Below are 57,671 nucleotides of genomic sequence, written 5' to 3' on the forward strand. Positions count from 1 at the left end.
CGTGTGGGCTACACCTGGCCCGGGCTCCCGCCCCGGGGCAGCGGCCGCCGCCCCGACTGGCGCATGGCCGGGCTGTACGCCCTGGTCGCGCTGGCACTCGTCGCCCTGGCCGTGTACCGGGTCGCGCGACTCCGGTAGACGCCGCCGACCTGCCCGAAGACCCCGCTCGGTACCATGGGCGGGTGACGCAGACGAGCCTCTCCTTCCTCAAGGGCCACGGCACCGAGAACGACTTCGTGATCGTCCCGGACCCGGACAACGCCGTCGAGCTGCCCGCGGCCGCCGTCGCGAAGCTGTGCGACCGGCGCGCCGGGATCGGCGCGGACGGGGTGCTGCACGTCGTCCGGTCCGCCGCGCACCCCGAGGCGGCGCACCTGGCCGACGAGGCCGAATGGTTCATGGACTACCGCAACAGCGACGGCTCCATCGCCGAGATGTGCGGCAACGGCGTCCGCGTCTTCGCCCGCTACCTCCAGTACGCCGGCCACGTCGAGCCCGGCGACCTCGCCGTCGCCACCCGCGGCGGCGTCAAGCGGGTGCACCTCGACAAGAGCGGCGACGTGACGGTCTCCATGGGCCGCGCCGTCCTCCCCGAGGAGCAGGTCACCGTGACGGTCGGCGACCGCGCCTGGCCCGCCCGCAACGTCAACATGGGGAACCCGCACGCCGTCGCGTTCGTTGAAAGCCTGGACCACGCCGGCAAGCTGCTCGACCCGCCCCCGTTCAGCCCGGCCGAGGTCTACCCGACGGGTGTCAACGTGGAGTTCGTCGTCGACCGCGGCCCCCGCCACGTCGCCATGCGCGTCCACGAGCGCGGCTCCGGCGAGACCCGCTCCTGCGGCACCGGCGCCTGCGCCGTCGCCGTGGCCGCCATCCGCCGCGACGGCGCCGCCCCGGCCGCCACCGGCGAGCCCGTCACGTACACCGTCGACCTCCCCGGCGGCACGCTCCTCATCACCGAACACCCCGACGGGCAGATCGACATGACCGGACCGGCCGTCATCGTGGCCGCGGGCGAGTTCGACGCGGCCTGGCTCACCGAAACGGCTTTCGGCTGAAGCTTCCCTCTAATGGGTGATCCGTTTCACGCTCAGCGAGAGGCGGACTGCGCCACGTGGTGGGGTCGGTAGCATCAGGCACCGGCCCTGAGGGCTCACCCCATGCCCACCACCGCCGGTCGAAGCCGCCGGAGGTGCCCATGAGTGCAGAGGCCACGAACCCCGAAGCACGACCCGAAGCGCGCCCTGAACTCCGCAGACGGGGCCGGACCCGCCTTGACCTGCGACGACTCGGGCGCGCTGCCCTTCTCGGGCCCACGTCCCGAGACCGGCTCCCCGATGCCATCGGCCACGTCGCCGAGGCACACCGCGCCCACCACCCGGACGCGGACCTGTCCATCCTGCGCCGCGCGTACGTGCTCGCGGAGTCCTCGCACCGCGGCCAGATGCGAAAAAGCGGTGAGCCGTACATCACACATCCGCTCGCCGTCACCCTGATCCTCGCCGAACTCGGCGCCGAAACCACCACCTTGACGGCCTCTCTGCTCCACGACACCGTCGAGGACACCGAGGTGACCCTCGATCAGGTCCGTGCGGAGTTCGGCGACGAGGTCTGTTTCATCGTCGACGGCGTCACCAAGGTGGAGAAGATCGACTACGGGGCCGCCGCCGAGCCCGAGACCTTCCGCAAGATGCTCGTCGCCACCGGCAACGACGTCCGCGTCATGTCCATCAAACTCGCCGACCGGCTGCACAACATGCGCACCCTCGGCGTGATGCGCCCCGAGAAACAGGTGCGCATCGCCAAGGTCACCCGCGACGTCCTCATCCCGCTCGCCGAACGGCTCGGCGTCCAGGCCCTCAAGACCGAGCTGGAAGACCTCGTCTTCGCGATCCTGCACCCCGAGGAGTACGAGCACACCCGCGCGCTCATCGCGGCCCACGCCGGGGAACGCGACCCGCTGCCCGCCATCGCCGACTCCGTCAAGGCCGTCCTGCGCGACGCGGGCATCGCAGCCGAGGTGCAGGTCCGGCCCCGGCACTTCGTCTCCGTGCACCGGATCGCCTTCAAGCGCGGCGAGCTGCGCGGCTCCGACTTCGGCCGCATCCTCGTGCTGGTCGGCGAGAACGCCGACTGCTACGCCGTGCTGGGCGAGCTGCACACCTGCTTCACCCCGGTCGTCTCGGAGTTCAAGGACTTCATCGCCGCCCCGAAGTTCAACCTCTACCAGTCGCTGCACACCGCCGTCGCCACGCCCGAGGGGTACGTGGCCGAAGTCATCGTCCGCACCCGCCAGATGCACCGGGTCGCCGAGGCCGGCGTGGTCGCCCTCGGCAATCCGTACGCCACCGCCGCGGCGGAGACCGGCACACCGGCAGAGCCCGGCTCCCCGGCGGACGCCGCCGACTGCGACGAGGAGCGGGTCGACCCGACCCGGCCCGGCTGGCTGTCGCGCCTCCTCGACTGGCAGCAGTCCGCGCCCGACCCCGACACCTTCTGGAGCGTGCTGCGCGCCGAGCTGGCACAGGACCGGGAGATCACCGTGTTCTGCGCCGACGGCGGTGCCCCCGGCACGATCAGCCTGCCCGCCGGGGCCAGCTGTATCGACGCCGCCTACGCGCAGTACGGCGAGGCGGCCCACGGCTGTATCGGCGCCCGGGTCAACGGGCGCCTCACCTCCCTGGCCTCCCGGCTGTCCGACGGGGACACCGTCCAGCTGCTCCTCGCCCAGGACGCCTCCTCGGGGCCTGCCGCCGACTGGCTGGGGCACGCCAGGACCCCGGCCGCCCGGATCGCCATCAGCAGCTGGCTCCAGGCGCACCCCGACTCCGCGAAACCCACCACCACGGCCGCCCGGGCACCGCTGTCCGTGGTCGGCGCCCGCGGCGGCGGCGGCAACGCGGTCGCCGACCTGCCGGACGCCACCGTACGGCTGGCCGGCTGCTGCACACCGGTGCCGCCGGACGCCGTCGCCGGGTTCGTCGTCCGGGGCGGGGCCGTCACCGTCCACCGCATCCACTGCGCGGCGGTGGCCCAGATGCGCGCCCTGGGGCGGACCTCCGTCGCCGTGCACTGGCGGGCCACGGCGGACTGCCGGGTCACCCTGCTCGCCGAATCGTTCGGCCGCCCGCATCTGCTGGCCGACCTGACCGAGGCCATCGCCCGCCAAGGGGTCGAGGTGGTCTCCGCGACCGTGGAACCGCCCGTCGAGCAGCGCGTCCGGCACACGTACACGCTGCAGCTGCCCGACGCGACGGGACTGCCGGCCCTGATGCGGGCGATGCGGGACGTGCCGGGCGTCTACGACGTGCGCCGGGCCTAGAGGTGGCCTAGGGGTGCCCGGCGGATCAGGGCCGGGCCCGGGCCGCGCGGAGGCGGAGCCCGGGCCGGGCGCAGGCCGAGACTGCGCCGGGCGCCGCCGGAAGGTCCCGTTCGAGTGGAACCGTCGCGCGCCGTACCCGGGCGCGCGGCGGGCGCTGGTAAGCGGTGGAGGATGCAGCTCTCCTCCCCGCGCCTGCGCGCCGCCCTGCTCGCCGCGGCCTCCCTCACCCTCGTCGCCGCCGTGCTGCCCCCGCCGAAGCCGCTGGGCATCGGCGACACGCTGTTCCCGCAGCTCGGCAACCCCGGGTACGACGTCCTCTCGTACGACCTGTCCTTCACGTACAAGGACAACAAGAGCCCGCTCGACGCGGTCACCGTCATCGACGCCCGCGCCCTGGAGCCGCTGGAGCGGATCAACCTGGACTTCACCCACGGAACGGTGGCGTCCGCCGAGGTCAACGGCGAGCCGGCGCACTTCGAGAGCGCCGGCGAGGACCTCGTGCTCACCCCGGCGAGCCCCGTCGCGGCCAACGTGCCGTTGCACATCGCGATCCGGCACACCAGCGATCCGCGCGGCATCGCCGACGGGGGCTGGGTGCCCACCGACGACGGCCTGGCCATGGCCAACCAGGCCGACGCGGCCCACCGGGTCTTCCCGTGCAACGACCACCCGGCGGACAAGGCGTATTTCACCTTCCGGATCACCGCCCCGGCCGGTCTCACCGCCGTCGCCAACGGGGTGCCGGGCGCGCTCCCGGCCCCCCGGGCCGCAGGCTCGACCACGTGGACGTACCGGACCCTGCACCCGATGGCCACCGAGCTCGCGCAGGTGTCCATCGGCGGCTCGGCGGTGGTGGCGGGCACCGGTCCGCACGGGCTGCCGCTGCGCAACGTGGTCCCGGCCGCGGACCGGAAGCGGCTGGAACCCTGGCTGAAGAAGACCGCCGGGCACATCCAGTGGATGGAGCAGCACGTCGGCCGCTACCCCTTCGAGAACTACGGGGTCCTGATCGCGCGGGCGAAGACCGGATTCGAGCTGGAGACGCAGACCCTCTCGCTCTTCGAGAACGGCCTGTTCTCGGGGGAGGGCTACCCCGAGTGGTACGTGGAGGCCGTGATGGTCCACGAGCTCTCCCACCAGTGGTTCGGCGACAGCGTCACCCCGCGGACCTGGTCCGACCTGTGGCTCAACGAGGGGCACGCCACCTGGTACGAGGCCCTGTACGCGGACGGCCTCGGCAAGTACTCCCTGGAGCGGCGCATGCGCGAGGCGTACCAGCGCTCCGACCAGTGGCGGGCGGCCGGCGGGCCCCCGGCCGCGCCCAAGCCCGCCGCCCCCGGCGAGAAGATCGGGCTGTTCCGGCCGGTGGTCTACGACGGGGCCGCGCTGATCCTGTACGCGCTGCGGCAGGAGATCGGCACGAAGGCCTTCGACCGGGTCGAGCGGCGCTGGGTGGCGGAGCACCAGGACGGAACCGCCGGCACCGACGACTTCGTACGCCTGGCCTCGGACGTGGCCGGACGGGACCTGGCAGCCTTCCTGAAGCCCTGGCTGTACGGGAAGACGACCCCGGCGATGCCCGGGCACCCGGAGTGGGGCGGGCCGAAAAGCGTGTGACCGACGGGGAACGGGCATGCCACCATCGACGGGGCCGCACGCCGGGGGAATCTCCCGGCGATGTGACGCGTTGGACGTGACAGTGTTAGGCCACTGGCACGCGTGGCCACGGCCCCATTCGATATCGACGTAAGGATCCAATGACCTCCTCTTCTTCCCCTTCCCAGGACGCGCGGGACGCACGGGACGTGCCGGACTCGCAGAGCTTCACCGAGAGCCTTCGGGCCGACGCCCTGATGGAAGAGGACGTCGCCTGGGGCCACGAGGTCGACGGAGACCGGGACGGCGCGCAGTTCGAGCGCTCCGAACGCGCGGCGCTTCGCCGTGTGGCCGGCCTCTCCACCGAGCTCGAAGACGTCACCGAGGTCGAGTACCGGCAGCTGCGCCTGGAGCGCGTCGTGCTGGTGGGCGTGTGGACCTCCGGCACGGTGCAGGACGCCGAGAACTCCCTCGCGGAGCTCGCCGCCCTCGCCGAGACGGCGGGCGCCCTCGTACTCGACGGTGTGATCCAGCGCCGTGACAAGCCGGACCCGGCCACCTTCATCGGCTCGGGCAAGGCCCGCGAGCTGCGCGACATCGTGCTCGAGAGCGGAGCCGACACCGTCGTCTGCGACGGTGAGCTCAGCCCCGGCCAGCTGATCGCCCTCGAGGACGTCGTCAAGGTCAAGGTGGTCGACCGGACCGCCCTGATCCTCGACATCTTCGCCCAGCACGCCAAGTCCCGAGAGGGCAAGGCGCAGGTCGCTCTCGCGCAGATGCAGTACATGCTGCCGCGCCTGCGCGGCTGGGGTGCGTCGCTGTCCCGGCAGATGGGTGGCGGCGGCGGTGGCGGCATGGCCACCCGAGGCCCCGGTGAGACCAAGATCGAGACCGACCGGCGCCGGATCCGCGAGAAGATGGCGAAGATGCGCCGGGAGATCGCGGAGATGAAGACCGGCCGCGACATCAAGCGGCAGGAACGGCGCCGCAACAAGGTGCCCTCGGTCGCCATCGCCGGCTACACCAACGCCGGAAAGTCCTCGCTGCTCAACCGCCTCACGGGCGCGGGCGTACTGGTGGAGAACGCGCTGTTCGCCACCCTCGACCCGACCGTGCGCCGGGCCGAGACCCCCAGCGGCCGGATCTACACCCTGGCCGACACCGTCGGCTTCGTCCGGCACCTGCCCCACCACCTGGTCGAGGCGTTCCGCTCCACGATGGAGGAGGTCGGCGACTCCGATCTCATCCTGCACATCGTGGACGGCTCGCACCCGGCGCCGGAGGAGCAGCTGGCGGCGGTGCGCGAGGTCATCCGCGAGGTCGGTGCGGTCAACGTGCCCGAGATCGTGGTGATCAACAAGGCCGACGCCGCGGATCCGCTCGTACTGCAGCGACTGCTGCGCATCGAGCGGCACTCCATCGCCGTCTCGGCGCGCACGGGGCAGGGCATCGCGGAGCTCCTCGGGCTCATCGACTCCGAACTGCCGCGTCCCGAGGTCGAGGTCGAGGCCCTGGTGCCGTACACCCGCGGCTCGCTGGTCGCCCGGGCGCACGCCGAGGGCGAGGTCCTCTCCGAGGAGCACACCCCGGAGGGCACCCTGCTCAAGGTCCGGGTCCACCAGGAACTGGCGGCGGATCTGGCGCCGTACGTGCCGGCGAAGCGGTAACCCGTACCTCTACCCGTACCCGTACACCGCGGACACGACCGAGGGCCCCCTGCATCGCAGCAGGGGGCCCTCGGTCGTGTCCGCGGTGTGACGCGGGTATCTCGCTGTGACGCGGGTGGGGGCTACTTGAACTTGGCGCTCACTGCGTCGAAGATCCCCTTGGCCTCAGGACCCAGCCGGGGTCCGGCCAGCCAGCCCGCCTTCGCGGGGCCGATCGAGGTGTTCGACACCAGCGCCGGCTTGCCGTCACTGCCCGTCGCCACCCAGCCACCGCCGGAGGACCCGCCGGTCATCGTGCAGCCGATGCGGTACATCACCGGGGCGTTCGCCACCAGCGACAGCCGGCCCGGCTTGTCGGCGCACTGGAAGGCCTTCTGGCCGTCGAACGGGGCCGCCGCCGGGTAGCCGGTCGCCGTGATGCTCGCGACCTTCGGCACCGCCGGGGCGTTGAACTCCACCGGGAGCGCCGAACCGACCGTCTCCTCCAGGGACTTCCCGGTGCTCTTCTCCGGGGTCACGTGCAGCACCGCGAAGTCGTACGGGGCACCCGCGCCACCGGTCGGACCGCCGTTCGCGATCCACTGGTCCGAGGTCTGCGCCCAGTCGCTCCACCACACGCCGTACGGAGCCACCTGGTCACGCGGGGCGCCCTTGAGCTGCGCCGCCGGCTTGCCCGCGTTGTTGTACGAGGGGACGAAGGCGATGTTGCGGTACCAGCCGCCGGACTTGCCCGCGTGCACGCAGTGGCCGGCCGTCCAGACCATGTTGGACCTGCCCGGGTGGGCCGGGTCCTTGACCACGGTCGCCGAGCAAACCATGGATCCCTCGGGGCCGTCGAAGAAGACCTTGCCCGACACCGGAACGGTCGTGTGGTACGGCGCGTTGGCGGCCTTCGCCGTCACCGGCGCGGGGGTCGGGTCGGTGACGCCCTGGTCCTTGCCGGCATCCGGGTCGACGGCCGGGGACTGCGGGGTCTTGTCGGCCTCACGCATCCGGTCCGGGTCCCACAGGTCGTCGATGATCGGGTTGACGTAGTCGCCCGCCTCGCGGAGCCAGTCCTCCTGGTTCCAGTTCTTCCACGCACCCCCCTTCCACTTGTCCAGGTCGAAGCCGTGCTGCTTGAGCTTGTCCTTGAGCTGGTCCGGGATCTTGATCCCGTCGGCTCCGGACGGGAGGCTCGCCGCCACGGTCGGCTTGGCGTCGCCGCCGGCCTCCCCGTCGCCGGGTCCGCAGGCCGCGGCGGTCATGACGAGTGCCGCCGCGCACAGGATCGCGGTGACCGGTCGGTTCGGTCGCATGTCGTGAATCCCCCTGGTGGTTCTGGGCGTGGGACGCGGTGCAGTTGAGGTACACGGGGCACGCGAGGTGCGTGCCGCCGAGTGCAGCACCCCACTATGCCGCTGTCGTTGGGGACGGCACAGCCCGGGGCCGCGGTTCCGCGCCCGGAGAACACCTCCGAAGTCCGCGCGGGACAAGGATCTTGGGCCCACCCGTGATCCGTCGCCGCCACCGTCGTTGGTACGTACGGGGGATGGGGTCGCAGCGTCCATGTTCGAGGCGCAATCCGGTGGAGCAGTCCGTGCGGGAGGTCCGACACTCGTGGCTTTGACCGAGCAGGGCGCGGCCGCCGCGCAGGTGCCTCAGGTACCGCCGGTGCCTTCACAGGTTCCGCCGCAGGGGAGCCGGGGAGCGGGGCCCGGCGGACCGGCCGCGGCGGAGGGCATCCTGCGCCGGCAGGCGATGCGGGAGTCCGCCGCCCGGACGTACGCGCGCTCGCTGCCCATCGTCCCCGTGCGCGCCCGGGGGCTGACGATCGAGGGCGCGGACGGGCGGCGCTACCTGGACTGCCTCTCCGGGGCCGGCACCCTCGCGCTGGGGCACAACCACCCGGTGGTGCTCGAAGCGGTCCGGGGCGTCCTCGACTCGGGAGCCCCGCTGCACGTCCTGGACCTCGCGACCCCGGTCAAGGACGCCTTCACCACCGAGCTGTTCGCCTGCCTCCCGCCGGCGCTGGCCGCCGACGCCCGTATCCAGTTCTGCGGGCCGGCCGGTACGGATGCCGTGGAGGCCGCGCTCAAGCTGGTCCGCACCGCCACCGGGCGCTCGGGGCTGCTCGCCTTCACCGGGGCCTACCACGGGATGACCGCCGATGCCCTGGGGGCCTCGGGCGGAGCCCCGGACGTACGGGTGACCCGGCTGCCGTTCCCGCAGGACTTCCGCTGCCCGTTCGGGGTCGGCGGCCCCGAGGGCGCCCGGCTCGGAGCCCGTTGGACCGAGAGTCTGCTGGACGATCCCAAGGGCGGGGTACCGACGCCCGCGGCGATGATCGTCGAGCCGGTGCAGGGCGAGGGCGGGGTCTTCCCGGCCCCGGACGCCTGGCTGCGGCGGATGCGCGAGATCACCGAGGCCCGGGGGATCCCGCTGATCGCCGACGAGGTGCAGACGGGCGTCGGTCGCACCGGCGCCTTCTGGGGTGTCGACCATGCCGGGGTGGTGCCGGACGTGATGGTCCTGTCCAAGGCGATCGGCGGCAGTCTCCCGCTGGCGGTGATCGTGTACCGGTCGGGCCTGGACGTCTGGGCGCCCGGAGCGCATGCCGGGACCTTCCGCGGCAACCAACTGGCCATGGCGGCCGGGACCGCGACCTTGGCGTACGTACGGAAGAACCGTCTCGCCGAGCGCGCCGCGGCCCTGGGCGAGCGGATGCTGACGGCCCTGCGCGGCCTGGCTTCCGCCCATTCCTGCATCGGGGACGTCCGGGGCCGCGGCCTGATGATCGGCGTCGAACTCGTCGACCCGGACACCGGGACGGCAGCCCAGGACCTTGCCGCGGCCGTCCGCCAGGAGTGCCTGAACCGCGGCTTGATCGTCGAACTCGGCGGCCGCCACGCCGGCGTCGTCCGCCTCCTTCCCCCGCTGACCCTCACCGACGAACAGGCCTCCGCCGTCCTCGACCGCCTGGCCGACGCCATCCCCGCCGCCGTAGCCCGTCGGCCCCACTGACCCACAAGGACCCGCGATGCCCGACTCGCAGCACCCCGCCACCGACACCCCGGCGCCCCACCTCGCAACCCCGGGCGGAACGCACGAGCCCGCGGCGCACCGCCCGGCAGCAGCGTCGCAGCCACCCCGACCCCCCGCCCCGGCCCGCCCGGACAGGACCGACGACCCGGTGCCTGAGCCGGAGGCGTCGGACTCAGCCCAAGCCACCCCGTGGCGGAACCGCGCCACCAGCAGCCCAAGAGCGACCGGCGCCACCGGCGCCCTCGGCGGATCCGCCCCGGAGCCGGAGGCACCGGCCTCGGCCCCGCCGCCCACCCGCTGGCTGCCGCCGGGGACGGATGCCATGGGCGGGCCGGACCCGGTCGGTAACTCCGCGCGGATCCAGGAGGCGCCGGGCTCGGCCCCGCCGCCCATTCGCTGGCTGTTGCCCGGGACGGATGCCACGGGCGGGCCGGACCCGGTCGGTGACTCCGCCCGGATCCTGGGATCGGCCCCGCGGCGGTGGCTGCCGGCCGGGACGGATGCCACGGGAGGGCCCGACCCGGTCGGCGAATCCGCGCGGATCCAGGAGGCGCCGGGCGCAGCCTTGCAGCCCACCCGGTGGCCGGCCCCCGGGACCGGCGGGCACGTGCCGCAGCCGGGGGACTTCGCCCCGACCCCGCAGTCCCCACTGGGCGCCCCGACCCCGCAGTCCCCACTGGGCGCCCCGGCCCCCGAGTTCGGCGCCACGGGCGGGCCCGACCCGGTCGCCGACTCCGGCGCCCGCGGCGAGTCCGCGCCGGAGCGGAAGGCGTCAGGCTCGCAGTTCCCGCCGGCCTCGTCGGTCCGGGCGCCTCGCTGGCCGGCCCCCGGGACTGGTGTCCCGGGCGAGACCGGAGCCCCCGGAGCCCCCGGAGCCCCCGGAGGCTCCGTGCCGGAGCCGGAGCAGCCGGCGGGCTCTGCCCCGGCCCGGCAACTCCCCCTGGGTCCGGCCTCCGAGGCCACTCTGTGGCGGGCCCCCGAGACCGGCAGCCTCGGTGCTTCCGATGGGACTGGTGGTCTGGCCGGGCCCAATGGGTCTGGCTTCCTGAGCGGGGCCGACGGTACGGCAGGGACGGGCATCGTCGGTGCCCCCGACGCCCCCGGTGCCTCCGGTGACCCTGGGAGGGTCGGCGGCGCCACCGGCCTGGCCGGGCCCGTGCCGGAGCCGGAGCAGTCGGCGGGCTCCGCCCCGGCCCGGCAACTCCCCCTGGGTTCGGCCTCCGAGGCCACTCTGTGGCGGGCCCCCGAGACCGGCAGCCTCGGTGTTTCCGACGGGAGTGGTGGTACGGCCGGAAGCAATGAAACTGGTTTCCTGAGCACATCCGAAGCGGCCGAAGGGACGGGCAGTCCCGGTGTCCCCGGCGGCACCCTGAGGAGCGGCGATGCCCGCGGCCCCGGCGGGTCCACTCCGGAGCCCGGGACGGAGGGCACCGCTCCGGCCCCGCAGCCACCGCTGGGCTCCGCCCCGCAGGCCACGTCGTGGCCGGCCCCCGGGTCCGGCGGCCCGGGGGGAACCGGCAGCCTCGGGGCCCCCAGGGGACTCGGCGAGGTCGGGCCCGACGCGGAGGCGGCCGGGTTCGTGCCGGCTCCGCACGCTCCGCTGGCTGCGCAGCCCCCGGCGGCGGTGGCTCCGGCAGGAGCCGGGCCCACCGTGCCGCGGCAGAAGGACGGCACGCTCCGGCCCCGGGTCGGCTCCGCCGGTCCGGTCGGCCCCGAACCCGCGATGCTGCCCGACCTGTTGGACCACCCCGACCCGGCCATCGCCGCCGAGGCCGCGGCGGTGGAGAACCTGCTGCGGTGCTGGGTCCGCGAAAGCGGTATCGGCCGTCCCGACGGGCCCGCCGGAACCCTGCTGCGCATCCCCCTCCCCACATCCGGTACCGCCCTGCTCGTCGCCGTCCGCTACTGGTCCCCGGCCGGCTGGCACCGTTTCGCCCCCGCCCGGCTCGAAGGCGCGCCCGCCCACGCCCCGGCCCTGGACGCCGTCACCCTCGCTTCGCTGCTCGCCCGCGAGGGCGACAGCGGCGGCCGCGGCGGCGCCGACCTCGTCGGCCGGGTCGCCGACTCGGTGCGCCGCACCGCCGAGTTCATCGCCGACCGGCGCGAACGGCCCACCCCGCCCGAACCCGTCGCCGGTGACCTCTTCCTCACCGCCGAACAGTCCCTCCTCCTCGGCCACCCCCTTCAGCCGGACCCGAAGAGCCGCGAAGGACTCTCCGAGGCCGAAGTACGCCGCTACTCACCCGAACTCCACGGCTCCTTCCCCCTCCACTGGTTCGCCGTCTCACCTTCCGCGCTCGCCACCGACTCCGCCTGGACCGAACGCGGCCGCCCGGTCTCAACCGCCCGGCTCCTCGGCCGGCTCGCCCCCGGACTCCCGCTGCCCGACGGCACGACCCCCCTTCCCCTGCACCCCTGGCAGGCCCGCGAGCTGCTCCAGCACCCCGCCGTCGCCGCCCTCCGCGACGCCGGACTCCTGCACGACCTGGGCCCGTACGGCGAGCCCTGGTACCCCACCTCCTCCGTCCGCACCGTCCACCGTCCCGGCACCCCCGCGATGCTCAAGCTCTCCCTGGGCCTGCGCATCACCAACTCCCGCCGCGAGAACCTCCGCAAGGAACTCCACCGCGGTGTCGAGGTGCACCGGCTGCTCCGCACCGGCCTCGCGGAACAGTGGCAGGCGGCCCACCCCGGATTCGACATCGTGCGCGACCCCGCCTGGATCGCCGTCGACGCCCCGGACGGCACCCCCGTCCCCGGACTCGACGCCGTACTGCGACACAACCCCTTCCGCTCCCACGACGACGCCGTCTGCATCGCCGCACTCACCGCGCCCCGCCCGTGGCCGGGCCGGACCACCATGCGCTCCCGACTCGCCGAGACCGTCTCCCGGCTCGCCGCCACCACCGGGCGTCCGACCTCCGCCGTCGCCGCCGAGTGGTTCCTGCGCTACCTCGACCACGTCGTCCTGCCGGTCCTCGCCTTCGACGCGCTCGCCGGGATCGCCCTCGAAGCGCACCAGCAGAACACCCTGGTCCTCCTCGACCCGGCCGGCTGGCCGACCGGCGGCCGCTACCGCGACAACCAGGGCTACTACTTCCGCGCATCCCACCGCGCGGAACTGGAGCGCCGGCTCCCGGGCATCGGCAGCGCCAGCGACACCTTCGTCTCCGACGCCGTCACCGACGAACGCTTCGCCTACTACCTCGGCATCAACAACGTGCTCGGCCTCATCGGCGCCTTCGGATCCCAGCGGCTCGCCGACGAACGCGTCCTGCTCGCCGCCTTCCGCCGGTTCCTCGGCAAGGCCTCCGGACTCGGACCGCTCCCCGCACGGCTGCTCGACTCACCCACCCTGCGCTGCAAGGCGAATCTGCTCACCCGCCTGGGCGGCCTCGACGAGCTCGTCGGCCCCGTCGACTCCCAGTCCGTCTACATCACCCTCACCAACCCCCTCCACGATTGAGTGCCGATGCCCTCCACCGACACCTCCACCGCTGCCGTCGACTCCGGCACCATCGCCTTCACGGCAACCGCCACGGCCACCGCCGGCACCCGTATCCCCGGACGGCGGCTCAGCGCCCGGCTGCTACCCCTGCTCGCCGAGGCCGAACTGCTCGACTCCCCGGCCGGATGGGGCGCCGCCGCCACCCCGGCCGGAGCCTTCCGTCTCGAACCCGTACGGCTCGGCCGCGACCTGGAGCTGCTCACCGGCTGGATGAACGACCCCGAGGTGGCCGCCTACTGGGAACTCGCCGGTCCCGACGCGGTCACCGCCGCCCACGTGCGGGCCCAGCTCGACGGGAACGGCCACAGCATCCCCTGCCTCGGCCTCCTCGACGGCACGCCGATGAGCTACTGGGAGATCTACCGGGCCGACCTCGACCCGCTCTCCCGCCACTACCCTGCGCGCCCCCACGACACGGGTATCCACCTGCTCATCGGAGACGGCACGAACCGCGGCCGCGGTCTGGGCACCGCCCTGCTGCGCGCCGTCGCCAACCTGGTGCTCGACAACCGCCCCCGCTGCACACGCGTCATCGCCGAACCGGACATCCGCAACACCCCCTCCGTATCAGCCTTTCTCAACTCCGGATTCCGCTGTTCCGCGGAGATCGACCTCCCCGAGAAGCGTGCCGCCTTGATGATCCGGGAGCGGGCGCTGCGCAATCTCATCTGAATTACCGCCCCGCATCCCGGATGCGCCGCTCCACACCTCCCCGTTCAGCGCTCCCCTCTCAGCGCTCCCCTCAGCCCTCCTCATGCAGCTTTGCCCTTTCACGCCTCACCCTTCGAAAACTCTGCGTCGCGCAGCAAAGTTCCCGATACCCGAGGAGTCCCGTGCCGAATTCCCCGCCGCCCCCGACTCCGCCGGCGCCCACTTCTCGGAAGCTCCTGTTCCGCCGTCCCCCAGCACCCCTGCACACCGCCCGAACTCAACAGCGCGACCTGGGAGCCAGCCGCCCGCCGACTGCTCGCCAAGGTGCTGGGCGAGTTCGCCTACGAGGAGATCATCAGCCCCCTCCCGGCCCCGGCCGCCGTCGGCGACGCCTGGCGGCTGACCCTCGACGACGGCAGCAGCCTCGGCTTCCGGGGCCGCCGCCGCGCGTACGGGAGCTGGTACGTCGCCCCTGACACGATCACCCTCGCCCCGCCGCCCCCGTCGACGGAGCCCCCGACCGCCTTCGCGGACCCGTACGCCTTCCTGATCCGCACCCGCACCCTCCTCGGCCTCGACGGCGCCACCCTCGGCCACCTGGTCCGCGACCTCAGCGCCACCCTCGCCGCCGACGCCCGCATCGACCACACCGCACTCACCGCCGACGTCCTCGCCGATCTCGACCACGCCGAGCTCGAAGGCCACCAGACCGGCCACCCCTGGCTCGTCCTCAACAAGGGCCGCACAGGACTGTCCGCCTCCGACACCGCCGCCTGGGCCCCCGAGCCCGCACCCGCCAGCGGCTGCCCTGGCTCGCCGCCCACACCTCCCTCGCGGCCTACCGCGGCACGGCCGGCCTGGAAGACCCCGCCCGCCTGTACGCCCAGGAGGTCGACTCTCACCCGAGCCGCCTTCGATCAGATCCCTGCGCGCCCGCGGCCCCGACCCGCTCGGCTACCTCTGCCCGCTGGCTCCAGCGGCTCTTCGTCGCCCTGCTGCCCGCGCTGCTCCACTTCCTCTACCGCTACGGCACCGTCTTCTCCCCGCACGGCGAGAACACCACCGTGATCTTCGACGAGCACGACGTCCCGGTACGGCTCGCCCTCAAGGACTTCGGGGGTGAGGTCAACATCTGCCGCGAGCCACTGCCCGAGCTCGCCTCCGTGCCCGCCGAGGTCCGCGCCGCGCTGCGCGACAAACCCGCGGACTTCCTGCCCCAGTACATCCACTCCGGTCTCTTCGTCGGCGCCTTCCGCTACCTCTGCGCCCTGGGCGAGGACCGCCTCGGTGTCCCCGAGGAGGAGTTCTGGTCGCTCGTACGGGCGGAGATCCTGCGCCACCAGGCCCGCTTCCCCGAGCTCAAGGAGCGCTACGAGCTCTTCGGCCTGCTCAGCGAGCACATCGGGCGGTTCTGCCTCAACCGGAACCGGCTGTAACGAGGACGGCTACCGGGACCGCCCCGACCGCCCGCACACGGTGGAGTACGGCATCGTGCCCAACCCCTTGTACCGGCCATGAATCATCGTCGTGGCGGTCGCTGTCGGTGGCGCCCCGTAGGGTTGGCAGTGCTATGACGAAGCCCTCCCTCCCCGACCTGCTGCACGCCGCCGTCTCCGCCGTCGGCGGCACCGAGCGGCCCGGCCAGGTGGCCATGGCCGAAGCCGTCGCCGAAGCGATCGACGACAACACGCACCGGCTCATCCAGGCCGGCACCGGCACCGGCAAGTCCCTCGGCTATCTGGTGCCGGCCCTCGCGCACGGCGAGCGCGTGGTCGTGGCCACCGCCACCCTCGCCCTCCAGCGGCAGCTCGTCGAGCGCGACCTGCCCCGGACGGTCGACGCGCTGCACCCGCAGCTCCGTCGCCGCCCGCAGTTCGCCATGCTCAAGGGCCGGTCCAACTACCTCTGCCTGCACCGGCTCCACGAGGGCGCGCCGCAGGACGAGGAGGAGGGCCTCTTCGACCAGTTCGAGGCGGCCACCCCCACCAGCAAGCTCGGCAAGGACCTGCTGCGCCTGCGCGACTGGGCCGACGAGACGGAGACCGGTGACCGGGACGACCTGACCCCGGGTGTCTCGGACAAGGCCTGGTCGCAGATCTCCGTCTCCTCCCGGGAGTGCCTGGGTGCGACGAAGTGCGCGTACGGCGCCGAGTGCTTCGCCGAGGCCGCCCGCGAGCGGGCCAAGCTCGCGGACGTGGTCGTCACCAACCACGCCCTGCTGGCCATCGATGCCATCGAAGGCGCGCCCGTGCTGCCGCAGCACGAGGTGCTGATCGTGGACGAGGCGCACGAGCTGGTCTCCCGGGTGACCGGGGTCGCCACCGGCGAGCTCACCCCGGGCCAGGTCAACCGTGCCGTGAAGCGCGCGGCCAAGCTGGTCGACGAGAAGATCGCGGACTCGCTGCAGACCGCGTCCGAGTCCTTCGAGCGCGTCATGGAGCTGGCCCTTCCGGGCCGGCTGGAGGAGATTCCCGAGGACCTCGGCTACGCGCTGGCGGCCCTGCGGGACGCCGCGCGCAATGTCATTTCGGCGATCGGTGCGACCCGCGACAAGTCCGTCCACGACGAGGACGCCGTCCGTAAGCAGGCGCTGGCTGCGGTGGAGAGCGTTCACGGCGTGGCCGAGCGGATCCTGCTCGGCTCCGAGTACGACGTCGTCTGGTACGAGCGGCACGACCGCTTCGGCGCCACCCTCCGGGTCGCCCCGCTGTCGGTGTCCGGGCTGCTGCGCGAGAAGCTGTTCGAGGACCGCTCCGTGGTCCTGACCTCGGCGACCCTCAAACTGGGCGGCGACTTCAACGGGGTCGCGGCCTCGCTGGGCCTGTCCCCCGAAGGGGTCGACGGGGACGACGCTCCGGTCTGGAAGGGCCTGGATGTGGGCTCGCCGTTCGACTACCCCAAGCAGGGCATCCTCTACGTCGCGAAGCACCTGGCCACGCCGGGCCGTGAAGGCACCCGCGGCGACATGATGGACGAGCTCGCCGAGCTGATCGAGGCGGCCGGCGGCCGCACCCTCGGACTGTTCTCCTCCATGCGGGGCGCCAAGGCGGCCGCCGAGGAGCTGCGCGGGCGGCTCGACAACCCGATCCTGCTCCAGGGCGAGGAGACGCTGGGCGAGCTGATCAAGGCCTTCGCAGCGGACCCGAAGACCTGCCTGTTCGGGACGCTGTCGCTCTGGCAGGGCGTGGACGTGCCAGGTCCCAGCTGCCAGCTCGTGATCATGGACCGGATCCCGTTCCCGCGTCCCGACGACCCGCTGATGAGCGCCCGGCAGAAGTCGGTCGAGGAGCACGGCGGCAACGGTTTCATGGCCGTCGCGGCCACGCATGCGGCGCTCCTGATGGCCCAGGGCGCTGGCCGTCTCGTACGGGCCAGCGGCGACCGGGGTGTCGTGGCCGTCCTGGACCCCCGGCTGGCCACGGCCCGGTACGGGAGCTTCCTGCGGGCCACGCTGCCGGATTTCTGGTACACCACGGACCGCAACCAGGTACGGCGCTCGCTGGCCGCCATCGACGCTGCCGCACAGGCGGACGGCAAGTAGCCCCTGACAACGTGTTGGCAGGGGCTGTCGTCCGCGAGAGCGGTGGCGGTCCAGCCGCAGAGAACAGCAGCTCCGGGACCGGCGCAGTGGGTCCCGGAGCCGGATGGGGGCGCGGGATCAGACCCGGCGCAGTACCGCGACGACCTTGCCGAGGATGGTCGCCTCGTCGCCGGGGATCGGCTGGTAGGCGGCGTTGTGCGGGAGCAGCCAGACGTGGCCGTCCTCGCGCTTGAAGCGCTTGACCGTGGCCTCGCCGTCGAGCATCGCGGCCACGATGTCCCCGTTCTCCGCGACCGGCTGGCGACGGACCGTGACCCAGTCGCCGTCGCAGATGGCGGCCTCGATCATCGAGTCGCCGACGACCTTGAGGACGAAGAGCTCTCCGTCGCCGACGAGCTGGCGGGGGAGGGGGAACACGTCCTCCACCGACTCCTCGGCGAGGATCGGGCCGCCGGCCGCGATCCGGCCGACCAGGGGGACGTACGAGGCGGCGGGCTTGCCGGTGGTGTCCGTGGGCTGCGAGCTGGGCTGGTCGGAGCCGCGGACCTCGTACGCCCGGGGGCGGTGCGGGTCCCGGCGCAGGAACCCCTTGCGCTCCAGAGCCATCAGCTGGTGCGCGACCGACGACGTGCTGGACAGGCCGACCGCCTGGCCGATCTCCCGCATCGACGGCGGGTAGCCCCGCCGCTGCACCGAATCGCGGATGACCTCGATGACCCTCCGCTGCCGGTCCGTGAGCCCGGAGCTGTCGGCGCGGATGCCTGGAGGTCGACCTGGCAGTGAGCGTGCGGGGCGTGCGGGCTCCGCCTCCGGGTTCAGGCTTGCGTCATTCATGGGATGCACCGGCTCGAGTCGGCTCTGGGAGCGGTTCTGGGCAGTGATGGTGGCACTGTCTGCGGTGGTGGTCACGTCGGCCCCTCTCGAAATGTTCTCCCTAGCTGGACAACGGTAGTAGCTTTCGAAAGGTTGCGCCAAACACACGTTCGAGTGAAAAATCGCAGATCGTCCAACGTGGTCAGATCGAGGGGTGTATGGGCGATCGGAATGATCGGTCCGCCGAACGCGGGTTCGGTCCCGCATCCGCTGTTTACGGTACCCTTCCCGGTCGGATCGCCACCTTCCGGTCCGTGCCCAGTGTGGCACCGGGAATGCCCGCGTCCGGGCATCGGACCCGGCGACACGCGGAACGGACCAAATCCGCCACAACCCAAGATCTAGTGGTTGGATGTGCGCTGCCGCCCAGAAGTTGTGGTCCTCGGTCCGTCGAGGCCCTCGGCATCGCATATGCTGGTGGCTGCTTCGCGAGCCCCCGACAGAGACCCGTCTCCGTCGTTCAGGGGCTTCGTGAGGTGATTCAGTCGTGCCAAGAGGGAGGGTGAGGGAACCATGCACTGCCCCTTCTGCAGGCACCCCGACAGCCGTGTCGTCGACAGCCGCACCACGGACGACGGTACGTCGATCCGTCGGCGCCGTCAGTGCCCCGACTGCTCCCGTCGCTTCACGACGGTGGAGACGGCCTCGCTGATGGTGATCAAGCGCAGCGGGGTGACCGAACCCTTCAGCCGTACCAAGGTCATTTCCGGCGTGCGCAAGGCGTGCCAGGGGCGGCCGGTCACCGAGGACGCCCTCGCCAAGCTCGGCCAGCGGGTCGAGGAGGCGGTGCGCGCCACCGGGAGTGCCGAGCTGACCACCCACGACGTGGGGCTGGCCATACTCGGCCCGTTGCAGGAGCTCGACCTGGTCGCGTACCTCCGGTTCGCGTCCGTTTACAAGGCGTTCGACACACTCGAAGACTTCGAGACCGCCATCGCGGAACTCCGCGTGCCGCGGCCTCACCCCGAAGAGTGCGGGCCCGGTGGGACCGTCCAGGTCCCCGTGCCCGCCTCCGCCGCCGACTGACCGGCCGGCCGCAGCGCAGCGCGGCCGCCCGGAAGGCTCAGGCGAAGAAACGTAGATACAAGACAGACCGTGCCGCGGAATAACGCTGGCACTTTAGGGCGTTTTTGCCCGCATATGGGAGGAAGCGGCATGACAGAGACGGCGAGCAGCTCGGCACGAGGTTCCCGCGCCAAGGGGACCAAGGCTGCCAAGAGCGGCCTTCGGATCGAGCGCATCCACACCACCCCCGGCGTGCACCCGTACGACGAGGTGAGCTGGGAGCGCCGTGACGTCGTCATGACCAACTGGCGCGACGGATCGGTGAACTTCGAGCAGCGTGGCGTCGAGTTCCCCGACTTCTGGTCGGTGAACGCGGTCAACATCGTCACCAGCAAGTACTTCCGCGGCGCGGTCGGCACCCCGCAGCGCGAGACCGGTCTGAAGCAGCTCATCGACCGCATCGTGAAGACGTACACGAAGGCCGGTGAGGACTACGACTACTTCGCGTCCCCCGCCGACGCGGAGATCTTCGAGCACGAGCTGACCTACGCCCTCCTGCACCAGATCTTCAGCTTCAACTCGCCGGTGTGGTTCAACGTCGGTACGCCCCAGCCGCAGCAGGTCTCCGCCTGCTTCATCCTGGCCGTCGACGACTCCATGGAGTCGATCCTCGACTGGTACAAGGAAGAGGGCATGATCTTCAAGGGCGGCTCCGGCGCCGGCCTGAACCTCTCCCGCATCCGCTCCTCCAAGGAGCTCCTCTCCTCCGGCGGCAACGCCTCGGGTCCGGTCTCCTTCATGCGCGGCGCCGACGCGTCCGCCGGAACGATCAAGTCGGGCGGCGCCACCCGCCGCGCGGCCAAGATGGTCGTCCTGGACGTGGACCACCCGGACGTCGAGGACTTCATCGCCACCAAGGTGAAGGAAGAGGAGAAGATCCGCGCCCTGCGTGACGCGGGCTTCGACATGGACCTGGGCGGCGACGACATCACGTCCGTCCAGTACCAGAACGCCAACAACTCCGTCCGTGTGAACGACGAGTTCATGACGGCCGTCGAGAACGGCACCGAGTTCGGCCTGCGTGCCCGTATGACCGGCGAGGTCATCGAGAAGGTCGACGCCAAGGCGCTCTTCCGCAAGCTGGCCGAGGCCGCGTGGGCCTGCGCCGACCCGGGCATCCAGTACGACGGTGTGATCAACAACTGGCACACCTGCCCCGAGTCCGGCCGCATCACCGCGTCCAACCCGTGCAGCGAGTACATGCACCTGGACAACACGTCCTGCAACCTCGCCTCGCTGAACCTCATGAAGTTCCTGAACGACGACGGCAAGGGCAACCAGTCCTTCGACGCCGAGCGCTTCGCCAAGGTCGTCGAGCTCGTCATCACCGCGATGGACATCTCGATCTGCTTCGCGGACTTCCCGACGCAGAAGATCGGCGAGAACACCCGCGCCTTCCGCCAGCTGGGCATCGGCTACGCCAACCTCGGCGCCCTGCTGATGGCGACCGGCCACGCGTACGACTCGGACGGCGGCCGCACCCTCGCCGCGTCGATCACCTCGCTGATGACCGGCACCGCCTACAAGCGCTCCGCCGAGCTGGCCGCCATCGTCGGCCCGTACGACGGCTACGCCCGCAACGCCGATGCCCACAAGCGCGTCATGAAGCAGCACGCCGACGCCAACGCCGTCGCGCCGCGCACCGACGACCTGGACAACTCGATCTGGGCCGCGGCCACCGAGGCCTGGCAGGACGTCCTGCACCTCGGCGAGAAGAACGGCTTCCGCAACTCCCAGGCCTCCGTCCTCGCGCCGACCGGCACCATCGGTCTCGCGATGTCCTGCGACACCACCGGTGTCGAGCCGGACCTGGCCCTGGTCAAGTTCAAGAAGCTCGTCGGCGGCGGGTCGATGCAGATCGTCAACGGCACCGTCCCGCAGGCCCTGCGCCGCCTGGGCTACCAGGAGGAGCAGATCGAGGCGATCGTCGCCCACATCGCCGAGCACGGCGTGGTCGTCGACGCCCCGGGTCTGAAGACCGAGCACTACTCGATCTTCGACTGCGCCATGGGCGAGCGCTCCATCTCCCCGATGGGCCACGTCCGGATGATGGCCGCGATCCAGCCCTGGATCTCCGGCGCGATCTCGAAGACGGTCAACATGCCGGAGTCGGCGACCGTCGAGGAGATCGAGGAGATCTACTTCGAGGCGTGGAAGATGGGCGTCAAGGCGCTCGCGATCTACCGCGACAACTGCAAGGTCGGCCAGCCCCTCTCCGCGAAGAAGAAGGAAGAGGAGAAGGAGGAGGTCACCGCCAAGGCGGAGGACACCATCCGCGCGGCGGTCGAGAAGGTCATCGAGTACCGTCCGGTCCGCAAGCGCCTCCCCAAGGGCCGCCCGGGCATCACCACCTCCTTCACGGTCGGTGGCGCCGAGGGCTACATGACCGCGAACTCCTACCCGGACGACGGCCTGGGCGAGGTCTTCCTCAAGATGTCCAAGCAGGGTTCGACCCTCGCGGGCATGATGGACGCCTTCTCGATCGCCGTCTCGGTCGGTCTGCAGTACGGCGTCCCGCTGGAGACGTACGTCTCGAAGTTCACGAACATGCGCTTCGAGCCGGCCGGCATGACGGACGACCCGGACGTGCGGATGGCGCAGTCGATCGTCGACTACATCTTCCGCCGCCTGGCGCTCGACTTCCTGCCCTTCGAGACCCGCTCGGCGCTCGGCATCCACACCGCCGAGGAGCGTCAGCGCCACCTGGACACCGGCTCGTACGAGCCGCTCGAGGACGACCTCGACACGGAGTCCCTGGCCCAGTCGGCCCCGCTGGCCGCCGTCCCGGCAGCCCCGAAGCCGGCCGCGGTCGTCGAGGTCCAGGCCCCGAAGACGGCGCACTCCAACGCCGAACTGGTCGAGATGCAGCTCGGCGTCTCCGCCGACGCTCCGCTCTGCTTCTCCTGCGGTACGAAGATGCAGCGCGCAGGCTCCTGCTACATCTGCGAGGGCTGCGGCTCGACCAGCGGCTGCAGCTGATACCGGGCATAGCCCGCGCAGCAGGCTGACCAGCAGCTCACGAAGGGGACCGGCCAAGGCCGGTCCCCTTCGTCGTGCCCGTGACCGATCCGGGGGGGCTTGCGGTCGAGGTCTTCACGAAACAGCTCGCCGCCCCGGGTCCGGTCCGTGAACCGCACATCGCCGGGCGAAGAGCAGTTGGTGCGCAGGGCCGTCATGGTGATCATTGTGAGCAGCGGGGCCGATCGGGCGCCCGCAGTTTCACGGGCGGGAGCGGGGGAGACATGTGGAGCGGTGATCAGCTGGATCTCGATGCCTATCTGGCGCGGATCGGCTACGACGGGCCCGTCGGGGAAGACGGGGAACTCCGGCCGGACCTCGGCACGTTGTACGCAGTGCACCGGGCCCACACCGGCGCCATCACCTTCGAGAACCTGGATGTGCTGCTCGGCCACCCCGTCGAGCTGGGCGTCAAGGCCTTGGAGGACAAGCTCGTGCACGGCCGCCGCGGCGGCTACTGCTACGAGCAGAACTCGCTGCTGGCCGCTGCCCTGGAGCGGATCGGCTTCGAGGTCTCCGGGCGCGGCGCCCGCAACCGCACCCGGGGAGACTCCCTGCTCGCGGTGACGCACGCCGTTCTCGTCGCCACCGTCGACGGCGAACCCTGGTTGTGCGACGCCGGGTTCGGCCACCAGGGCCCGCGCGAGCCGGTCTCGCTGGCGCGGCCCGGAGCCGAAGTGGCGCAGGGGGAGTGGACGTACGCCGTCCGCGAGGAGGGCGACGGGATCCTCGTGCTGTGCATGCTGCGCGAGGGAACCTGGCGGGACCTGTACGCGTTCTCCCCGCAGCGCTACTACCCCGTCGACTACACGGTGCTCAACCACTACAGCTCCTCCCACCCCCGATCCGCCTTCATCGGACAGGTGGTCGTCCAGCACCCGGGCGGGCCCGTCCGCCGGGCGCTCGTGGGGCGGGAGCTCACCCGCCTGTATCCCGAAGGGCGGATCGAGCGGGAGTCCGTGGCCCCCGACGAGCTGCTCGCGTTGCTCGACCGGGAGTTCGGGCTTCGGCTGTCCGGGCGGGATGCGGAGGAACTGGCGCGGATCAACCGCGCTGGGGACTGACCGGGGCCGCGCTGGGCCCGTACGATGGCGCGGTGCTGGTCAAGTGGATTCGCTGCACGGTGACGGACCGACGCGGGTTCGAGCGCGGGCAGCGCAAATGGGCGGGGTTGCCCGGCGAGCCCGGATTCCGGGGACAGGGCGGCGGCTGGAGCCGGGGGAGGCAGGGGGTAGCGCATGTCTTCGCGTTTTGGGAGAGCCGTTCCTTCTACGACTCCTTCATGGCCCGGTCGTACGACCGGCTGGCCGCGGCCCAGACCGGCACGTACACCAATGCGCGGGTCACGCTCTTCGACCACCGCTTCGATGTGAAGACCGGTTTCGAGCCGCGGTTCACCGACGCGGACGTCGTGCGCGTGGCCCACACCCGGGTGCGGGAGGGCCGCGTGGACCACTTCGCCCTCATGCAGGAGAAGGTCTGGAATCCCGCCATGGCGGGCTCACCCGGAATGATCCGGGGCCTCTTCGGGGAGGCCCCGGGCCGGGAGTTCCTGGTGCTGTCGATGTGGCACGCCGCCGCCGAACACGGCAAGTACCGTCAGGAGCGGGTCGAACGGCTCTCGCTGCGCGCCCAGACCGAGGCCGACGTGGAAGCCCTCACCGGTGATGTCGTCGACCTCGAACCGTCCTGGACGGTATGACCGTACGACGATCGGCGGGTCGACCGGCGTGCCCGGGTGCCCGGCCCGCCGGTGGCCGAATAGGGTCGTGGAATGGTTCGACCACGGCGCATCGTCCTTGTCCGGCACGGGGAATCGGAGGGCAATGCCGATGACACGGTGTACGAACGGGAGCCCGATCATGCCCTTCGGCTGACCCGCCAGGGGCGCGAACAGGCCGCGGAGGCCGGCGTACGGCTGCGCGAGCTGTTCGGCGACGAGTCCGTCAGCGCGTACGTCTCCCCGTACCGCCGGACCCTGCAGACCTTCCGGGAGCTGCGGCTGGACCCGGCGCGGGTCCGGATGCGCGAGGAGCCGAGGCTGCGCGAGCAGGACTGGGGGAACTGGCAGGACCGGGACGACGTACGGCTGCAGAAGGCGTACCGCGACGCGTACGGGCACTTCTTCTACCGTTTCGCGCAGGGCGAGTCGGGCGCGGACGTGTACGACCGCGTCGGGTCCTTCCTGGAGAGCCTCTACCGCAGCTTCGAGGCCCCGGACCATCCGCCGAACGTGCTGCTGGTGACGCACGGCCTGACCATGCGGCTGTTCTGCATGCGCTGGTTCCACTGGTCGGTGGCCGAGTTCGAGGCTCTCTCCAACCCCGGGAACGGCGAATTCCGGGTGCTTCTGCTGGGTCCGGACGGCCGGTACCGCATGGACCGCCCATTTGAGCGGTGGACCACACCGGAGCCTTATGACCTGGACGGCTAAAGTGGCGCGGGATGACCGCTGACTCCTCTTCCGAAAGGCGCTACGCACGCGCCATGGCCAGCCTCCGCGGGCTGGCTCTGGGTGACGCCCTGGGCTCCCAGTACTTCGTCCCCGTGAACTACCCCCTCCTCAAGCGCCGCGAGCTGCCCGCCGGCACCGAGACCTGGCAGTGGACCGACGACACCGAGATGGCCTGCTCGGTGGTCGCCGTCCTCGCCGCACACGGACGCATCGACCAGGACGCCCTGGCGAGCTCCTTCGCCCACCACCACGACTTCGACCGCGGCTACGGGCCCGCCGTGAACCGGATGCTGCGCCTCGTCCGGGAGGGCGAGGACTGGCGCACGCTGGCCGCCGAGCTGTTCAACGGGCAGGGCTCGTGGGGCAACGGCGCGGCCATGCGCATCGCGCCGCTGGGCGCCTGGTACGCAGACGACCCCGAGCAGGCCACGCATCAGGCGGAGATCTCCGCCTACACCACCCACCAGCACCGCGAGGCGGTGTGCGGGGCGATGGCCGTCGCCGCGGCGGCCGCACTGGCGGCGGATCCGTCCGGTCCGCCGAAGGCCGCCGACCTGCTGGACGGGGTGATCGCCCTGGTGCCGCGCAGCGCCGTCGGCGCCGGGCTGCGTCGGGCACGGGACATGCTGGACTACGGCGACGCGACCACGGTCGCGGCGGTACTGGGCTGCGGGCGGCGCACCAGCGCCCACGACACCGTGCCGTTCGCCCTGTGGTCGGCGGCGCGGTCGCTGGACGACTACCAGCGGGCGTTCTGGACCACCGCGCAGGTGGGCGGGGACGTCGACACGACCTGCGCGATCGTCGGCGGGGTGCTGGGGGCGCGCGGCGACGCGGTGCTGCCCGCCGCCTGGCTGGCCCGCACGGAGGACCTGCCGGCCTGGCTGCCGGAGACGGCGGCGCCTTAGCCGGCGCCGGGGTGGCCGGACCGGGGGAGCGGGCGTCGGCGGTGGGGCGGTACGACCCCCGTTCCGATTGTCACGGTCCTGCCACAGGGCCCCGTGCCGTATGGCTGTAGCCGCACGTCACGGGCCTACCCTGTCCGCTCCGCCGCCTCCGTCGTGACGACGGGGGCGGCCGACAGGGGAGGGGAACCCGATGTCAGAGAACACCGACGGGGTGGCCGATGGCCAGGCCGGGGACACGACCGACGGCGCGACCGGCGGCGCGACCGGGACCGCGACCGGGGGCGCGACCGCCGATGCCGGGCAGCCGGCTCCGGCGAACGGCGGCCCCGGCGAAGCCGCCGAGCCGACCACGGGACCGGCGGCGGGTGCCGCCCTGGGATCCGCTGCGGCCGAGCCCCCGGGGCAGCCTGCGGCGCCACCGACCGGGCCGCCCACGACAGCACCCGCCGTCTGGCCCGCGACAGCACCCGCCGTCTGGCCCCCAGCCGGTCCGCCCACCGCCGGGCCGCCGCCGCCCGGCTGGGACCCCAAGGCGTGGCAGGCCTACCAAGTCCGCCGGCAGCGGGCCAAGTCCGGGGCCTGGTCCATCGCACCGCTGGCGTGGGCCGAAGCCGCACGGCCGGCCCAGGCCGCACCCGTGCCCACCGCCGTCCTGCTGTCCGCCGTCGCCGCGGGCATCGCCGCGGCCCTCTTCCTCGGCGACGGCCTGGGCCCCGGCCTGCTGCTCGCCGTCGTGCCCGCCATCGCCGCCGCGTACGCCGCCGCCCGCGCGGCCCGGCGTACCGCCCGGCCCTGGACGGTGGCCTGGGCGATCGGCTGTGTCGCGCTCCTCGCCGTACCCGCGCTGCGCGACGCCGGCTGGCCCTCCACCCTCGCGCTGCTCGCCGCGGTCCTGCTCGGCGCGCTGGCCCTGCACGGCAGCCGCACCTGGCCCGGCGTGCTGCTCAGCCCGCTCGGCTTCGTCGACGCCACCGTGCTCGGCATCCGCTGGGCCTGGGGCGGGCTGCGCTCGCGCGGTAGCCGGGTGGACCGGAACCGCTGGCTGCCCGTGGTCAAGGCAGCCCTGGTGGCCGCGGTCCTGCTGGTGCTCTTCGGCACCCTCTTCGCCTCCGCCGACGCCGCCTTCGCGGACCTGTTGGGCGGGCTGACCCCCGAGGTCTCCGTCGGCGACGGACCGGTGCGCTTCCTGCTCTTCCTGCTCGGAGCGGTCCTCGCGCTCGCCGCCGCCCGCGCCGCCGCGGCGCCCTCGCGCTGGGACCGGATCCGGGTGGCGCCCGGAAAGCCGCGCTCCCGTGTCGAATGGGCGCTTCCGCTCGTCGTGCTCAACCTGCTCTTCGCCGGTTTCAACGCCGTCCAGCTCGCCGTCCTGTTCGGCGGCTACGACAAGGTCCTGGAGAGCACCGGGCTTCACTACGCCGACTACGCCCGCCAGGGTTTCTGGCAGCTGCTCTGGGCCACCCTGCTCACCCTCGTGGTGATCGCGCTCGCCCTGCGCTGGGCCCCGCGCGCCGGAGCCGGGGACCGGCGGTTCGTCCGCGTCGTACTGGGCACGCTGTGCGCGCTGACCCTGGTCGTGGTCGCCTCCGCGCTGCGCCGGATGGACCTGTACGTGGACGCGTACGGCCTGACCCGGCTGCGCGTGTCGGTGGCCGCGATGGAGCTCTGGCTCGGGCTGGTCATCGTACTGATCATGGCTGCCGGGGTGTCCGGCGCGCGCTGGCTGCCGCGCGCCGTCGCGGCAAGCGCGGCCGCGGCCGTCCTGGTGTTCGGGCTGCTGTCGCCGGACGGCATGGTCGCCGAGAAGAACGTGGCCCGCTTCCAGCAGGACGGCAAGATCGACCTGGCCTACTTCCAGTCCCTGTCGGCGGATGCGGTGCCCGCCCTGGACCGGCTGCCCGAGCCCCGGCGCTCCTGCGCCCTGCGCGGTATCAACAACGAGCTGTCGAAGGGCGGTCGGGTGCCCTGGTACGCGATGACCCTCGGCGAGTACCGGGCCCGGCAGATCCTTCGAGAGCGCCCGGTGACGGCCTCGTACGCGGTGTGCTCGAGCCTGGGCACCTTCGACACCCGCACCGGGTAGCCGCGACCGGCTCATCCCGTACGAGGGCCCGGGCGCGGGAGGTGATCCCGCGCCCGGGCCCTCGTACGTCGCACCGGTCTCAGGCCGCCGGACCGGTCTCCGCGACGGCGCCGTTGAGGGCTTCCAGGTCGCTCTTGCGCACCCGGATCACCAGCAGCGCGGTGGCCAGGGCGAGCCCGGCCATGGCGACGGCCGCGATGAACGCGGTGGAGATGCCCTGGGTGAGGACGAGGTCCCCCCAGGGGTCGGGCAGTCGCCCCGTCTCCTTGAAGGCCGCCACCTGATCGGCGTCCGCGTGGGCCATGAAGTCCGGGAACTGCTTCTCGCCTTCGCTCCGGCTGGCCGTGCCGAAGACGGTGACCAGGATCGACAGGCCGAGTGAGCCGCCCACCTGCTGGCTGGCGTTGAGCAGCCCGGAAGCCGCGCCCGCCTCCCGCTGGGCGACCCCGGAGACGGCGGTCAGGGTGAGGGTCACGAAGTTGAGGCCCATGCCGAAGCCGAAGATCAGCATCGGCCCGAGGACCCCGGAGACGTAGGAACTGTCGGTGCGGATGAACGTCAGCCAGGCCAGCCCGATGCCGGTGAGGCCGGATCCGGCGACCATGAACGGCTTGGGGCCGAAGCGCGGCAGGAAGCGCTGCGAGAGGCCGGCGGCGGTGACGATCGCGACGGTCACGGGCAGGAAGCCGAGCCCTGACTGGATCGGGGAGAAGCCCAGCACGTTCTGCACGAACTGGACGATGAAGAAGAACATGCCGAACATCGCGGCGGCGAGGCCGAGCATGATCAGGTAAGTGCCGGCGCGGTTGCGGTCGGCGAACATCCGCAGCGGGATGATCGGCTCGTGGGCCCGCGACTCGATGGCCACGAAGAGCGCGAGCAGGACGACGGCCGCGGTGAAGGAGGCGAGGGTGAGTCCGTCGCGCCAGCCGTCCTCGGAGGCGCGGATGAACCCGTAGACGAGCGAGGCCATGCCGCCGGTGGAGGCGAGGGCCCCCGCGATGTCGAACCGGCCCGGGTGGCGCTCGGACTCGGTGATGTAGAGCGGGGTGAGCACGGCGATCAGCACGCCGATCGGCACGTTGACGAAGAGCACCCAGCGCCAGTCGAGCCACTCGGTCAGCATGCCGCCGGTCAGCAGGCCGATCGCGCCGCCGCCCGCGGAGACGGCGGCGAACACCCCGAACGCGCGGTTGCGCTCGGGGCCTTCGGCGAAGGTCGTGGTGATCAGGGCCAGCGAGGTCGGCGAGGCGATCGCGCCGCCGACCCCCTGCAGGGCGCGGGCGGCCAGCAGTTGCCAGGGCTCCTGCGCGAAGCCGCCGAGCAGGGAGGCCAGGGTGAACAGCAGGATTCCGGTCAGGAACACGCGGCGCCGGCCGAGGATGTCGCCGGCCCGGCCGCCGAGCAGCAGGAGGCCGCCGAAGGAAAGCGTGTACGCGCTGATGACCCAGGACAGGTCGGTGGTGGAGAAGGAGAGTGCGGTCTGGATGTGCGGGAGTGCGATGTTCACGATCGTCGCGTCGAGGACGACCATCAGCTGGCAGGCGGCGATGACCGCGAGTGCCACGCCGGGACGCCCTTCCCGGCGGGCCGCGCCCGGTATCCGGGGCGTGGCGAGTTGAGAGCCTTTCACCGTGGAACCCCCCATAGTGAAACAGTGAACGCATTCGTTCACTGAGGGTCCACGGTAGGAGGCCCTTGATAGGGAACGCAACCGTTCACTAAGGCTGAAAATGCGTATGGGGGGCGCGTGAGTCGGTCGGAGGTAGGGGCGATGGTGGGTTCGCGCTGGTCAGCGACGGCATCGGGGCGCCGGCGGGGTCAGGAGCTCGAACGGGCGATCCTCGACGCGGCCTTGGAGCAGCTGAGCACCGTCGGCTGGAACGCGCTCACCATGGAGGGTGTCGCGGCCCGCGCGCACACCGGCAAGGCGGCGGTGTACCGGCGCTGGCCCTCGAAGGCGGACCTGGTGGCCGAGGTGCTGCGGACCGGGCTGCCGCCGATCGGAGGGATCGCCGACCACGGATCGATCCGGGGTGACCTCCTCCGGTTGTGTGTGCGGATGCGGGACGTGATGGAATCGCGCACCGGCCAGGCGCTGCGTGCGGTCCTTCACGAATGCGATCATGCCCATGCGGGCCGGTTCCATGACGTCATCAGGTCGGGGCTGCACGAGCCGGCCCACCGCCTGATCAGGGAGCTTGTCCAGCGGGGGATCGAGCGGGGAGACGTGCGGCCGGATGCGACGGATCCGTTTGTCGCCGACGTCATTCCGGCGATGATGATGTACCGCGCGAAGGTGTGCGGGAGCGAATGGGCGGATCCGGACATCGCGGAAATGATCGATCAGGTGATGGTGCCGCTGCTCAGGGCGTGAGACGCCGTGCGGACTCCACCCGGGCCGGGGTGTGCAGGCGGCTCCGGGCGGCGTAACCTTGCTGGCGCCATGCCGTACGAAGCACCCACCCACACCGTCGAACGCTCCCTCCGTGCAACCACCGGTGCCAAGGTCATCGCCGGGGTCGACGAAGTCGGACGAGGGGCCTGGGCCGGTCCCGTCACCGTATGCGCGGCGATCACCGGTCTGCGCCGGCCGCCCGCAGGGCTCACCGACTCCAAACTGCTCACCCACAAGCGACGCGATGCGCTCCTCGACGTCCTGGAGGACTGGGTCACCGCTTACGCCCTGGGGCACGCCTCCCCGGAGGAGATCGACGGACTCGGGATGACCGCCGCCCTGCGGCTCGCCGCGGAGCGCGCCCTGGAGGCGCTGCCCGTGCGCCCCGAAGCGGTGATCCTCGACGGCAAGCACGACTATCTCGGGCCGCCCTGGCGGGTTCGTACGGTGATCAAGGGTGACCAGTCCTGCGTCTCCGTCGCCGCGGCCTCGGTGATCGCCAAGGTCAGGCGCGACCGCATGATGGCCGAACTCGGTCAACAGGGCGGTGGAATCGAGGACTTCGCCTTCGGTCACAACGCCGGATACCCCTCGCCCGTGCACCGGGCCGCGCTGGAGGAGCTGGGGCCCACCCCATATCACCGGCTCTCGTGGTCGTACCTCGATGCGCTGCCCCGGTGGCGCCACCTCAAGAAGGTGCGCCGCAGCGAGGAATCGATGGAGCTGGAAAACGGAGGCCAACTCGGCTTCGATTTCTGATCGCACCCACGTGCCACCCACCGGTACGTTTCGTACCGGTGTTTGATAGACATCAACTCATGCCTCTCACCCCCGAGGAGCCTCAGATTCACGAGAGTGCCCAGGGTCCCCGCGTCACGCCGGCCGCGAGCCGCACCGCGCAGACCCCCCGCCCCGTACCTGGTCCGCGTCCCGCCGCCGTTCCGCGGCCCGGACGTCCCGGTCCCTCCCCCGCAGCCGCAGGCCGTGCGGGCGGTACCTCCAGGCCCGCACCGCCCGCACAGCGCGCGTCGCAGGCCACCCCCGGGCCCGTTCCCACAACCCCCACCGCACCGTCCGTCTCCGCGGCGGTGCCGCAGATCCAGCTGATCCCGGCCTCCGCCGAGGGCGCGCTGGACGCGGCCGAAGAGGCCGTCGACCTGTTGCTCGACACCGGGCGCGCGCCCGGCGACATCCTGGTGCTCACCACCGGTGACCCGCACCCGTGGGCCGCGCACGAGCTGTCCTTCGGCGAGGCCGCGTACTGGGCCCTGCACGACGCCGGGGACGACGTCTTCTACGCGGACGCGGCGCAGGTCGAGCGCGCCGCGGGCCGTCCCGTCGTGGTCTTCGCGGCCAACGGCGGACCGGTCGGGGCGACCGCCGCCGCCCTGCCGACCGCGCTCACGCGGGCCGGTGCGCTGCTCATCGTGTGCGGCGACCCGCAGCAGATCAACTCGGTGCTGGGCGCGGGCGTCTGACGCCCCGTACCCCGGCACGGGCAAGGGGCGGGGCTGGCCGGGAGCCGGCCCCGCTGAAGCCCGAGGCCTGACCTGCCGTACGCCCGCTCCAGGGTGTACGGCCGTGAGGGCTGCCCGCGCGTGGTGACTCCGTGTGCTGAAGGTGCCTCAGTCGTCTCGTGTGCGTGGTCCGTACGGGTGCGGGCGGGTGCCTCGGTACTGGCGCCGGCGAGTCGGCGTACGGATGTGGCCGGGTCTGCGGGCCTCAGCGCGCGGCGGTTCGGCGCAGGACCTCGGTCGCGCCACCGCCGGTGCGCAGGGCCACCGCGGGGAACTCGGCCACGGTGTCCCCGAGGCGCTCGGGCCGCGAGTCGGAGCTGGGCCGCCGGCCGCCCCGGCCTTCGCCCAGCACCTGCCAGCCGCCGCGGGTCAGCGTGATGTACGCGCCGCAGCGCAGCCCGTGCAGGGTGCAGGCGTCCCGCAGCCCCCACATCCAGGCGCCGTCCTCCTCGGTCCACCGCTCGTCGCCCTCGCGGCAGTACAGCAGCACCGCCGTGCGCACCGGGGTCCGGCGTCGCAGGTCGTGCGGGATGACCCGGCGCAGCCCGGAGAGCAGGGCGTTGCGGTACTCCCAGCCGTCGGCCGAGGCCGATCGCTGGACGAAGGAGACGCTCGCGACGAGCTGTTCCTCGGGGCCGAGTACGGCGATCATCGCGGTCGAGGGCACCGGACTGTGCCGGGAGTGGAGCCCGCTGACGACCTCGCGCGGATTGCGCAGCAGGGGGACACCCGCCGCTGTCCACTCGGCGGGTTCCAGCAGTCGGCCGTGCCGGCTGGCGCCGCCGACTGCCGTTGTCAGAGACGTGGTCGAGGGCGGGGCGAATCCGAAGGTCACGGTCCTCCCTTCGGGTACACGCCCGCGGACGGGCACAGCTGGAGTGCGGGCACGCCGCGGCGCGGCCCAGGAGAGCGCCGTCGAGCCGAGCGGGAGCACTCCGATTCTCGCGTGGCCCGTGAGCATGCGGCAACGAGCAATTGGCGCCGCCGACCGGAATTCGCCGGTATGCCGTTCATATCCTTGCCCCGTCACGCCGAAGTTGACTCATTCGGCTATGGCTGAAGCGCCAGTACCAGCGGAAACACTCCCTTCGCGCCTGCCCGCCGCAGCAGCCGGGCGGCCACCGCGAGGGTCCAGCCGCTCTCCGCCCGGTCGTCCACGAGGAGTACGGGCCCTGCTGCCTCCGCCAGACTCGACGCCAGCGCCGGAGGCACGGTCAAGGCCTGGTGGAGTGCGCGCACGCGCTGTGCGCTGTTGGAGGAGGGCAGGCCGAACTGCGGGGCCTGATCCGTGTACGCGAGCGCCCCGAGCAGCGGAAGCCGTCCGACCTCCGCGATCCGCGCGGCCAGCGAGCCGACCAGCTGAGGCCGGCTGTGTGAGGGGAGGGCCACCACGCCCACGGGCCGGGCGGGCGCGTCCGGGGCCCCGGAGGCCCAACCGCCCTGGCCTCGGGCCCAGTCGGCGAGTACCGCCACCACGGCCTGCGCCACATCGTCCGGAATCGGCTGGTCTGGAGCTTGCGCCGCGAGCATCGGACGCAGCCGGTTGCCCCAGCCGATGTCGGACAGCCGGCCCAGCGCCCGTCCGGTGGAGGCCTGTTCCCCGGCAGGGATGCGGCCCTTGAGGTCCACGCCGACCGCAGCCAGCCCGGTCGGCCACATCTTGCGGGGCTCCAGCTCCACGCCGGGCCGGCCGAGCTCCCCGCGCGCCGTGTCGAGCGCGGTGGCCGAGACGTCCGCCGTGAACCGGGCCCCGGCGCAGTTGTCGCAGCGGCCGCAGGGCGCGGCCTCCTCGTCGTCCAACTGGCGGCGCAGGAACTCCATCCGGCAGCCGGTGGACGCCGCGTAGTCCCGCATCGCCTGCTGTTCGGCGGCCCGCTGACGTGCCACCCAGGCGTAGCGCTCGGCGTCGTACACCCACGGCTCGCCCGTCGAGGTCCAGCCGCCCTTGACCCGGTGCACCGCGCCGTCAACGTCGAGGACCTTGAGCATCGTCTCCAACCTGGTGCGCCGCAGGTCGACCAGCGGCTCCATGGCGGGCAGCGACAGCGGCCGGCCCGCCTGGGCCAGGACCTCGAGAGTGCGGCGTACCTGCTGCTCCGGCGGGAAAGCGACCGAGGCGAAGTACTGCCAGATGGCCTCGTCCTCCCGGCCGGGCAGCAGCAGCACCTCCGCGTGCTCCACCCCACGGCCGGCGCGGCCGACCTGCTGGTAGTAGGCGATGGGAGAGGACGGCGAGCCCAGGTGCACCACGAACCCCAGGTCGGGCTTGTCGAAGCCCATGCCCAGCGCCGAGGTGGCCACCAGGGCCTTGACCCGGTTCGCCTGGAGATCGTCCTCGGCCTGCTGGCGGTCGGCGTTCTCCGTCTTGCCGGTGTACGAGGAGACCGTGTGCCCGCGGTGGCGCAGGTACGCGGTGACCTCCTCGGCGGCCGCCACCGTAAGCGTGTAGATGATTCCGGAGCCCGGGAGCTCGCCGAGGTGGTCGGCGAGCCAGGCCAGCCGGTGCGCCGCGTCGGGCAGGGTCAGCACGGCGAGGCTCAGGCTCTCGCGGTCCAGCGGGCCGCGCAGCACGAGCGCGTCCGTGCCGGCTCCGGTGCCCAGCTGCTCGGCGACGTCGGCGGTCACGCGGGCGTTGGCCGTGGCGGTCGTGGCCAGCACCGGGACACCGGGCGGAAGGTCGGCCAGCATCGTGCGCAGGCGCCGGTAGTCGGGGCGGAAGTCGTGCCCCCAGTCCGAGATGCAGTGGGCCTCGTCCACGACGAGCAGGCCCGTCGCGGCGGACAGCTTGGGCAGCACCTGGTCGCGGAAATCGGGGTTGTTGAGCCGCTCGGGGCTCACCAGCAGGACGTCGACCTCGCCCGCCGCGACCTCCGCCTGGATCCCCTCCCACTCCTCGGGATTGGCGGAGTTGATGGTGCGGGCGTGGATCCCGGCGCGGGCGGCGGCCTCTACCTGATTGCGCATCAGCGCGAGGAGCGGGGAGACGATCACGGTGGGACCGGCGCCGTTCGCCCGCAGCAGCGAGGTGGCGACGAAGTACACCGCGGACTTGCCCCAGCCTGTGCGCTGCACCACCAGCGCCCGCCGCTTGTCCGCGACGAGGGCCTCGATCGCGAGCCACTGGTCCTCGCGCAGTCGGGCGGTGCCCGTGGGGTCGCCCACGAGACGGGCCAGTACGGAGTCGGCCGAGGTCCTCAGGTCTGCGTTCATGCCCCCATGCAACCCGATGGCTACGACATCGCGCCAATGGCGCCCTGAACCTGTGGATGTTGAATGATCAACACTTATCCACAGGGCTTTCCGGATCCCGTCGTCCGCGGGACCGTCGGGGCATGACGAACGACCGTGAATCACGCACCCCGTCCGACCGGCCCTCCTTCAGCCCGTCCGGACCCGCCCTCGACCCCCGGATCACCCTGCGCAGCCCGGCCGAACTGGCCGACGCGCTGCCCTACATGCTCGGCTTCCATCCCAGCGACTCCCTCGTCATGGTCGCCGTGCACGGCGAGGGCGGCCGCTTCGGCGGCCGGCTCCGCGTCGGCATCCCCTCGGCCCCCGCGGAATGGGAGGACACCGCCCGGCAGGTCGCGGACTGCCTGATCCGGGGCAGCGAGCGGCGTGGCGGCAAGCCCGACGGCATCGTCGTCTTCCTCTGCCAGGACCCGGCCGGCGGCGAGAGCGGCCAGCGGGTGATGACCCGGCTGCGGCCGCTGGCCCAACGCATCCGGCTGGCCTGCGGCGCGCTCGACGTGCCCGTGATGGAGGCGCTGTGCATCTCCGGCGGCCGGTACTGGTCCTACTGCTGCCCCGACGAGCGGTGCTGCCCGGCCGAGGGCAGCCCGCTGGCCGCGACCGGTACCTCGGTGATGGCGGCGACCGCCACCTTCGCCGGACTCCAGGTCAGGGGCTCGCTCCGGGAGATCGAGAGCCGGCTGGCACCGCTGCGCGGCGGTGTGGCGGTGGAGATGGAGCGGGCCCTGGACCGGGCGGCCGCAGCCCTCGTGCCGAAGATCCTCGCGGGAGCCACCCGGCAGGAGGTCGGTGCGGAGAGCATCACACTGGCCCGGACCCTGATGCAGCGGATGACCCTGGCCCCGCCCGTCGAGGGCGGCCCGGGAGCCGACGACTGGGACGACGCGCTGCTCGGCCACGACGAGGCCGCCACACTGATCCTCGGCCTCCAGGACCGCGAGATCCGGGATGTCGCGGCCGAGTGGATGGAGGGCGAAGAGGCAGCCCCCGCCCTGCGGCTGTGGCGGGCGCTGGCCCGCCGCTGCGTCGGGGCCTACGGGGAGCACGCGGCAGCCCCGCTCACCCTCGCCGGCTGGGTCTCGTGGTCCACCGGGGACGAGCCGACCGCCCGGATCGCCCTCGGGCTGGCCCTGCGGGCCGACGCCGAGTACCGCTTCGCCCAGCTGCTCCACCACGCCTGCAACGAGGGCATCGACCCGGAGGGGCTGCGGGCCTGCCTGCGGGAGGAGCGGCGGCGCCGGGAACCCCGCCGCAAGCGCGCGGCGGCCACCACCCGCCCTCCGGGCCGCCGGGAAGCTCAGCCCCGCCGCGAGACCCGCCGCACCGCGGGGAGCGACCAGTGAGGCGGGACCGGGTCCGGGGCCGGGGTGTGGGCCCGGGCCGGGTGAATCCCGTGCGGCGGATCCGGAACGTCGTGATCACCGCCGTTCGGCGGCGGATCCCTCACCGGCACGGCTCTGTACGGGCGCAGCCGCCACCGGGGCCCGTGACCCGGGCGGGGGCAGGGGCGTTCAGCTGGAGGGTGGCGGGGGCCCGGCCGCGCCGCCCAGCGAAACCGGCCGGAGCGCAGACAGCCCAGACAAGGCGACCCATGGCCCACTCCGTACCGCCCGCCCGCAGGACCGAGCTCCCGCCCGTGCACGGCGCCGTCATCTGCGTCGCCGCGCCCTGCCTGGTCATCTCGCCGGAGCACGGCCAGCTGACCGGACGGGGGATCGACGGGATCTACCGCTCCGGGCGGAGGCTGCTCTCCCGTTGTGTGCTCCGGGTCGGCGGCCGGGACCCGGTCGCCGTCCAGGGACGCAGCCTCGGATCCGACCGGGCCGTCTTCACCGCGACCGTCCGTACCGGCGCCGAAGCGGGCCCCGACCCCGACATCGGCGTGGAACGGGTCCGCCACGCGGATGGCACCGAGCGGATCACCCTGCGCAGTTTCACGGCCCGGCCGCTGCGCCTCCCGGTGGAGGTGTCGCTCGGCACCGACCTGGCCGAGCTGGCCGCGGTGGCCGCCGGCCGGGCCGGGCCCGAACTGCCGGCCGGGGTGCACGCCGCCGGGCTGCGCTGGAGCACCGGGGAGGCTCAGGCCGTCACCGCGGCCGAGCCCGCCCCGGACGACGCGCTCGCCTCGGCGGGGCTGCTGCGCTGGCAGCTCGAACTGGGGCCGGGCGAGTCCCGCACCATCGTGCTGCGGACCACACAGGACCGCACGGCACGGGCACCGGCGGGGCGGGTGGCCAATCCGCTGGCCGACGCCCGGGCCGAGGGGGACGACCCTCGCGTCGAGGCCTGGTTCCGCACGAGCGTCGAGGACCTCGGCGCGCTGCTGATGCGGGATCGCGAGGAGCCGGCCGACGCCTTCGCCGCGGCCGGGGTGCCCTGGCGGCTCGGGCTGGCTCCGGCGGAGTCCCTCTGGGCCGCCAGGATGGCGCTGCCGCTCGGGACCGGGCTGGCCGCGGCCACCCTGCGCACCCTCGCCCGGACTCAGACCGGCGGCCGTGGCACCGACGCCGGGAAGATCCCGGGGCCGCTGCGCGCGGCGGGTCCGCAACTGCCGCCGGGGTGCACCGGCATCGAGGCGACACTCGCCTTCCCGGCGGTGCTCGCCGAGGCCCGGCGCTGGGGGATGCCCGAGGAGGAGGTGGCGCGGCTCCTCCCGGCGGCCGAGCGGTGCCTGGACTGGCTGCGCGGCGCCCTGGGGCAGGACGGGTTCCTGGCCGATCCCGATCCCGGGCCCCGACGCTGCGAGACCCAGACCCACGCCCACCGGGCCGCGCTGCTCGGGGCCGACCTGCTCGCCGGATGCGGGCGGCCCGGCGCCGAGGAGTGGCGCGAGTGGGCGGCCGCGCTGCGGGAGCGGTTCCGGGACGGGTTCTGGATCGACGGCCCGGACGGCGGACGGCCCGCGGCGGCGCTGCACCCCGACGGGCGGCCCCTGCCCCGCCTGACGGGGGCCGCCGCCCACCTCCTGGACACCGGCCTGCTGGGCGGCGGCCGGCTCGCCCCGGGGCTGCTGGACCCGGTCCGCACCGAACAGCTCGCCCGCCTCCTCGGGGCCCCCGCCATGGATTCCGGATGGGGGCTGCGGAGCATGGCGTTCCGGGAGCCGGGGCACAACCCCTTCGGCCACCGCTCGGGCGCGGTGCGGGCGTACGAGAGCGCCGTGGCGGTCGTCGGGCTGGCCCAGGCCGGCTTCGAGAAGGAGGCCGCCGGACTGCTGCGGGGCCTGCTGGACGCGGCGGAGAGCTTCGGGTACCGGCTGCCGGAGATGTACGCCGCCGAGCAGCGCACCGCGGGCAGCGCCCCGCTTCCGCACCCGGCGGCCTGCCGCCCCGCAGCGGTGGCCGCTGCCGCCGGGGTTCACGCACTGACCGCCCTCGCCGGGATCCGTCCCGACGCCCCTGCGGGCACGGTCGCCCTCGCCCCGCTGCCCGGTGCTCCCCTCGGCGCCCTCCGGTTCTCCGGCCTGCGGGTCTCGGGTGAACCGTTCGCCGTCCGGATCAGCCGGCTCGGCCTCGGCATGGTGGAGGAGGCGGCCAATGCGCTCCAACTGGGCGGGTAGCCTGGCGATCGCCGCCTCCGGGATCACCAAAGCTCTGTTTATCGTCAGGCAGACGACTATGATCGCGGCATGTCGCCCTACGACCCGTCGGCCTATCCGCCCTTCGCTGTCACCGTCGACCTGGTCGTGCTCACCGTGCGGCGCCACGCGCTGTGTGCGCTGGTCGTCCGGCGGGGTGAGCAGCCGTTCCAGGGACGCTGGGCCCTGCCCGGCGGCTTCGTGCGCGGAGACGAGGACCTGGCCGCGGCCGCGGCCCGGGAGCTCTCCGAGGAAACCGGCCTGTGCGCCCACGATCCGGCCGAGCCCGGCGCGGGCAACGGGGCGCACCTCGAACAGCTGGCCACGTACGGGGATCCGAAGCGCGATCCGCGCATGCGTGTCGTCAGCGTGGCGCATCTGGTCCTGGCTCCGGACCTGCCCGCACCCCGGGCGGGCGGAGACGCCAACAGCGCGCGCTGGGCCCCCATCGAGGAGCTCCTCCCCGTCGAGGACGAGGCGGCCTCGGGGCTCGCCTTCGACCACGCCCGGATCCTCGCCGACGGCGTCGAGCGGGCCCGCTCCAAGATCGAGTACTCCTCGTTGGCCACGGCCTTCTGCCCGCCCGCGTTCACCGTCGGCGAGCTGCGGCGGGTCTACGAGGCCGTGTGGGGCGTGGCCCTCGACCCCCGCAACTTCCACCGCAAGGTCACCGGTACCCCCGGGTTCCTGGTGCCGGCCGGGGGGACGACGACCCGTCAGGGCGGCCGGCCCGCCCAGCTGTTCCGGGCCGGCGGGGCGACCCTGCTCAACCCGCCGATGCTGCGCCCGGAAGTCTGAGGCTCCGCCACCCGCGCCCTCGCCACCGGCGTCGCCCCCCGCACAGTCGCCGGCACCGCTCTCCACGCCGAGAGCCGGGCCGTGGCCGACACGGGTGCGAACGCACCCTGGGTGCACCGAAAATCGGATATATCGCGTTATCTTGCTTGCGGTACTCACGTTGCCGCAGTGCGGTCTCACCCCCCGCGAGAGAAGCGATGCTCCAGGCCATCGGACTCACCAGCACACCCCGTCGAGACCTCCCGCCCCTGGTGGACGACCTCACGTTCGAGGCCCGCCCGGGGACCGTGACCGCCCTCCTCGGCGAACCGGGATCGGGCAAGACCACCGCGCTGCGGCTCATGCTCGAACTCGAACCGGGCCGCGGCGTCACCTACTTCCGCGGACGCCCGCTGCACCGGATCCCGCATCCCGGCCGTGAGGTCGGAGTGCTGTTCGGCGACGTCCCGGGCAACCCGGCGCGGACCGTCCGGGGCCAGCTGCGGATGCTGTGCGCCGCCGCCGGGGTGCCGGCCTCCCGGGCCGACACCATGCTGGAGGTCGTCGGCATCGCGGGCCTGCGCGACCAGCGGCTCGGCTCGCTCTCGCTCGGCATGGACCGCCGGGTGGGACTGGCCGCGGCACTGCTCGCCGACCCGTGCACGCTGCTCCTCGACGAGCCCGCCGCCGGACTCTCGCCCCGCGAACGCGGCTGGCTGCACGGGCTGCTGCGCGGCCACGCCTCCCTCGGCGGCGCGGTGCTCTTCACCACCGACGACGCGAAGGAGGCCGCCCGCAGCGCGGACCGGGTCGTCAGCATCGAGGCAGGCCGGCTCGTCGCCGACCAGGACGCAGCCGAGTTCGCCCGTACCCGGTTGCGGCCGCGGGTCGCCGTGCGCAGCCCGCACGCCGCCCGGCTCGCCGACGTACTCGGCCGGGAGGCCCGGGCCGCCCGGCGCGCGGTGGAGATCGTCGAGGAGACCGGCAGCCGCCTGTCGGTGTACGGCAGCAGCTGCGCGGAAGTCGGCGAAGCGGCGTTCCGGCACGGTGTGCTGGTCCACCAGCTCGCCGACGAGACCGGGGACGCCGGCGCACCGCGCCCGCCCGTACCGCCGGTGCCGCAGGCACGCACCGAGCCCGGCGGGGACCCGGCGAACGCTTCCGCCCCGGCCGAAGCCGGCTGCCTGCCCACCCCCGGCGGCAGCCGCTCGGCCGCCCACAGCGGGCGCCCGGCCTCGACGGTGCGCCGGGTGGGCGGGCCGCTGCGGCCGCTGCGCTACGAGCTGCGCCGGGTCTTCGGTACCGCCACGCCCGCCCTCACCGCAGCCGTCGTCGTCGCCGTCTCCGCCGTCACCGCCCTGGTGCTGGCCCGGGCCGGCGGCACCCCGCAGAACCGGCTGCTCGCCGCCTGGCCGGAGCTGCTGCCGCTGCCCCCCGCCGCCCTCGGCGCAGGGCTGCTCGGCGCCCTGGCCTTCGGCGAGGAGTACCGTTACCCCGCGCTCGCGGCCGACCGCGGCACCGTGCCGCGCCGGATGGGCCTGCTTGCCGCCAAACTCGCCGTCTGCGCCGGCCTCGCCCTGGTGTTCGGCGCGCTCGCGGTCGCCGCCGACGCCGCCGCCTTGAAGCTCGTCTTCGACCGCGGCCCGCTGCGCACCCCCGCGGAATGGGTCTCCCCGGCCGCGAGTTGGGCCGGGCTGCTCATCGGCTGTGCCTGGGCCGGCGTGCTGGCCTCCGGCGTCTTCCGGTCGGCCGCCGCGGGCCTGGCCGCCGTGCTCGCCGTACCGGTCGTGGTCGTTCCGCTCGTACGCAAGGCGCTGGAGGGTCCGTCCGCGTACCCGGCGAGCGGACTCGCGGCCCGGCTGCGCGGGCTGGTCTGGGCGCAGTGGCCCCCGGAGGCGGACCGGCTGGTCGTGGGGGCCTTGCGGATGATGGCCCAACCTGTCGGCACCGCACTGGTGTTGTCGCTGATGGTCCTGTTGTGCGCCTATGGGTTCACAGGACTGCGCAGCCGCGTCCGTTGGTAAGGGACCGTTCGTGATCGTTCCGGTGCCGGAGAAAGTCCCAACGGGACCGAACTGGTCCGCATCACATGAACCGGACCGCAACTCCCCGCAAAGAGCCCGGTTCTTTACGATAAGTCGTCAATTGCGTAGGTGGCGCCGATCACCCTTTCGTGTGCTTTTCACCAAAGACCTCAAGGGTCATGGAGGCAAGGCCGACAAAGGATTCGTGAGTACCCTTGCGCACACCATGATGACCGCCGCCCGCCATGCCGACTCCGGCCTCGCCGGCCCGGGCGAACTCGACCGCTACCCCTACGCGGAAGCCTCCGGGACCGACCGCGTCGGAGCGCCCCACTGGGACGGCGCCGACGTCGAGTTGAGCCGGGTCGGCCGCCGCGCGGCAGGCAGCCGCGGCCGCGGACTGCACGGCCAACTCGTCCAGCAGCTCGGCCAGATGATCGTCTCCGGCGACCTCGGCGCAGACCGCCCGCTCGTCCCCGAGGAGATCGGCCAGCGCTTCGAGGTCTCCCGCACGGTGGTCCGCGAATCGCTGCGCGTGCTGGAGGCCAAGGGCCTCGTCAGCGCCCGCCCCAACGTCGGCACCCGCGTCCGGCCGGTCGCCGACTGGAACCTGCTCGACCCCGACATCATCGAATGGCGCGCATTCGGCCCCCAGCGCGACGACCAGCGCCGCGAGCTCAACGAGCTCCGCTGGACCATCGAGCCGCTCGCCGCCCGCCTCGCCGCCGGCCACGGCCGCCCCGACATCCAGCAGCGCCTCGCCGACATGGTCGAGATCATGGGCCACGCCCTCGGTCAGGGCGACGCGATCACCTTCGCGCGCGCCGACAACGAGTTCCACGCGCTCCTCATCCAGGTCGCGGGCAACCGCATGCTGGAGCACCTCTCCGGCATCGTCTCCGCCGCGCTCCAGGTCTCCGGAAGTCCCGTCACCGCCTGCGACCGCCCGAGCGAGGCGTGCGTCGCGCACCACGCGCGGATCGTCGAGGCCCTCGCCGCCGGCGACGCGACGGGCTCCGAGAACGCGATGCGTCAGCTCCTGACGGTGCATCCGGAGGTCGAGCGCGTGGTCCCGGCCCCGCGCGAGCACTGACGGGCGGACGGACGGCGGCGCGGGAGTGCTCGCACGTGTCGCCGGGCCCTGGAGGTACCCGGGACGGAGTTCGGCGGGGGTACCTCCTGGCGGTAGCCGGGGAGACGGCTCGGCGGCACCGGCGTGCGCAGGCCTTCGATCACAGCTCGGCGGCGGCATGCGCGGGCCTTCGAGCGCGGGTCAGCGGACATCGGCCCCGGCGGGGGCCGACCTCGTGCACCCGTCGGCGACGTCGCACGGCCCGCGACCTCGCGCGACGGCATCCGGCCGCGTCCGGGCCCCTGCGTATGACCGTATGACCGGCAGCGGGGCAATCGGGGTGTGACTCGGGCCACGAAGAATTGGGCGTAACACTCCGCGAGGTCAAGCGATGACCTAGAGAGGTGATGGCCGACGGAGGGAAGACAGCAGCCCTTGCGGGCGCTGTGCAGCTCCCCGGCCCCTGCCCGCGCCCCCGGCCCATCCCCAGTCGGTGGTCGTCGGCTCCGGTCCAGCACCACCCGGCCGGGGTCGGAAGCCGTTTCCATCGTTCCGAGAGGTTGTTCGTGTCGGCCAGCACATCCCGTACGCTCCCGCCGGAGATCGCCGATTCCGAGTCTGTGATGGCGCTCATCGAGCGGGGCAAGGCCGAGGGGCAGATCGCCGGCGATGACGTGCGTCGGGCCTTCGAGGCTGACCAGATTCCTGCGACCCAGTGGAAGAATGTTCTGCGCAGCCTCAACCAGATCCTCGAGGAAGAGGGTGTGACGCTGATGGTCAGTGCCGCGGAGTCGCCCAAGCGCACCACCCGCAAGAGCGTCGCAGCGAAGACCCCGGCCAAGCGGACGGCCACGAAGACCGTCGCGGCGAAGACGACGGCTGCGCGGACCGTCGCCGCCGCGGCACCTGCGGCCGAAACGGTGGACCCGGAGTCCGTGGACGCTCTCGCAGAGGAGCCCGGAACCGAGCCCGCCGCGAAGAAGACGGCGGCGAAGAAGACGGCGGCCAAGAAGGCCGCACCCGCCAAGAAGACCGCCGCCAAGAAGACGGCGGCGAAGAAGACCGCCTCCAAGAAGGACGCCGACGAGGCCGGCGAGGAGGAGCCCCTCGAGGAGGGCCCCGGCGCCGCCAAGGCGGAAGCCGAGGAGGAAGAGGACAGCGGCGAGAGCAAGGGCTTCGTCATCTCCGATGACGAGGACGACGCCCCGGCCCAGCAGGTCGCCGTGGCCGGCGCCACCGCCGACCCGGTCAAGGACTACCTCAAGCAGATCGGCAAGGTCCCCCTCCTCAACGCCGAGCAGGAGGTCGAGCTCGCCAAGCGGATCGAGGCGGGCCTGTTCGCCGAGGACAAGCTGGCGAACTCCGACAAGCTGGCACCCAAGCTCAAGCGCGAGCTGGAGATCATCGCCGAGGACGGCCGCCGCGCCAAGAACCACCTGCTGGAGGCCAACCTCCGCCTCGTGGTCTCCCTGGCCAAGCGCTACACCGGCCGCGGCATGCTCTTCCTGGACCTGATCCAGGAGGGAAACCTGGGCCTGATCCGCGCGGTCGAGAAGTTCGACTACACCAAGGGCTACAAGTTCTCCACGTACGCGACCTGGTGGATCCGGCAGGCGATCACGCGCGCCATGGCCGACCAGGCCCGCACCATCCGCATCCCGGTGCACATGGTCGAGGTCATCAACAAGCTGGCCCGTGTCCAGCGCCAGATGCTCCAGGACCTGGGTCGCGAGCCCACCCCGGAGGAGCTGGCCAAGGAACTCGACATGACCCCCGAGAAGGTCATCGAGGTCCAGAAGTACGGGCGCGAGCCGATCTCCCTGCACACGCCGCTCGGCGAGGACGGCGACAGCGAGTTCGGTGACCTCATCGAGGACTCCGAGGCGGTCGTCCCGGCGGACGCCGTGAGCTTCACGCTCCTGCAGGAGCAGCTGCACTCGGTGCTCGACACGCTGAGCGAGCGCGAGGCCGGCGTGGTCTCGATGCGCTTCGGCCTCACCGACGGACAGCCGAAGACCCTCGACGAGATCGGCAAGGTCTACGGCGTCACGCGCGAGCGGATCCGTCAGATCGAGTCCAAGACGATGTCGAAGCTGCGCCACCCGTCCCGCTCCCAGGTCCTGCGCGACTACCTGGACTGACCGGGCCGAGGGCCGTACCGAGGTGGCCGTGCGCGGGTGCGCACGGCCACTTGGCGTCCCACTCTGGGTGGAGTCATGCACACTCAGAGTCAGGAGGCCTCATGCGTCGTCCCTTTGCCCGTGCTCTGGCGGGCGCGCTGACCCTGGTGGCGGGAGCGGCCGCGGCGCCGCTGGCCCAGGCGCCGCACGCAGCCGCGGACAGTGTGGTGATCGGCGGGAAGCCGGTGAAGGCGGCCGACAGCCCTTGGGTGGTGGCCCTCGCCAGCCGTGACCGGTTCGGGGGTACGCGGGGCGGCCAGTTCTGCGGGGGCGTCATCGTGGGCCCGACGAAGGTGCTGACCGCGGCCCACTGCCTGGGCCGCCAGGTGCTGGGCGGCCCGATCGAGTCCGTCCCCGACTTCCGGGTGATCACCGGGCGTACGGAGCTCCGGGCGGCCGAGGGCCGGGAGATCGCGGTCCGCTCGGCCCGGGTGAACCCGGGATACGACGCACGCAGCAATGCGGGGGACCTGGCCGTTCTGGAGCTCGACGAGGCCGTGCCCGCGCACTACGTGCTCCCCATGGCGGGGGACGGACATCCCGGCTACGCGGCGGGCGGCGAAGCGGCCGTGTACGGCTGGGGCGACACGAGCGGATTTGGTGACTACGCGTACGCGCTGCGCGCCGCGCGGGTGACGGTGCTGGCGGACGAGGTCTGCCGGCGTGCCTACCCGGGGGACGCGGACGGGCAGTACCGGCCGGAGTCCATGGTGTGCGCGGGGCACCGCGACGGCGGGAGGGACGCCTGCCAGGGGGACAGCGGCGGGCCGCTTGTCGCCCAGGGCCGGCTCATCGGGCTGGTGTCCTGGGGGCGAGGCTGCGGGCGCCCCGACAGCCCGGGGGTGTACACGAAGATCGCGCCGCTCACCGGCTTCGTGACAGCCCCGGAGACGGCCGCGCGGCAACGCGTCGGCCATGACATCGCATGGGGTGCCCAAAGGGGCTCCGGACCGCCTGCACGGCCCGCACGGGGGCATGTGACGGGCGAGCCGCCGGGCGCCTCGGGAGCACCGGGGGGACTGCGCCGCCGCAAGGGCCGCTAGGGGGTGTCCGGCGGATCATGGCCGGGCCCGGGCCTATCCGGCCCTGATCCGCCGGACACCCCCTAGCCGCTGACCGGAGACCGCAGGGCCCCGGGGCTCCGGATGTGAGGACGGGCGGCACCCCTGGGTCTCAGAGGTGCCGCCCGTCGACCGGCCTGGCCGGTCCTGGCTCGTCGGATGCGAGGTATAGGCCTGTGTCAGCGGTCCTCGGTGTCGGCATTGGCCGTCGGAGCGGACGTGAGCCGCTCGGTCTCATCCTGTATATCCGCGGCGATCTTCTTGAGTTCCGGCTCGAACTTACGCCCGTGGTGGGCGCAGAACAGCAGTTCACCGCCGCTCAGCAGGACGACGCGCAGATATGCCTGGGCGCCGCAACGGTCGCATCGGTCAGCGGCCGTCAGCGGGGTCGCGGGTGTCAGAACAGTAGTCACGTCGCCTCTTCTCTAGCTCGACGAGCTGTCGTACCAGGGTCAACATCCAACCAGGCCGAAAACGTTCCCGCTCGCGGCTTTTCCTCGAAACTTCCTTCCGAAGCTGGCCGGCTGTTGCCGGTTGGCGGCGAAGGAGCCGTATTGCGTTGCTTTACGGTTTCGCGTTGTCAGTCGTTCGCTTGTCGCAGTTCCATCCTCCCCGGCGTGGGTGCCGGTTGTGAATGAGGACGTGCCCGAACCCTAAATGGTTCATGCCTGGAAGGGAACGTGATGTTTGCTTCACTCCCCCGAGGGATCGAACACCCGTGCGGTCCTGCACTAGGCTGATGAAGCGCGAGGGTGGCGTTGCATCGGCTCTACCAGGCCTCGGTACCCTTCGACCGGCAACCGAGCCACCCTGCGCCCAACGGGCCAGAAAAAGAAATTCAGCGAGGAGCGAACTGCGTGACCGCCGACACGTCCGTGCCTTCCAGCGCGCTGCTGTCCGGAGCAGACCGGGACGGCTCCAACTACACCGCGCGGCACCTGCTCGTCCTCGAGGGCCTCGAGGCCGTCCGCAAGCGCCCCGGTATGTACATCGGGTCCACCGACTCCCGAGGCCTCATGCACTGCCTCTGGGAGATCATCGACAATGCCGTTGACGAGGCCCTGGGCGGCTACTGCGACCACATCGAGGTGATCCTCCACGAGGACGCCTCGGTCGAGGTCCGGGACAACGGCCGCGGCATCCCCGTCGACGTGGAGCCCAAGACCGGGCTGTCCGGCGTCGAGGTCGTCATGACCAAGCTGCACGCCGGCGGCAAGTTCGGCGGCGGCTCGTACGCGGCCTCCGGCGGCCTGCACGGTGTCGGCGCCTCCGTGGTCAACGCCCTGTCCGCCCGTCTGGACGTCGAGGTCGACCGCAACAGCTCCACCCACGCGATCAGCTTCCGCCGCGGCGTCCCCGGGATGTTCACCGAGCAGGGCCCCGACAGCCCGTTCGACCCCGCCAACGGCCTGCGCAAGGTCAAGCGGGTCGCCAAGGGCAAGACCGGCACCCGTGTCCGCTACTGGGCCGACCGGCAGATCTTCCTCAAGGACGCCCGGCTCTCCCTCGAGACGCTCTACCAGCGCGCCCGCCAGACCGCCTTCCTCGTCCCCGGCCTGACCATCGTCGTCCGCGACGAGCGCGCCGTCGACGGGGCCGGCAAGACCGAGGAGACCTTCCGCTTCGACGGGGGCATCAGCGAGTTCTGCGACTACCTCGCGCAGGACAAGGCCGTCTGCGACGTGCTGCGCCTGACCGGCCAGGGCACCTTCAAGGAGACCGTCCCCGTCCTCGACGAGCGCGGCCACATGACCCCCACCGAGGTCACCCGCGAGCTCGGCGTGGACATCGCCCTGCGCTGGGGAACCGGGTACGAGACGCAGGTCAAGTCCTTCGTCAACATCATCGCCACCCCCAAGGGCGGCACCCACATCACCGGCTTCGAGCGCTCGGTCGCCAAGACCGTGAACGAGGTGCTGCGCTCGGCGAAGCTGCTGCGCGTCGCCGAGGACGACGTGGTCAAGGACGACGCGATGGAGGGCATGACGGCGGTCGTCACCGTCCGGCTGGCCGAGCCGCAGTTCGAGGGCCAGACCAAGGAGGTGCTCGGCACCTCGGCGGCCGCCCGGATCGTCGCGGCCGTGGTCGCCAAGGAGCTCAAGGCCTTCCTGACCAGCACGAAGCGTGACGACAAGCAGCAGGCCCGCGCCGTGATGGAGAAGATCGTCGCGGCCGCCAGGACCCGGATCGCCGCCCGCCAGCACAAGGAGGCGCAGCGCCGCAAGACCGCGCTGGAGACCTCCTCCCTGCCCGCGAAGCTGGCCGACTGCCGCAGCGACGACGTGGAGCGCAGCGAGCTCTTCATCGTCGAGGGCGACTCCGCCCTCGGCACCGCCAAGCTCGCGCGGAACTCGGAATTCCAGGCGCTTCTGCCGATCCGCGGCAAGATTCTGAACGTCCAGAAGTCGTCGGTCTCGGACATGCTCAAGAACGCCGAGTGCGGCGCGATCATCCAGGTCATAGGAGCCGGCTCGGGCCGGACCTTCGACATCGACGCCGCGCGGTACGGGAAGATCGTCCTGCTCGTCGACGCCGACGTGGACGGCGCGCACATCCGCTGCCTGCTGCTGACGCTCTTCCAGCGGTACATGCGGCCGATGGTCGAGGCGGGCCGGGTGTTCGCCGCCGTGCCGCCGCTGCACCGGATCGAGCTCGTCCAGCCCAAGAAGGGCCAGGACAAGTACGTCTACACGTATTCGGACAACGAGCTGCGCCAGACGCTGCTCGAATTCCAGCGCAAGAACGTCCGGTACAAGGATTCGATCCAGCGCTACAAGGGTCTCGGCGAGATGGACGCGGACCAGCTGGCGGAGACCACCATGGACCCCCGGTTCCGTACGCTGCGCCGGATCAACATCGGCGACCTGGACTCCGCGGAGCAGGTCTTCGACCTGCTGATGGGCAACGAGGTGGCGCCGCGCAAGGAGTTCATCACGAGCTCCGCGGCGACCCTGGACCGCTCGCGCATCGACGCCTGACGGGCGCACCGGCACACCGGTGCTCTTCGTTCCATCACCTGTTGGAGTGAAGAGCACCGGGACACCAGTCCGGAATGCATCCATACCGCACATCCTTGTGGACACGCGGCCAATGCGGCAGCGGACAAGGAGAGTTCGGTGGACAAGCACGAACGTCCCGACGCCGGAACGATCCGGCTCGACGACCCCTGGTACGACGCGCTCGCCGTCGGCTGGGGGGAGGGCGAGGGGGAGGGCGAGTACCCGGCGCCCCCGCGTCCGGCCGCCGGCGGCCGCGCCGCGCCCGGGGCATCCGACATCTACCTCGAAGTGCAGCGCAGCGCCGCCTTCCAGGAGGTCCGCAGCCGCTACCGCAGGTTCGTCGTCCCGGCGACCGCCGGATTCTTCCTCTGGTACGTCGCCTACGTGGTCGCGGCCACCATGGCACCCGGCATCATGGCCCGGCCCGTCATCGGGGCGGTCAACGTCGCCCTGCTGGCGGGCCTCGGCCAGTTCCTCAGCACGTTCCTGCTGACCTGGGCGTACGCCCGGCACGCGCGGCTGCGCCGGGACCGGGCCGCGCTGGACCTGCGGTGGACGGTCTTCGAGCAGGAGCGCGGCCAGGGGCGGATCCGGACCCGGGAGGCGGGCCGGTGACCACCGAGCACCAGACCCTCGCGCTGATCCTGTTCAGCCTCTTCATCGCGGTCACCCTGGGCATCACCACCTGGGTCAGCCGCAACCGGCACGGCTCGGCCGAGGAGTTCTACGCCGGCGGGCGGCTGTTCTCCCCGATGGAGAACGGTTTCGCCATCGCCGGCGACTACATGTCCGCCGCCTCCTTCCTCGGCATCTCCGGCCTCATCGCCCTCTTCGGCTACGACGGCCTGCTGTACTCGGTCGGCTTCCTCGTCGCCTGGCTCGTCGTGCTGTTCCTCGTCGCCGAACTGGTCCGCAACTGCGGGCGCTTCACCCTGGCCGACGTGGTCGCGGCCCGGATGAGCGAGCGGCCCGTCCGGATCGCCGCCGGCATCTCCTCCGTCACCGTCTCGGTGCTGTACCTCGTCGCACAGATGGTCGGCGCGGGCAGCCTCGTGGGCCTGCTGCTCGGTGATTCGGGCACCGCAGCCCGGACGCTGACCGTGATCGGGGTCGGGGCGCTGATGGTGGTCTACGTGTCCTTCGGCGGGATGCGGGCCACCACCTGGATCCAGATCGTGAAGGCCGTGCTGCTCATGGGCGGGGCCGTCGTCCTCACCGTGCTCGTACTGCTGCGCTTCCACGGGGACTTCGACCAGCTGCTCACCAGCGCCGCCGAGCGCAGCGGGCACGGGCGGCGGTTCCTGAGCCCGGGGCTCAAGTACGGCGGCGACTGGACCGCCCGCTTCGACTTCATGAGCCTCGGCCTCGCGCTGGTCCTCGGGACGGCCGGGCTCCCGCACATCCTGTCGCGGTTCTACACGGTGCCGACCGCGCGGGCGGCCCGCCGGTCGGTGGTGTGGGCGATCGCGCTGATCGGCGGGTTCTACCTGATGACCATCGTGCTCGGGTTCGGGGCGGCCGCGCTGGTGGGCCCGGACGAGGTGCGGGCCTCCAACGCCTCGGGGAACACGGCGGTTCCGCTGCTCGCGGCCTTCCTGGGCGGCGGGGCCCGTTCGGCCGGGGGCGCGGTGCTGTTCGCCATCGTGGCGGCGATCGCCTTCGCCACGATCCTGGCCGTGGTCGCCGGGATCACGCTGGCGTCCTCGGCATCGGTGGCGCACGACCTGTACGCCTCGCTCAAGCGCCGCCATGCGCGCCAGCGCAGCGAGGTCGCGGTGGCCAGGGCGGCGGCCGTCGGGGTCGGGGCGGTGGCGATCGCCCTGGGGCTGCTCGCCCAGGACCTGAACGTGGCGTTCCTGGTGGGGCTGGCCTTCGCGGTGGCGGCTTCGGCCAATCTGCCGGTGCTGCTGTACTCGCTGTTCTGGCGCTCCTTCACCACGCGGGGCGCTGTGTGGTCGGTGTACGGGGGGCTGGTTCCGGCGGTGGTGCTGGTCGTCCTGTCGCCGGTGGTCTCCGGCAGCCCGGACTCCCTCTTCCCGGGGGTGAGCTTCCAGTTCTTCCCGCTGCAGAACCCGGGCCTGGTCTCGATCCCGCTGGGCTTCCTGGCGGGCTGGATGGGCACGGTCACCTCGGCGGAGGAGCCGGACGCGGCGAAGCACGCGGAGACGGAGGTCCGCTCCCTGACCGGCGCCGGGGCCGTCTGAGCGCCTCCCCGTCCGTCGGCTACGCGCCCTCGGACGGGAGCCAGGAGTAGCGGTGTTCGGGGCGGCCCGTCTCGCCGTAGCGCAGGGCCAGGGTGACCCGGCCGGTGCGCTCCAGGAGCTTCAGGTAGCGCTGGGCGGTCTGGCGGCTGATGCCGGCGCGGTCGGCGATCTGCTGGGTGGAGAGCGGGCCTTCGGCGGAGCGCAGGACTTGGCGGACCAGTTCGGCGGTGGTGGCGGAGTGGCCCTTGGGCAGTTCGTTCGGGGAGCCGGCCGTGGCGAGGGCGCCGAAGATCCGGTCCACCTCGGCCTGTTCGGCCTCGCCGCCCGTCTCCAGGGTGCGGCGCAGGGAGCCGTACGCCTCCAGCCGGGTGCGCAGGCCGGCGAAGGTGAAGGGCTTGACCAGGTACTGGAGGGCGCCGAGGCGCATGGCGGACTGGACGGTGGCCAGGTCACGGGCGGCCGTGACCATGATCACGTCGGTGCGGCGGCCGAGCTGGCGCAGCCGGCGGACCAGGTCAAGGCCGTTCTCGTCCGGGAGGTAGTGGTCGAGGAGGATCAGATCCACGGGGTGGGTGTCGAGGTACGCCAGGGCCTCGGCCGCGGAATGGGCCTGGGCGCAGACGTGGAAGCCGGGAACCTTCGCCACGTACGCCGCGTTGATCCGGGCAACACGCACGTCGTCGTCGACGACGAGTACGTCATAAACCCTGCTCGGGGTCTCGTTCATCGCAGGGCCTCCGGGAGTACGACGGAGAACTCCGCCCCTCCGTCCGCTGCCTCGCCGGCCCGGGCCGTGCCACCCTGCCGCTCCGCGAGGCGGCGTACGAGTGCCAGACCCAGCCCGCGCTCGCGGTGGGCCTTGGGCTGCTTGGTCGACCAGCCCTCGGTGAAGATCTCCTCGCGGCTGCCGGCCGGGACGCCGGGGCCGCTGTCCCGGACCCGGAGGACAGCCGTACGGCCTTCGGCGCGCAGCTCGACTTCGACCAGGGGAGCCGCGGAGCCCGCCGCCGCGTCCAGGGCGTTGTCCACCAGGTTGCCCGTGATGGTGACGAGGCCGCCGGGGTCGACCAGGCAGTCGGGCAGGAAGGAGGCGTCGGCGAGGCGCAGCGGGACACCGCGCTCGGCCGCGACGGTCGCCTTGCCCACCAGAAGGGCGGCCAGCAGGGGGTCGTGGACCTTCTCGGTGACCTGTTCGGCGGTGCTGCGGTGCACCCCGACGACCTCGGTGACGAACTCCACCGCCTCCTCGTGCAGGCCCAGCTCCAGCAGGCCGAGGAGGGTGTGGAGGCGGTTGGCGTGCTCGTGGTCCTGCGCGCGCAAGGCGTCGATCAGGCCCTTGGTGGAGTCGAGCTCGCGTCCGAGGTGCTCCAGCTCGGTGCGGTCGCGCAGGGTGGCGACGGCGCCGCCGTCCTCGGTGGGCATCCGGTTGGCGACCAGGACCCGGGGCCCCTGGACGGTGAGCAGATCGCGGCCGGTGACGCGGCCGGCGAGGACGTCGGTGGTACGGCCCGCGCCCAGTACGTCGTCCAGCGCTTGCCCGGCGAGGGTGGCGGCCGTGTCCGGCGCGAGGCCCAGCAGCCGGCCCGCCTCGTCGTTGACGAGCCGGACCCGGCCGTCGCGGTCGAGGGCGATCACGCCCTCGCGGATGGAGTGCAGCATCGCCTCGCGCTCGGCGAGCAGTCCGGCGATGTCGGAGAACGCCAGGTCGCGGGTCTGCCGCTGGATCCGGCGGGACAGCAGGTAGGCGGCGAGCGCGCCTACCGCGAGGGCGCCGCCCGCGTAGGCGAGCAGGCCCGGGATGGCGCCGAGCAGCCGGTCGTGGACGCTGTCGTAGGCGATGCCGACGGAGACGGCGCCGACGATCTCCCCGTCGGCCGCGATGAGCGGGACCTTTCCGCGGGCGGAGCGGCCGAGCGTGCCCTCGTCGATCTCCATGACCTCGCGGCCCGCGAGGACGTCACTCGGGTCGGTGGAGACGGGCAGTCCGATCCGGTCTGTGCCGGGGTGCGAGCGGCGGATGCCGTCCGTGTCCATGACGACCACGTACTCCGCGCCCGTCGCCCGGCGGATCCGCTCGGCCGAGGCCTGCACCGGGCTGTCGGCCGTCGGCCCGGAGTCGAGGAGTTCGGTGGCCAGCGACGGGTCCGCCGCCGCGCTCTGGGCGATGGCCAGGGCCCGCCGCATGGCCTGGTCGTCGAGCTGCGCGCTGAGCGGGGCCAGGAACAGCCCGGTGGCCAGCACGGCGACCCCGGCGGCGATGGCCAGCTGGGTCAGCAGGATCTGCGAGACCGCCCGTCTGGGCAGCCCGAGGCGTCGAGCGCGCATGTGGAGGAGCCGCATGACCAGCAACCGTAGGTCGCCTTCGGCCCAAGCGGAATTTCCCGTGTGCACGCAAATGGCTTGCGCGATCCGCGCCCGGTGTGTGCAGGGAATCACGGCATGAAATTGTGGTCAGGGCAGTAGCGAACTTGGTGAATCACTGGAATTTATGCGCAACATTCTGCACATTGCTATCGCTGGGCGCCGATCCGCTGCTGATCAGCCGGCTGCCGTAGCCCGGCGCTGTCACTTACGGGCCAGGCTCCACGTCTCGCTGCTGGTGAAGTAGGTGTCGTAGAGCTCCTGGACGTCCAGGAGCGACTCCGGCGGCACCTTCCCGTAGGCGATGCGCTCCAGGTGGCGGAAGTACTCGAAGCGCTCGATGCCCGGTGTGATGACGATCAGGATGTCGGCGTTCTCACCGGGAGCCGCCGCGAAGGCGTGGTCGAGGCCAGGCGGAACGACGACGAGGTCGCCGCGGCCGGCGGTCACCACCTGCTCGCCCGACAGCAGCTGGGCGGTGCCGTCGATCAGGTAGAACAGCTCGGCCGAGCGGGAGTGGTGGTGGGGCGCGGCGCCGTTCGCGCCGTCGAGCAGGGTGACGCGCTGGGTGGAGAGCGCGCCGCCGGTGGAACTGCTGTCGGCGAGCAGGCGCAGGGTGGCCGGGCCGGCACCCACGGTCTCGGCATCGGCGCCGCGCACGATCACGGAGTCGTCGAAGGAGGGAACGATCAGGGACATGTCTTCGTCTCCCGGGCTCGGTTGGGGAAAGGGTTTCAGACGCAGGCGACTTCGGCCCCGGCCCGGGCGGGGGCCGGTGCGGTTCGCTCACGCAGCAGCAGTACGGCGGTCAGTGCGACGGCCGCCGCGGTGGCGCCGTGGACCCCGTACGCGGTGCCGGCGGATCCGCCGCTGCTCAGGACGATCACCATGTCGCCGGCCGGGACGAAGGCGAGCGCCGCCATCGCCCAGCCCAGGGCCCGGCGGTGGCCGGTCAGCAGGAGCGCCAGGACGACCAGGCCGCTCGCGATGTCACGGACGCCCTTGACGGCGAGGAAGGCCGTGCCCTCGTCCCGGGGCCAGGTCGGGACACCGAAACCGGCTGCCGTGCTCTGCGGCGCGAGCAGGAAGCCGACGCCGATGTAAACGATGAACGCGGCGCCGAGGGCGGCCAGCGCGGTGGCCAGGTGCTTGACGGACATGGCGGGTCTCCCGGGTGTAGGGCGGGTCGGGCGTCTCGGCCGACGACGACGGCGCCGTCGCCGGCGGAGTGATGGGAGGAGACTCACAGCCGGGTCATGGAAGCCTCTTGGAAGGGACTTGGAGCCACCCGCCCCGGGTCTCCATCCCCCCAAGGCACCAGGGCCCGGCGGCCGGTTGAGCCGATCCGTCTACGCTGTACAGGACATGGTGTACATACGCGTACTCGGAACCTGCACGGCCGAGCGGGACGGCGAGGCGGTCCCGCTCGGCGGCCACCGGCAGCGTTCCGTCCTGGCCCTGCTGGTCAGCGCGCGCGGCCGGGTCGTGTCGGTCGACCGGATGATCGAGGAGCTGTGGCAGGGGGCGGCGCCCGGCCGGGCCGTGGCCTCGCTCCAGGCGTACGTGTCCAACCTGCGCCGGCTCCTCGAACCGGACCGGGCACCGCGTACGCCGGCCCGGCTGCTGGTGAGTTCGCCGCCCGGGTACGCGCTGCGGCTGCCCGCGGACGCGGTCGACGCCTGGCGCTTCGAGCGGCTGCTCGAGGAGGCCCGCGCGCTGCTCGCCGACACGCCGGACGCCGCCCGGGCGCTGCTCCGCGAGGCACTGGCGCTGTGGCAGGGGCCGGCGTACGCGGAGACGGCCGACGAACCCTGGACCCATGCGGAGATCGCCCGGCTGGACGAACTCCGGCTGGCCGCACGGGAACTCGGTATCGCCGCCGGGCTGCGCGGGGGCGACATCGGCGCGGTCGTCGCGGAGGCCGCGCTGCTCACCCGCGAGGAGCCGCTGCGGGAGGAGGGCTGGCGGCTGCACGCGCTGGCGCTGTGGGCCGCCGGGCGGCAGGCCGACGCGCTCACCGCGCTCCGCCGGGCCCGGGGGGTGCTGGCCGACGAGGCGGGGCTGGATCCGGGACTCGCCCTGGTGGAGCTCGAGAAGGCGATCCTGGACCAGGACGACCGGGTGCTGTGTCAGGCCACGTCCGCTCCGGGCTCGCGAGGACCGGCAACCGCGGCGCCCCCGGCCCCGGGCCGGTCGGGCGGACCCGGCGGCGGGGCAGGGCGTGTAGGGGAGCAGGACGACGCGGCGACCGTCCCGTTCGTCGGCCGCGGTGCCGAACTGGCGCTGCTGGCCGAGGCCTCGGGCCGGGTGCTCACCGCCGGGCCCGGCATCGTCCTGGTCACCGGGGAGGCCGGCCTCGGCAAGTCGGCGCTGCTGAACCGGCTCGGCGACCGGCTGCGCCGCGAGGGCTGGCTCGTCGCCGTCGGCCGTGCCACCGATGCGGAGGGTGCGCCGCCCGCCTGGCCCTGGGTCGAAGCCCTGCGTACCGTCGCCGAGGCCGCCCCGCCCGGGCCCGAGGCGGCCGCCGCCGCGGCACCCCTGCTGGCCGACGGCCCGTCGGGTGCCGCCGTAGCCGTACCTGCGCCGGGGGAGGACGCCGCCGCGGGGCGGTTCCGGCTGCACCGCGCCGTGTGGCAGTGGCTCGCGGAGGCGGCTCGCGCCCGCCCCGTCGCCGTCGTGCTGGACGATCTGCACTGGGCGGACGCCGAGACGCTGGCGCTGCTCGCCGGAGCCGGCGAACTGCCGCCCGGCACGCCGCTCCTGGTCGTGGGCGCGTACCGGCCAGACGAGGTGGCGGACGGGCTCGCCGACACCCTCGCCTCGCTGGCCCGGCACTCGCCCGCGCGGGTACCGCTGCGGGGCCTTGCCGAGGCGGCCGTGGCCGAGGTGGTCCGGGCGGTGGGCGTGCCGCAGGTGGACCCCGAGACGGTGGCCGCGCTTGCCGAGCGCACCGGCGGGAACCCCTTCTACGTACGCGAGAGCGCTCGGCTGCTCGGCAGCGAGGGCGCGCTCGTGGCGCTGTCCGATGTGCCCGAGGGGGTGCGGGACGTGCTGCGCCGGCGTCTCGGCCGGCTCCCTGATCCGGTGGTCGCCGTCCTGCGCCTGGCCGCCGTCGCCGGGCGGGAATCGTGCGTCGAGGTCCTCGTCGAGGCCGCGGACACCGACGAGGACGCCGTACTGGGCGCGCTGGAGGCGGGGTTGCTCGCCGGGCTGCTGGCCGAGCCCGTAGCGGGCCGGGTGCGGTTCGCGCACGCGCTCGTACGGGACACGCTGCTGGCCGATCTGAGCCGGCTGCGGGCGACCCGGCTGCACGGGCGGATCGCGGAGGCGCTGGAGCGGCTCGGCTCGCAGGACGCCTCGGGGCTGGCCCATCACTACGTACGGGCGGCCTCCGCGGTCACGGCGGCCAAGGCCGTGGCCTGCTGCGTGCGGGCGGCCGACCTCGCCGAGGGCCGCTACGCCCACGATGCGGCGGCCGCACTGCTCGCGGATGCGGTGGAGAGCTTCGAGCGGATCCCGGCCGGTGACGGGGGAGACCGGGACGCCGAGCGGATCGGGCTGCTGGGGCGGCTGGTCCGGGCACAGGTGCGTGCGGGGGCGGTGGTGGCTGCGCGCGTCACGCGCCGCAGGGCGATCGACCACGCCGTCGGCGCCGGGCGCGAGGACCTGCTGATCCGCGCGTTCACGGCGTGGAGCGTGCCGACGCCGTGGCAGACCAGGCCCTACGGCATGGTCGACCGACCGGTCGTGGCGCTGCTCGAACGGCTGCTGGAGCGGCCCGGTCTGGAGGCGGCGCTGCGGTGCCGGCTGCTCGGGGCGTACGCGGCCGAGCTGTCCGACGCCCGGATGCCGCGGGTGCGGGCGGCGGCGCGCGAGGCGGTCGCGCTCGCGGACGCAGTCGGTGACCCGGTGCTGCGAGCCGCCTCCCTCGCGACGCTGGTCAAGGAGCTCGACGCCGATCTGGAGTGGCGGGAGCGGGCGCTGTTGGGGCGGGAGCTGGAACAGCTGGGCACGGCGCACGATCTGCCGGTGCACCGGTGGTACGGGCTGTTCGTCCGCTCCACCGCGGCGGCGGCCGAGGGGGATGTCGCCGGTGTGTACCGGCTCACCGGGGAGTCGGCCGAGCTCTCCGGCGACTACCGGATGCCGGGTCCTGCGGCGGTCGACGACTGCGTGACGGCGACCCTGGCGCACATCGAGGGCCGCGTCGAGGAAGCCGAGCGGCTGTACGCGCAGGCGGCCGAGCGGATGGCCCGGCAGGGATCGCCGCACGCGCAGGGGTATGGGGTGATCGCGACGGCGACGCTGCGGGCGAGCCAGGGGCGGCTCGCCGAGATGGTGCCGGCGGCCCGGCAGGTGTACGCGGACTACGGGCCGGTGACGGGGGACCTGCTCGCGGTGGCCCTGGCCGCCGCGGGGGAGGGGGAGGAGGCCCGCGGGATCCTGGGCCGGTGCGGACCGCTGCGGACGGACTACTTCTTCAAGGTCTTCGGGACGTTCCGGGCGATGACCCTGGTGATGCTCGGCGAACGACGGGGCGC

40 protein-coding genes and 1 pseudogene (2 of these 41 cut by a window edge) are annotated in these 57,671 nt (G+C 72.7%); 31 read left to right on the forward strand and 10 right to left on the reverse strand.

What is annotated here, in order from left to right:
- The 5 genes from AB0I68_RS23140 to hflX all read left to right on the forward strand — a co-directional run.
- Window positions 1–138, forward strand: partial view of a hypothetical protein gene (locus tag AB0I68_RS23140; protein ID WP_363179303.1) — the 3' portion only. Its footprint begins 399 nt before the window's first position; only the last 138 of its 537 coding nucleotides appear in the window; its start codon lies beyond the left edge, outside the window; its stop codon occupies window positions 136–138.
- Between the two features lie 44 nt (window positions 139–182).
- Complete coding sequence (dapF, locus tag AB0I68_RS23145) at window positions 183–1,058, forward strand: diaminopimelate epimerase (RefSeq protein WP_363179242.1); 876 nt, start codon at window positions 183–185, stop codon at window positions 1,056–1,058.
- 140 nt (window positions 1,059–1,198) lie between these two features.
- On the forward strand, window positions 1,199–3,322 hold the full coding sequence (locus tag AB0I68_RS23150) for an HD domain-containing protein (protein ID WP_363179243.1): 2,124 nt from the start codon (window positions 1,199–1,201) through the stop codon (window positions 3,320–3,322).
- A 171-nt stretch (window positions 3,323–3,493) separates the two neighbouring features.
- On the forward strand, window positions 3,494–4,939 hold the full coding sequence (locus AB0I68_RS23155) for a M1 family metallopeptidase (RefSeq protein WP_363179244.1): 1,446 nt from the start codon (window positions 3,494–3,496) through the stop codon (window positions 4,937–4,939).
- A gap of 140 nt (window positions 4,940–5,079) precedes the next feature.
- Window positions 5,080–6,585, forward strand: coding sequence for a GTPase HflX (gene hflX, locus AB0I68_RS23160; protein WP_363179245.1), 1,506 nt, complete (start codon window positions 5,080–5,082; stop codon window positions 6,583–6,585).
- Between the two features lie 122 nt (window positions 6,586–6,707).
- Here hflX and AB0I68_RS23165 read toward each other — a convergent pair whose 3' ends face one another.
- Window positions 6,708–7,883 carry a hypothetical protein gene (locus AB0I68_RS23165; protein ID WP_363179246.1) on the reverse strand — a complete coding sequence of 392 codons (1,176 nt, stop codon included), beginning with the start codon at window positions 7,881–7,883 and terminating at the stop codon, window positions 6,708–6,710.
- Window positions 7,884–8,133: 250 nt separating this feature from the next.
- Here AB0I68_RS23165 and AB0I68_RS23170 point away from each other — a divergent pair, with 250 nt between their 5' ends.
- From AB0I68_RS23170 to AB0I68_RS23190, 5 genes and pseudogenes are all read left to right on the forward strand, one after another.
- Complete coding sequence (locus AB0I68_RS23170) at window positions 8,134–9,588, forward strand: diaminobutyrate--2-oxoglutarate transaminase family protein (protein ID WP_363179247.1); 1,455 nt, start codon at window positions 8,134–8,136, stop codon at window positions 9,586–9,588.
- A gap of 1,672 nt (window positions 9,589–11,260) precedes the next feature.
- Window positions 11,261–13,075 carry an IucA/IucC family protein gene (locus AB0I68_RS23175; RefSeq protein WP_363179248.1) on the forward strand — a complete coding sequence of 605 codons (1,815 nt, stop codon included), beginning with the start codon at window positions 11,261–11,263 and terminating at the stop codon, window positions 13,073–13,075.
- Between the two features lie 6 nt (window positions 13,076–13,081).
- Window positions 13,082–13,789 (forward strand): GNAT family N-acetyltransferase, encoded by a 708-nt coding sequence (locus AB0I68_RS23180; protein ID WP_363179249.1) that lies wholly within the window; start codon window positions 13,082–13,084, stop codon window positions 13,787–13,789.
- Between the two features lie 291 nt (window positions 13,790–14,080).
- A pseudogene (locus AB0I68_RS23185) lies at window positions 14,081–15,286 on the forward strand (IucA/IucC family C-terminal-domain containing protein).
- A gap of 52 nt (window positions 15,287–15,338) precedes the next feature.
- Complete coding sequence (locus AB0I68_RS23190; RefSeq protein ID WP_363179250.1) at window positions 15,339–17,309, forward strand: ATP-dependent DNA helicase; 1,971 nt, start codon at window positions 15,339–15,341, stop codon at window positions 17,307–17,309.
- Window positions 17,310–17,426: 117 nt separating this feature from the next.
- Here AB0I68_RS23190 and lexA read toward each other — a convergent pair whose 3' ends face one another.
- The gene (gene lexA / locus AB0I68_RS23195; RefSeq protein WP_363179251.1) at window positions 17,427–18,218 is read right to left on the reverse strand and encodes a transcriptional repressor LexA; all 792 of its coding nucleotides are present in this window, start codon (window positions 18,216–18,218) and stop codon (window positions 17,427–17,429) included.
- 477 nt (window positions 18,219–18,695) lie between these two features.
- Between lexA and nrdR the strand changes: the two genes are divergently transcribed.
- From nrdR to AB0I68_RS23230, 7 genes are all read left to right on the forward strand, one after another.
- A complete protein-coding gene (nrdR, locus tag AB0I68_RS23200) occupies window positions 18,696–19,208 on the forward strand; it encodes a transcriptional regulator NrdR (protein WP_266663039.1) in 513 nt (170 codons plus the stop codon).
- Between the two features lie 129 nt (window positions 19,209–19,337).
- Complete coding sequence (locus AB0I68_RS23205; protein ID WP_363179252.1) at window positions 19,338–22,226, forward strand: vitamin B12-dependent ribonucleotide reductase; 2,889 nt, start codon at window positions 19,338–19,340, stop codon at window positions 22,224–22,226.
- A 263-nt stretch (window positions 22,227–22,489) separates the two neighbouring features.
- The gene (locus AB0I68_RS23210; protein ID WP_363179253.1) at window positions 22,490–23,329 is read left to right on the forward strand and encodes an arylamine N-acetyltransferase; all 840 of its coding nucleotides are present in this window, start codon (window positions 22,490–22,492) and stop codon (window positions 23,327–23,329) included.
- A 32-nt stretch (window positions 23,330–23,361) separates the two neighbouring features.
- Window positions 23,362–23,967: a YdbC family protein gene (locus AB0I68_RS23215; protein ID WP_363179254.1), complete on the forward strand. Its 606-nt coding sequence runs from the start codon at window positions 23,362–23,364 to the stop codon at window positions 23,965–23,967.
- Between the two features lie 72 nt (window positions 23,968–24,039).
- Entirely contained in the window at window positions 24,040–24,699 is a 660-nt protein-coding gene (locus tag AB0I68_RS23220; RefSeq protein ID WP_363179255.1) for a histidine phosphatase family protein, read from the forward strand.
- An 11-nt stretch (window positions 24,700–24,710) separates the two neighbouring features.
- Complete coding sequence (locus AB0I68_RS23225) at window positions 24,711–25,628, forward strand: ADP-ribosylglycohydrolase family protein (protein ID WP_363179256.1); 918 nt, start codon at window positions 24,711–24,713, stop codon at window positions 25,626–25,628.
- A 190-nt stretch (window positions 25,629–25,818) separates the two neighbouring features.
- Window positions 25,819–27,708, forward strand: coding sequence for a DUF4173 domain-containing protein (locus AB0I68_RS23230; protein WP_363179257.1), 1,890 nt, complete (start codon window positions 25,819–25,821; stop codon window positions 27,706–27,708).
- 79 nt (window positions 27,709–27,787) lie between these two features.
- On the opposite strand, the gene AB0I68_RS23235 is transcribed toward AB0I68_RS23230, so the two are convergent.
- Window positions 27,788–29,356, reverse strand: coding sequence for an MFS transporter (locus tag AB0I68_RS23235; RefSeq protein WP_363179258.1), 1,569 nt, complete (start codon window positions 29,354–29,356; stop codon window positions 27,788–27,790).
- A 126-nt stretch (window positions 29,357–29,482) separates the two neighbouring features.
- Here AB0I68_RS23235 and AB0I68_RS23240 point away from each other — a divergent pair, with 126 nt between their 5' ends.
- The 3 genes from AB0I68_RS23240 (at window position 29,483) to AB0I68_RS23250 (ending at window position 31,584) form a co-directional block, all read left to right on the forward strand.
- Window positions 29,483–30,085, forward strand: coding sequence for a TetR/AcrR family transcriptional regulator (locus tag AB0I68_RS23240; protein ID WP_363179259.1), 603 nt, complete (start codon window positions 29,483–29,485; stop codon window positions 30,083–30,085).
- Window positions 30,086–30,154: 69 nt separating this feature from the next.
- Window positions 30,155–30,865 carry a ribonuclease HII gene (locus AB0I68_RS23245; RefSeq protein WP_363179260.1) on the forward strand — a complete coding sequence of 237 codons (711 nt, stop codon included), beginning with the start codon at window positions 30,155–30,157 and terminating at the stop codon, window positions 30,863–30,865.
- Between the two features lie 59 nt (window positions 30,866–30,924).
- A complete protein-coding gene (locus tag AB0I68_RS23250; RefSeq protein WP_363179261.1) occupies window positions 30,925–31,584 on the forward strand; it encodes a hypothetical protein in 660 nt (219 codons plus the stop codon).
- A gap of 244 nt (window positions 31,585–31,828) precedes the next feature.
- Here AB0I68_RS23250 and AB0I68_RS23255 read toward each other — a convergent pair whose 3' ends face one another.
- A complete protein-coding gene (locus AB0I68_RS23255; RefSeq protein WP_363179262.1) occupies window positions 31,829–32,458 on the reverse strand; it encodes a hypothetical protein in 630 nt (209 codons plus the stop codon).
- Between the two features lie 215 nt (window positions 32,459–32,673).
- Window positions 32,674–34,833: a RecQ family ATP-dependent DNA helicase gene (locus AB0I68_RS23260; RefSeq protein ID WP_363179263.1), complete on the reverse strand. Its 2,160-nt coding sequence runs from the start codon at window positions 34,831–34,833 to the stop codon at window positions 32,674–32,676.
- A 122-nt stretch (window positions 34,834–34,955) separates the two neighbouring features.
- On the opposite strand from AB0I68_RS23260, the gene AB0I68_RS23265 reads away from it, so the two are divergent.
- The 7 genes from AB0I68_RS23265 (at window position 34,956) to AB0I68_RS23295 (ending at window position 45,548) form a co-directional block, all read left to right on the forward strand.
- Window positions 34,956–36,218, forward strand: coding sequence for a DUF4192 domain-containing protein (locus AB0I68_RS23265; protein WP_363179264.1), 1,263 nt, complete (start codon window positions 34,956–34,958; stop codon window positions 36,216–36,218).
- Between the two features lie 248 nt (window positions 36,219–36,466).
- Complete coding sequence (locus tag AB0I68_RS23270; protein WP_363179265.1) at window positions 36,467–38,434, forward strand: glycogen debranching N-terminal domain-containing protein; 1,968 nt, start codon at window positions 36,467–36,469, stop codon at window positions 38,432–38,434.
- A 69-nt stretch (window positions 38,435–38,503) separates the two neighbouring features.
- A complete protein-coding gene (locus tag AB0I68_RS23275; protein WP_363179266.1) occupies window positions 38,504–39,250 on the forward strand; it encodes an NUDIX domain-containing protein in 747 nt (248 codons plus the stop codon).
- A 197-nt stretch (window positions 39,251–39,447) separates the two neighbouring features.
- The gene (locus AB0I68_RS23280; protein WP_363179267.1) at window positions 39,448–41,253 is read left to right on the forward strand and encodes an ABC transporter ATP-binding protein; all 1,806 of its coding nucleotides are present in this window, start codon (window positions 39,448–39,450) and stop codon (window positions 41,251–41,253) included.
- 151 nt (window positions 41,254–41,404) lie between these two features.
- A complete protein-coding gene (locus AB0I68_RS23285) occupies window positions 41,405–42,346 on the forward strand; it encodes a FadR/GntR family transcriptional regulator (protein WP_363179268.1) in 942 nt (313 codons plus the stop codon).
- A gap of 545 nt (window positions 42,347–42,891) precedes the next feature.
- Entirely contained in the window at window positions 42,892–44,466 is a 1,575-nt protein-coding gene (locus tag AB0I68_RS23290) for an RNA polymerase sigma factor (RefSeq protein ID WP_363179269.1), read from the forward strand.
- Between the two features lie 101 nt (window positions 44,467–44,567).
- The gene (locus AB0I68_RS23295) at window positions 44,568–45,548 is read left to right on the forward strand and encodes a serine protease (RefSeq protein WP_363179270.1); all 981 of its coding nucleotides are present in this window, start codon (window positions 44,568–44,570) and stop codon (window positions 45,546–45,548) included.
- Between the two features lie 197 nt (window positions 45,549–45,745).
- Here the strand turns inward: AB0I68_RS23295 and AB0I68_RS23300 are convergent, their stop codons facing one another.
- Window positions 45,746–45,979, reverse strand: a complete 234-nt coding sequence (locus AB0I68_RS23300) for a hypothetical protein (protein WP_030154305.1) — start codon at window positions 45,977–45,979, stop codon at window positions 45,746–45,748.
- A 444-nt stretch (window positions 45,980–46,423) separates the two neighbouring features.
- Between AB0I68_RS23300 and AB0I68_RS23305 the strand changes: the two genes are divergently transcribed.
- From AB0I68_RS23305 to AB0I68_RS23315, 3 genes are all read left to right on the forward strand, one after another.
- Window positions 46,424–48,544 carry a DNA topoisomerase IV subunit B gene (locus AB0I68_RS23305; protein ID WP_363179271.1) on the forward strand — a complete coding sequence of 707 codons (2,121 nt, stop codon included), beginning with the start codon at window positions 46,424–46,426 and terminating at the stop codon, window positions 48,542–48,544.
- Between the two features lie 138 nt (window positions 48,545–48,682).
- A complete protein-coding gene (locus AB0I68_RS23310) occupies window positions 48,683–49,180 on the forward strand; it encodes a DUF485 domain-containing protein (protein WP_363179272.1) in 498 nt (165 codons plus the stop codon).
- Window positions 49,177–50,769: a cation acetate symporter gene (locus AB0I68_RS23315; RefSeq protein WP_363179273.1), complete on the forward strand. Its 1,593-nt coding sequence runs from the start codon at window positions 49,177–49,179 to the stop codon at window positions 50,767–50,769. The genes AB0I68_RS23310 and AB0I68_RS23315 overlap by 4 nt, the downstream gene beginning before the upstream one ends.
- A 19-nt stretch (window positions 50,770–50,788) precedes the next feature.
- Here the strand turns inward: AB0I68_RS23315 and AB0I68_RS23320 are convergent, their stop codons facing one another.
- The 4 genes from AB0I68_RS23320 to AB0I68_RS23335 form a co-directional block, all read right to left on the reverse strand.
- Window positions 50,789–51,496, reverse strand: coding sequence for a response regulator (locus AB0I68_RS23320; protein WP_363179274.1), 708 nt, complete (start codon window positions 51,494–51,496; stop codon window positions 50,789–50,791).
- Window positions 51,493–53,109, reverse strand: a complete 1,617-nt coding sequence (locus AB0I68_RS23325) for a sensor histidine kinase (RefSeq protein WP_363179275.1) — start codon at window positions 53,107–53,109, stop codon at window positions 51,493–51,495. The genes AB0I68_RS23320 and AB0I68_RS23325 overlap by 4 nt, the downstream gene beginning before the upstream one ends.
- A 225-nt stretch (window positions 53,110–53,334) precedes the next feature.
- On the reverse strand, window positions 53,335–53,829 hold the full coding sequence (locus tag AB0I68_RS23330; protein WP_363179276.1) for a cupin domain-containing protein: 495 nt from the start codon (window positions 53,827–53,829) through the stop codon (window positions 53,335–53,337).
- Window positions 53,830–53,864: 35 nt separating this feature from the next.
- Window positions 53,865–54,290, reverse strand: a complete 426-nt coding sequence (locus AB0I68_RS23335; protein ID WP_363179277.1) for a DUF4267 domain-containing protein — start codon at window positions 54,288–54,290, stop codon at window positions 53,865–53,867.
- Window positions 54,291–54,495: 205 nt separating this feature from the next.
- Here AB0I68_RS23335 and AB0I68_RS23340 point away from each other — a divergent pair, with 205 nt between their 5' ends.
- Window positions 54,496–57,671 carry the 5' portion of a BTAD domain-containing putative transcriptional regulator gene (locus tag AB0I68_RS23340; protein ID WP_363179278.1) on the forward strand. 229 nt of this gene lie beyond the right edge of the window, so 3,176 of the gene's 3,405 nt are visible here — the first part of the coding sequence; the start codon lies at window positions 54,496–54,498; its stop codon lies beyond the right edge, outside the window.

The sequence above is a fragment of the Streptomyces sp. NPDC050448 genome (assembly GCF_040655295.1).
Taxonomy (GTDB): Bacteria; Actinomycetota; Actinomycetes; order Streptomycetales; family Streptomycetaceae; genus Streptomyces.

Bases quoted from the DNA above. Each gene is read 5' to 3' on its own strand.
- AB0I68_RS23150 (WP_363179243.1), top strand. From the start codon at position 1,199: ATGAGTGCAGAGGCCACGAACCCCGAAGCACGACCCGAAGCGCGCCCT.
- AB0I68_RS23155 (WP_363179244.1), top strand. From the start codon at position 3,494: ATGCAGCTCTCCTCCCCGCGCCTGCGCGCCGCCCTGCTCGCCGCGGCC.
- hflX (WP_363179245.1), top strand. From the start codon at position 5,080: ATGACCTCCTCTTCTTCCCCTTCCCAGGACGCGCGGGACGCACGGGAC.
- AB0I68_RS23165 (WP_363179246.1), bottom strand. From the start codon at position 7,883: ATGCGACCGAACCGACCGGTCACCGCGATCCTGTGCGCGGCGGCACTC.
- AB0I68_RS23170 (WP_363179247.1), top strand. From the start codon at position 8,134: ATGTTCGAGGCGCAATCCGGTGGAGCAGTCCGTGCGGGAGGTCCGACA.
- AB0I68_RS23180 (WP_363179249.1), top strand. From the start codon at position 13,082: ATGCCCTCCACCGACACCTCCACCGCTGCCGTCGACTCCGGCACCATC.
- AB0I68_RS23190 (WP_363179250.1), top strand. From the start codon at position 15,339: ATGACGAAGCCCTCCCTCCCCGACCTGCTGCACGCCGCCGTCTCCGCC.
- nrdR (WP_266663039.1), top strand. From the start codon at position 18,696: ATGCACTGCCCCTTCTGCAGGCACCCCGACAGCCGTGTCGTCGACAGC.
- AB0I68_RS23205 (WP_363179252.1), top strand. From the start codon at position 19,338: ATGACAGAGACGGCGAGCAGCTCGGCACGAGGTTCCCGCGCCAAGGGG.
- AB0I68_RS23210 (WP_363179253.1), top strand. From the start codon at position 22,490: ATGTGGAGCGGTGATCAGCTGGATCTCGATGCCTATCTGGCGCGGATC.
- AB0I68_RS23220 (WP_363179255.1), top strand. From the start codon at position 24,040: ATGGTTCGACCACGGCGCATCGTCCTTGTCCGGCACGGGGAATCGGAG.
- AB0I68_RS23225 (WP_363179256.1), top strand. From the start codon at position 24,711: ATGACCGCTGACTCCTCTTCCGAAAGGCGCTACGCACGCGCCATGGCC.
- AB0I68_RS23230 (WP_363179257.1), top strand. From the start codon at position 25,819: ATGTCAGAGAACACCGACGGGGTGGCCGATGGCCAGGCCGGGGACACG.
- AB0I68_RS23235 (WP_363179258.1), bottom strand. From the start codon at position 29,356: ATGGGGGGTTCCACGGTGAAAGGCTCTCAACTCGCCACGCCCCGGATA.
- AB0I68_RS23240 (WP_363179259.1), top strand. From the start codon at position 29,483: ATGGTGGGTTCGCGCTGGTCAGCGACGGCATCGGGGCGCCGGCGGGGT.
- AB0I68_RS23245 (WP_363179260.1), top strand. From the start codon at position 30,155: ATGCCGTACGAAGCACCCACCCACACCGTCGAACGCTCCCTCCGTGCA.
- AB0I68_RS23250 (WP_363179261.1), top strand. From the start codon at position 30,925: ATGCCTCTCACCCCCGAGGAGCCTCAGATTCACGAGAGTGCCCAGGGT.
- AB0I68_RS23260 (WP_363179263.1), bottom strand. From the start codon at position 34,833: ATGAACGCAGACCTGAGGACCTCGGCCGACTCCGTACTGGCCCGTCTC.
- AB0I68_RS23265 (WP_363179264.1), top strand. From the start codon at position 34,956: ATGACGAACGACCGTGAATCACGCACCCCGTCCGACCGGCCCTCCTTC.
- AB0I68_RS23270 (WP_363179265.1), top strand. From the start codon at position 36,467: ATGGCCCACTCCGTACCGCCCGCCCGCAGGACCGAGCTCCCGCCCGTG.
- AB0I68_RS23275 (WP_363179266.1), top strand. From the start codon at position 38,504: ATGTCGCCCTACGACCCGTCGGCCTATCCGCCCTTCGCTGTCACCGTC.
- AB0I68_RS23280 (WP_363179267.1), top strand. From the start codon at position 39,448: ATGCTCCAGGCCATCGGACTCACCAGCACACCCCGTCGAGACCTCCCG.
- AB0I68_RS23295 (WP_363179270.1), top strand. From the start codon at position 44,568: ATGCGTCGTCCCTTTGCCCGTGCTCTGGCGGGCGCGCTGACCCTGGTG.
- AB0I68_RS23320 (WP_363179274.1), bottom strand. From the start codon at position 51,496: ATGAACGAGACCCCGAGCAGGGTTTATGACGTACTCGTCGTCGACGAC.
- AB0I68_RS23325 (WP_363179275.1), bottom strand. From the start codon at position 53,109: ATGCGGCTCCTCCACATGCGCGCTCGACGCCTCGGGCTGCCCAGACGG.
- AB0I68_RS23330 (WP_363179276.1), bottom strand. From the start codon at position 53,829: ATGTCCCTGATCGTTCCCTCCTTCGACGACTCCGTGATCGTGCGCGGC.
- AB0I68_RS23335 (WP_363179277.1), bottom strand. From the start codon at position 54,290: ATGTCCGTCAAGCACCTGGCCACCGCGCTGGCCGCCCTCGGCGCCGCG.